Raw genomic sequence first — 57,671 nt, forward strand, 5'->3', positions numbered from 1 at the left:
ATTCGATAATAAATAATATTCTTTTTATTTGTTTTTTAACTTATGTAATTTTTCGCCCCGTTTTTTATTTGGAAAAATCTCACGTAATGAAATAGAAGTGCCATGCTCCGATACCATTCTTGCATGTGAGCGAGATAATTGACGAGGATGTGATAGATCTGGTTAAATTAATCAACGAACGCTCTTCTGATTCTTTATTTGCTTGTGATGAAGAGAATAAAACGCTTTTACATCTGGTCTTAGCAACTGGTAACGATGAAATGTCCAATTTTTTATTTGATGAAATGAAAAATAATAAAGTAATTTATACAAAAGACCATGAGTTAAAAACGGTTTTTTGGACCTGCATAATTAATAATTTCGCTTTTCAATGTTGGCAAGTGATATACAAAATCAGCATCACTATTAACATAACTGCCAAAAAATACTACTGATTTGAATAATGCTTTAATAGCCATAGATTCTTTTTCCATACCTGGATTAAATTTATCGATAATTGGAAGCATATTAGAAAATGCCTTGGCTTCTTTTATTGCCTGAATAAACTCTTGTTTACGTTTATAATCTCCTGAAAATGAATCTTTTTGCATGGTTTTAAAAGTTTCTGAATTATTGCAAAATGTTCTAATTGCATTTAATTCAGAAAGTACAGAAACCCCTTCTGCAACAACTGCAAAGAAGCATTACAATATTCATTCTGTCTTTTCTATAAATTTCTTAAGTGACAAACAGATTTAAATCATCGAAAGAATATTGTCGTAACTTTGAGATTTCTTGTTCGCATTTGCCCCGTTTCTGTAATTTAACTCAATTATCAACAGCGAAGTTATAGCCAGATAGGAGAAAAAATCTTCTAGCCTGACTTATTTGGAGAAAAATCATTATCCGAGCTCTTCTCTTCAGTTTCTAAGTTTTCCCTCTTCTCTTTGGCGAAGATGCCATAACTTTGCAACATGGACTCTGCTTGTTTACTAGCGGCCTTGTCTGCAAGATAGTATGCTCGTTGGTTGGCAGCATCAAGGTATTTGGTTACTATTGCCTTACAGTCCTCGCCATACTTTTCCAGGCCTTCCTCTGAATCCGGGATGGTTAAGGCATCAAGTTCTTTTTGTGCTTTGACAGAGTACCGGTTATCGCTTTTCATATGGCTATTAATTTGGGCCATTACTTCCACGGGGAGGTTCTCAAGCTCAGGAGGCGGGGCATTACCTTCACGTAGAAGTTCCTGATACAAGAAATTCGTATTAGGTTCATTCACTAATTGTTGCAGGCATTGGGATTGAATTTTTTTACTCTGCTCAATTACGCTAAAAGAGGTTACTTTATCTTTTAGTTCCTCGGGTAAAAGCTTTTTAATATTTTCGTATTCTTCTTCCTTATCCGTATTAATGACAATATGTTTTAGGTTAACGCAGCCCTTAAATGCATCAACACCAATCGATTTTAATCCCTTTGGCAGCGTAATAGTGTTTAAGGCTTTGCAGTTATGAAATGCACCCACACCAATCGAGTTCACGCTCTTTGGTAAGGTGATGGTGGTTAAACTAGTGCATCCGAAAAATGTTAGATCTTTAATCGAGGTCAATTCCTCTGGCAAGATGATGGAGGTTAAATTCTTACAACCGCCAAATGCCTCTGTACCAATAGAGGTCAACTTCTTCGGCAGAGTGATAGTTTGTAATCCAATGCACTCAAAAAATGCCTGTGTTCCAATCATTGTCAACTCATCTGGCAAGGTAATGGATGATAAGTTCATGCATTGAGAAAATGCCTCTATACGAATCGAGATCAAATTCCCTGTATTGTTGACGGCGGCTAAACTCCGGCAATTTTTAAACGCTTCACGACCAAATGAGGTAACTGTATCTGGTACAATGAAAGTTCCATCACTTTGTACATCGCTGTCTAAAACCTCATACAAGACGCCACTTTCCACTCTCATAATAACCCCTAATTGATAACTATTTAAATAAAAATATCAAAATTTATACAATAAATCAATACAATGATCCAAATGATTTTTTAGTGAACTATCTTTTGTTATTTGGGAAGGCGCCGATACGTTTAGTATAATTCTCTTTCCATAGCTGGAGATTTTGAGTATAGGGCCTGGTGTGTACGTCAATGGCATTCGGTTAAGCATATGTGACTTTATCCCCGCAGCTACTTTTCCATTTGTTAATGGGTTTCTGTGATTGTCTTGGTGAGTGACGACCTGGTCTAATTTTTTAGCACACCCTCGAAATACTTTTGAGTATGTTGCTTACGAAACCACATCCCTCATCGGCCACAGATAAAAAGTACTCTTTTAAGACTGCGTCCTATCACAAGTAAACAGTTTTTAAAGTTGACTTTAAGATTTTGATTTCACTACAAAAATTTTTACAATAGCTATTTTTAAGCTCATTGATATCATCTTTCTGATGATATCCTGATGAGGGTGGCGGTAATTGTTTATCTGCCTCTAACTCAAATATTCGGGCAAGATTAATCAGCAACATGTGAGCATCTGCCTTAGGTTTCGTTTAATAATAAGCATTTCCTGCTTTTTCTTTAGCTGTTTTTAAAAGTTCACTCGCTTTTCTTTTTATTTCTTTTGCATTCTCATCAAAGTCATTCATCACTAATCTCCCTTTAGCCATCCTAAATGAATTGCAATTTGCCATGCGTCTATAAATAAGCTTAATAAGAGGTGACTATTTGTCAAATTAAAATTTTTCAATAAATAAATAGATGCTATTTTAGACTCTAACTCAGGTAACCCCTCGTCTTTGATTCGAAACCGCTATGTTATAACTGATTAAATCCACTTTTTAAGAGGAGAGGCAAGCTCATTAAAAAAACAAAGAATTAACAATCATTCTATGCTTAATTGGCAACTCATACTGCGATAAAAAATGGCTGCTCTTGATGGACTTAAATTGCTAGGTTACTGATAGATAGCTCCTCTTATTGCCGCACGACTACAAATAATTTTTAATAAAAAAACGTTAATATAATCAGATAAAAATGCATCACTTGAGCTATCCCATTCCTTTCTTTTTCCAATGAAACCTCATTGTGTCCTATAATTAAACAGTATCTATTATACCTAAATGTACTTTTGAGAATAAATCAGGGAGTTAAGGATGGTGCGCTCAATTTGGAAAGGTGATATTTCTTTTGGATTGGTTTCAATTCCAATTTCATTGATCTCTACCGAAGAAAAAAATGAAATACACTTTCATCTACTAAATTCCAAAACACAAACCCGCGTACGTTATCAGCGAGTAGACGAAGAATCGGGCAAGGAAGTACCCTGGAACGAAATTGTAAAAGGTTATGAATACGATAAGGGTAATTACATTATCATCAATGAAGAAGCTTTTGAAAAAGCGAGTCCTGAGCTCTTTAAAACCATTGATATCGAAGAATTTGTCGACATGAAAGATATTGATAGTCTCTTTTTTACAAAACCCTATTATTTAATTCCTGAAGGAAAAAATAAAAAAGCCTATGTACTTCTACGTGAAGCTTTAAAAAAAACAAACAAAGTGGGTGTGGCCAAAACCATATTACGCACCAAAGAATATTTGAGTATCATTCTTCCACATGAGCATACTCTCCTTTTATATCTTATTCATTTTAAAGATGAACTCCGTTCAGAAGAAGACCTTAATGTTCCTAAAGAAAATATAAAAACGTACAAAATTTCGGATAAAGAAATAAAGATGGCAGTCGATTTAATTAATGATATGAGCGCCATTTGGGAGCCAGAAAAGTATCATAATGAATATCGCGAAACGATGCAAAAATGGCTGGATCAACAAATCAAGGACATAACCAAAAAAGGTAAAAAAGTCTCTAAAGCGGTTCGAAGCCATGATTCTGTAGTTGATTTTGTTTCACTTTTGAAAGAAAGCATGAAAAAGAAAAAATCGAACAAATCTTCTGCAACCAAAAGGAGTGCTACAAAATAAGGAATCGTGTTATGGGACTTAGTCAATATCATAAAAAAAGAGATTTTACTAAAACTCCCGAACCGAAAGGCAAGGTTATCAAAGAACATTCGCGTCTGTTTGTAATTCAAAAGCATGCTGCAAGCCATCTCCATTATGATTTTCGTCTTGAACTGAATGGTGTCTTAAAAAGTTGGGCCATCCCCAAAGGACCAAGCCTTGATCCAAAAGTCAAACGTCTCGCCCTACACGTCGAAGATCATCCCATTGAATATGGCTCTTTTGAAGGCATTATTCCTAAAGGACAGTATGGTGGAGGAACGGTGATGCTATGGGATAAGGGAACTTGGGAGCCACTCGATGATAATCCTTATACAGCCTATGAAAAAGGACATTTGCGTTTTAATCTTCATGCTAAAAAATTAAATGGCCGCTGGGACTTAATTCGATTTAAAGATGAAAAAAATTGGTTTTTGATTAAATACGAAGATCAATACAGCAAAGAAGAGCAAGACTATGATGTAACCCAAATTCTAACAAAAAGTGTTAAATCAAACTACTCCATCGAGGAAATTGCGAAACATTATACCCATGTCTGGCAAAATTCCGAGGCTAAAGCAGTTAAGCCCCAAAGAGCGAAAAAAAAAGCAAAAATTAAACCCACTATTTCCCTACCAGAAAATCTAAGAAAAACCAATTTTCCTGATTTTATTGCACCACAACTTGCAACTTTAGTTGGCGAGCCCCCTGAAGGTAACCAGTGGGCTCATGAAATTAAACTAGATGGTTATCGAATTTTATCCTTTAAAAATGGTGCAGAAGTCATGCTTAAATCGCGCAATAATAAAGATTGGACCCATGAGTTACAGCCTATTGCCGAAGCAATAAATCAACTTCCTTTTGCTCAACTCATTCTCGACGGGGAGGTAGTCGTCCTGGATGCTGAAGGGCGTTCGGATTTTCAATTATTACAAAGCTCTATTAAAAATAAAAAAAAAGCCCCTTTGATTTATTTCCTTTTCGACTTACTGTACTTTGAAGGTTACGACTTACGAGGACTAACCTTAATTGAGCGTAAATCGATTTTAAAAAAAATTCTTGCTGCTAATGTACCTCTCCTTCATTTTAGTGACCATATCATTACAGAAGGAAAAGAGCTTTATGAATATTCTTGTAGCCATGCCTTGGAAGGAATTATTTCTAAGCGTGTAGATGGAGTCTACCTTTCTAAACGAAGCAAAGATTGGTTAAAAATTAAATGCATTAAACGACAAGAGTTCGTAATTGGTGGTTACACTTCCCCTAGAGGAGGACGTGCTCATTTTGGTTCGCTGTTACTTGGGGTATATAATAAAAAAGGAACATTGGATTATACAGGAAATGTGGGGACAGGATTTAATACCCAATCACTGAATGAAATCAATGAACTTCTACTCCAAAATAGGGCACCAATTAATCCATTTAATAGCAAACCTCCTACTCAGGCCCATTGGCTAAAACCGCTTTTGGTCTGTGAGGTAGAATTTACGGAGTGGACAAAAGAAGGTCTTTTGCGGCACCCTAGTTTTAAAGGGATGCGATTGGATAAAAAACCCACTGAAGTCATGCGTGAGCTTGAGCTTCCTTTAAGAAAGGTAAAAAAAGAAAAAGCGACACAAACCACCAAGAACCATTCTCAATTTAAAATGACCAATCCGGATAAAATTCTTTATCCTGAAGATGACATAAGCAAACACGATCTACTGACTTATTATGAAGCAGTCAGTGATTACATTCTTCCTTATTTGACTCTAAGGCCATTAACCTTAGTGCGTTGCCCTTCAGATTACAATAAATGTTTTTATCAACGCCATTATAATAAAGCAACTAAAAAAGCGCTTCATCCCATTGAAGATCCCACAGACGAGGATCATGAGCACTACATTTATTTAAATGACAAAGAGGGGTTATTAAGTCTCGTTCAAATGGGCGTTTTAGAAATTCACCCTTGGGGCAGTACCATTAATCATCTAGAACAGCCAGATATCATTATTATTGATTTAGATCCTGCCCCAGATGTGGCTTGGGCTGATGTCGTTACTGCAGCATTCGATGTTCGCGAGCATTTAATCCAATATCAATTAAAATCATTTGTAAAAAGTAGTGGCGGCAAAGGGTTACACATAGTTATCCCAATTTTACCTGAATACGAATGGGAGGAAGTAAAGCTATTTACTCAGATCTTTGCTCAATTTTTAGAGAAATTAAACCCTCAGCGTTACATCAGTAAAATGACTAAATCAAAACGTAATGGCAAAATTTTTGTAGATTACTTACGTAATCAACGTACAGCAACAGCCATAGCACCTTATTCTACTAGAGCAAAAATTCATGGCTCTGTTGCAACCCCACTTTCATGGGATGAGTTAAGTGATAATCAAGCAGATAATAGTTTCACTATTAAAACCTTACCTTCCCGTTTAAAGCAATTAGCAAAAGATCCCTGGAGCGATTTTTGGATTATAAAACAATCATTAAGGCTTAACGAATTATAATCGATGCTTTCATTTTAAACAGAAGAGAAATTAAGATTTACTTTTCAAATAGGGTCTCATCCAAATCTAATTCAAGTTGAATCCCCTCAAGGATTGTCTCTTGCTTCAATTTGATTCCTATGCCTAATAATCGCACTGGCATACGCTTTCTTAAGAAACCTTCATGGATGAGTTGGCATACAATTTTAAAATCGAGACTGTCATGCACGCGCTCCACTGTGGTTTGCTGAAAATCATTGAATTTTAATTTAACAAAAAGAGTATGTATTCCAAGAACTTCTCCGGCTCGCTGGATTCGTGCTTCAAGGCGCACCATTAATTCGGGTAAAGCAGCCAAACAGGCTTCCACATCCGGTAAATCGTGCAAAAAAGTTTCTTCGACACTAATCGATTTTCGAATACGCTCAGGATTAACGGGACGCTCATCCACACCCCGCGCTAAATCATAAAGCCTCTGCCCCATCACGCCAAACTCATTCACTAAATAGTCCATTGAATGATGCTGTAAATCACCACAGGTTTGAATATTTAACGACTTGAGTCTCTCTTCCATTTTAGGGCCTACACCAAATAATTTACGTACAGGCAAATCAATCATAAATGCAGCCACTTCCTCTGGTTTAATCACCTTTTGCCCATTCGGTTTATGCCAATCACTGGCAATTTTTGCCAAACTCTTGTTCGGTGCAATTCCTGCACTCGCAGTCAATTGTCGTGTCTGATATATTCGCTCCCGTAACTCTTGAGCTATCCAAGTAGCACTTCCTTTACAATTAGGTGAGTCCGTCACATCAAGATAAGCTTCATCTAAAGATAACGGTTCAATAAGATCAGTGTATTCTGCAAATAAATCTCTAATATATTGGCTTTCATTTCGATAAACTTCCATACGCACAGGTCGCAAAATAAGGTGACGGCATAATTTCAGTGCCTGTGCGGTGGACATGGCAGAGCGTACCCCAAATGTACGGGCTGCATAATTGCACGTTGCAATAACCCCTCTGCGGTCAGCGGCCCCTCCTACCGCGATGGGTTTATTGGCCAGCTCAGGAAAATCACGCATCTCAATTGCGGCATAAAAACAATCCATATCAATATGAATGATTTTTCTTATTGAATTTTTATCCTTTACCTCTTTCATGATGTCCTCTTTTAATACACCCGAACCAGAGGAACCTCAGACCATCGAGTGGTATAAGCAGGTGATTTAAGTTCTGCTCGCATCGCCCAAGGCTTTGCATAGCCTTCCGCTGCGAGTCGAATGGTGCTTCGTCCAAATTTTTGGTTGATTTGATCAAACACACTCATCAATTGCTCTGCGTCTTGTATTTGTTCCTCACATGGTTGGTGAAACAAATCCAGCTGTCGTGGTTTTTTAGGAATTAAGTCAAGAAGACATACACCCGCTTTTTTATAGTAATATCCACTTTTAAAAATACGTTGCAGACATCGTTTGGCGATTTTAGTAATTAAGCGCAAATCATCAGTGGGATTAATAAAACGAAACTCTATGGATTGAACATGTTGCGCCAAATCCTCGCGAAACCGATTGGTATGCAGAAAAACACTTATGCGTTGTGCCACCAAATGTTGATGACGCATTTTTTCCACCGCTCGGGCACAATGACTGCTGACTGATTCCGCGATTGAAGCCAATTGTGTTTGCATTTGTCCAAAACTTTTAGAGGACATAATATTTTGTTTGGCCTCGACCTCTTCTAAACCACCACAGGCAACTCCTTGCAGTTCGATTGCTGTCCGCATCAGCACCACATTAAAACTCTTCTTCAAAAGATGAGGATTCGTCGTTGCCAAATCATAGGCAGTATGAATGCCGCGCGCGATTAATTTGTTTTCCCATTGCCGTCCTACACCCCAGATGTCCCCTACGGAAATCTGCTGCAATAAGGATTCACGGTTCGAGGTAATATTAAATATGGGAATTTTAAAAACTTTTTTACACAAATGATTGGCTACCTTGGCCAAGGTTTTAGTGGGCCCTATACCAATCGAAGTAGGTATCCCTGTATGTTTTAAGATTTTCTTTTGTAATTGTTCGCAAAAGGAATCGTGGATGGCTAAGGGTAAGCTACTTAAATCAAGAAATGCTTCATCAATGGAGTAAATTTCCACATGCGGCCAGCTTTCTTCAATGGTACACATCACGCGATGACTGATGTTGCCGTAAAGAGTGTAATTCGAGGAAAAGGCTTTCACTCCGTGCTGTTTGCACAAATTTTTAATTTTAAAATAAGGCTCACCCATGGTAATGCCCAATGCCTTAGCCTCATTCGAACGCGCGATGCAACATCCATCATTATTGGATAACACCACGATAGGAACGTCCTTTAAATCAGGGCGAAACAAGCGCTCACAACTGGCATAAAAATTATTGCAATCCACTAGCGCAAACATGTTAGACAAGCTCATGTAGCACTAAAGTCACCACACCCCAAATCACCATTTCATCCTCCTCCGTAATATCAATGGGTTTAAATTTGGGATTAGCAGGGAGTAATTGTACCTTGCCTGCCTTTTTCGACAGGTGTTTTACGGTGAGCTCACCATTGACCGCAGCAATCACAATACGACCATCGGACGGTTCTATGCTTCTATCGACTAAAAGCCAATCCCCTGAAAAAATACCCGCATTCACCATGGAATCTCCTGTCGCTTGCAACACAAATGTGGAGGCTGGGTGCTTTATGAATTTGGTATTTAAATCGAGATAGCCCTCAATGTAATCATCGGCAGGTGATGGAAAACCTGCTTGTATTTTGCTTGCAAATACCGGCAGCTGGTATGCCCCGCGATTCTTTAGTTGCTCTAACTCAATAAGTTGAGATAGGGGAAGACGAACTGCTTTGGTCGGCTCACCCTTGGGACGCCCTGCACCTGCTCTTTTTCCGCCTCGTGGTGACATAAATGGTTCTTTTTTTGATTTACGTACAATTATCATAGGCAAAAGAAAACACGCTGTAAATCCCATTCCAAGGCACTTGCACTAAAATTCAACCTAAGTCGGCGAGAATATTAAGAAAAAAATTTTTTAAAATTTTTAATTGAGACAATGGTTCCATTGCCAATAGATGATCAAAATCAATTCAATTGTGGTATCACCAGAAGGAATAAATCTCCAGCGCAGTATTTCATGAGCGCTCGTTGGAACATCGACTGCTCATGAGGCACTATTAAATCGTTTGGTAATATGGATTAAATCCAATCAGCTTACTTATTTTCCCTCTATGAATGACATCCCCATATTCAAGCCCTCATCAGCACCTTCTTCAAGAAGATTTTCTCCTTGGTCTACTGGTGATTGATTTTGTCCGCCACTTACAGATTGCACAATATCATCTAGAGCATCAGGTAGCATAGATGAGGCAATCTGCATAAGATCTGAATTAGTTCCTGAAGGGGAGTCCATGCTCATGCTTGAGTCATCATTAGATTGGTTATTGTTTTGATTTTGTAACATCTGTGCGGCATCGTTTATTATGTCTAAAGAATCGTCTGCTATCTGCTTGGCTACTCCTTCGGCTATCTGAGCCATAATGAATACCTCGTTTATAAAGCTCTATATATAAGAATAGCACAAATAATAAACATCCCTGGCCTTACTGACGGGGCATGCAGTTCAGTCTAGGTGAGCGCTTGGGCTCCACCGCAAACCTTTTACTTACCAATGCAGAAACTGGAAAAGATATACCCTAATAAATCATCAGAAGTGAATTCGCCAGTGATTTCACACAAATTTTGATGTGCTTGACGTAAATCTTCGGCTAACAATTCCCCAGCTCGATGCTCGAGCAGTTGTTGTTGGCCAATAGACAGTATTCTTTTGGCTTCATCTAGTGCGTGCAGATGACGTCTTCTGGCAAGAAAGTGCCCCTCATTCGGTTGATAACCTACAACTTGTTTTATCAATTGCTTCAAACCATCCATTCCCTCTCCTGATTTTGCAGAAATATAGACGGTATGATCATGTATTTGCGTAGTATGTCCCAAGGTATCAATTTTATTGAATACAGTAATAATAGGAACTTCTGGAGGTAATGCGGTTTTAATTTCTTTTGTTAAATGATAATGCTGCTCTAAATCATTCACATCAACAACAAGTAACACACAATCTGCTTTCTTTAGTTCTTGCCATGCGCGTTTAATTCCCTCTTTTTCAACTACATCATTCGATTCGCGTAACCCCGCGGTATCGATGATGTGCAGGGGAATATCATCCAGTAAAATATGTTCTCGCATGACATCACGTGTAGTGCCAGCAATTTCGGTAACTATGGCAATATCACGTCCAGCCAAGCAATTAATTAAAGTTGATTTTCCCGCATTAGGCCTTCCAGCAATCACTACGGATAACCCTTCGCGCAGGATCACTCCCTGATTGGCTTGAGCTCGTATCTCTTCTAATTCGGTTACAATATTTTGTAATAAATGGGCAACTTTACCGTCATTAAGAAAATCTATTTCCTCTTCTGGGAAATCAATTGCCGCTTCTACATACAGGCGTAAATGAATAATTTTTTCATTTAATTGATTAATTTTATTTGAGAACTCACCTTGTAAGGACTTTAAAGCCATTCGCGCGGCAGTTTGTGAACTGGCTTGGATTAGATCAGCTATTGCTTCTGCTTGAGTTAAATCAATTTTATCATTTAAAAACGCGCGTTCCGAAAATTCGCCTGGCCGTGCCATGCGAGCCCCAAGTTGCATACATACTTTGGTAAGCATATCAAGAACAACAGGAGAACCATGGGCTTGGATTTCAACAACGTCCTCACCGGTAAACGAATGAGGTGCTTTAAAATAAATCATAATTCCTTGATCAATTAAAGAATCTAAGGATGGTGATTTATTGTTTGCTGTAAATGAGTAAAAGGAACAAAAAGTTGCCAAGCGGGGTTTTAAGGTCTTATTGCCATTAAGCAATACAGCAATAGAATATGCTTCTGGCCCTGATAATCGGATAATTCCTACCCCACCTCTTCCGGGTGGGGTAGCGATAGCTACTATAGTTTCTGTAGACATTTATTTAGCTGGAGCAAGTTTTTTTACAGATTTTTCATCAGAATATTTACGGGTAATGTACCATTGTTGCAATATAGATAAAGTATTATTCACAATCCAATACAATACCAAACCGGCTGGAAAATTCCAAAACAAACCTGTAAATAATACCGGTAAAAACATCATGACTTTTGCTTGCATTGGATCCGGAGGTGCTGGATTTAATTTTTGTTGAATCAGCATCGTAGCCCCCATAATTAATGGCAATACATGATAGGGATCAGCTGAAGCCAAATCTTTAATCCAGAAAATAAAGGGCGCTTGTCTTAACTCAACACTTTCCAGTAAAACCCAATACAGAGCAATAAAGACAGGAATTTGAATCACGATGGGTAAACAACCGCCCAAAGGATTTACTTTTTCCTGTTTGTATAACTCCATGGTAGCCTGGCTGATTTTTGCTTTATCATCGCCATAGCGCTCGCGCAAGGCTTGTAATTTAGGCTGTAACTTTCGCATTCCAGCCATGGATTTATAGCTAGCAGCAGATAAACGATAAAAGGCTAACTTGATTAATACGGTCACTAAAACGATAGACCAGCCCCAGTTACCTACAACATTATAAATCGCTTTCATCAACGAGAATAATAGCGATGATAAAAACCATAAAATTCCATAATCGACGGTAAGATCAAGCGATGGAGCAATATTTTTTAAGACACTGGTAATTTCTGGGCCTAAATACAATTTAGCACTGACCGTTTTTTGCTCCTCAGGTTTCAGTGTAATCGGGTTGCTTACAGCACCAATGGTATAATCATTATTTACCGCTCGTGTATAAAATTTATTATTCGTATCCGCAGTTGGAATCCAAGCTGTTAAAAAATAGTGTTGCTGCATGGCAATCCAGCCACCTTTACTGTCCACATCCAGGTTTGCTTTATTCATGTCACTAAAGCTTACTTTTTGATAACGATGTTTTCCTGGTTCTGAATAGGAAGCGCCTGTATATGAGCCAACATGAAATACACTTGATTTGTCTTCTTTGGGTGAACTACGTAAAAGCTGCGTATTCAAATATCCAGTCCAATCAGTGCTGCTGCTATTAACGATTTTGTAATTTACCTCGATGAGGTAGCTACCTTTAGTAAAAACGAGCTCTTTTTTAACATCGAGTCCATCGTCATTTTTTCCACTCAGTGTTACTACTAATTGCTTCTGATCGGGAGCCAGTTCGTATTGTTGTTTTGGGGTTGTAAAATTAAAATTAAGTGCTTGAACATTCTGTCCTGCAGGAACAAAAAGACTGCTGTTCGCCACATAACGCTCGCCAGATTGGTTCTGTAACAGAAGAAATGGCTTATTTTTTTCATCCACACTTTGAGGATAATCAAGGAGCTTTCCAGAGACTACATCGCCATGTTGCAGATCAATACTTACATCTAAAACGTCTGTTTTAACACGGACTAATGGGGCATTGCTGTTATTGGCTTGCTCAACAACTGCAGTTGTTGGAGTTGATGTATTGGAGTTAGAGGGTGCTACTTGAGGTAACAATGGCTGGCCACTGTTCTCTTGGCTCATCGTATTTTCTGTTGGTATAGGCTTAGCAGGATAATCTATTTGCCAGGCATTCCAAAGTGATAAACTAACTAGCGCAAGCGCCATATATAAAACAATACGTCGTATATCCATCAATGATTCTCGTTGTTGGGGAGTACTGGATCGTAACCACCGCGTGACCAAGGGTGGCACCGTAATACTCTTTTTAAAGCCATCCATAAACCTTTGGTTATGCCACATTGTTGGATAGCGCTTTCCGCATATTGTGAACAACTTGGGTAATATCGGCAACTTGGCTTTAACAAGGGGCTAATCAAATATTGATATAGTTTGATGGGAAAACAAACTATTTTTCGTAACATGAGATTATTTTTTTCCATGTTTTGCCCATTCTAGCGTTTATACTTGCACTTGTTTGTTTTGCTACGCCTTGTCTTGCTAAAAAAACCACATCGACTGCAGGTAGTTCTTCTTGTCGAAAGCTTTCTCTTAACAGCCGTTTGATACGATTTCGATCATGAGCTTTTGCTATCACTTTTTTTGATAACGCCAGCCCAAGTCGTGCATAACCTAAATTATTCTCTCTAGAGAGAATGATAAATTCGGATGTTACTATTTTTTTTGCTTGTTCAAACACATGATTATAATCTTTTTTGGTTAATAATCGTTGTGTTTTTTTAAATGCAAACACTTATGCAGTCAAACGCTTACGGCCTTTAGCACGACGACGTTTAATTACTAATCTACCTGCACGAGTAGCCATACGCTCACGAAAACCATGATCACGTTTACGTTTTAAATTACTGGGTTGAAAGGTACGTTTCATGATGAACCTGCTAATAAATTATGAGGCTGGCAATGATAGAGAACTTTTTTTCTACTGTCAATTTTAGCATTTGATTATTTTTTGTATATTTTCTTTTTTTAATTTGAAAAGTGCTCGCTGTTAATAACTTCATTAAATTTATTTTTTTAAATTTTTTATTATTACTATGTCTTATATCTCTTGTTGATAACTTTTTTATTTTATTAAAAATCAATAAGTTGGTTAATATATAAGTTTGTTTGTAAGCTCTTTTTAAGCCTGTGATCTATTTGTATGTATCTTTATGTTTTGCTTTATTCATTGTTTTATTAGCATCTTATTCCCGTTATTCGATCGTATTTATTCATAGGTAACTTGGGTCAATCTGCTTTGATTTTTAACATTTGTTAAGAGGAGGTTTGCGAAGGATTTGTCTTTTGGGCACGATAAATAATTATTTATTGATTTAAATATACTTTCATAGCTTCGTTTATAAAGATTAAAAAGTAAAAAGAGGCCCTTTATTTTGTCCAATATTTATCTGGGGCAATAATGTGATGAGGATCAATCGCGTCTTTAATTTTTTTGATCAAAGACCAATAAGGGCTCTCTAAATTAACAAGGGTGTTGATGACATGGATAGGTACGCGATGGGGGACAAACCCTTGTTTTATCCCTCGTTCTAAAAGATCCAGATAAAAAGCATGCGCTTTGTCTTTGCCAGTAGGATCAGAAAGATTGAATGCGACACGCGCTAATCCTACTAATACATCCGATTTATAGGGAAGGACGTGAAATCGGTTATCAGTCACTTGGTGCAGCTCAGCTGACGTACTGACAAGCTCATGAAAAGAAAGTAAGTTTTCTGATGTCGCTGCGAAGAGGACAATATACCATATAAAGCCAACACCATCTTCTGCTAATTCTAAATACCTGTCTTGAGGAACATCAATTTGCAGCAGTTGATATTGTTCTTTTAAATTATGCTCATTGGGATATCCTTTTGCATAACTCAATGACATGTCCAATAAATCTACTAATGAGGCAATTCGACTAAAATGCTTTTGCATAAAAGGACGATGAAACATTTTTTTTAAACGCAAAATGTTTTTATCGCCAATGGAGTAACCTTTTAAGCCTCCGTTTCGTATGAGCTTTTTTAACATTTTTTTTCTGGCTTGATGTAACGAGAGGTCCATACTCGCGATGATGCAAGAATAAGAATATCCACCCGTTTGTTTCGTAGGAAGTAAGGCCTTGCTCCATCTCCCACTGAGTATATTGCTGTGGCCATTTAGGGCATTATATTGATGATAAATATCAATGGTCTTAGCCAGGGCTGCTTTATCAGGAGCACTAATGTAAAAGGTAGTGATGTATTTGGGTTGGTGATATAACGCTATGGTCATCGCGGTGACTATAGCAAAATCGCATTGAATAAATAAACCTTCCAAGAGAGGACCAACACCAATTCTGATGGGGGGGGTGAGTTGTTTTTTACAAAGCACATTTATCCCATCGTTATAAAGGGAGCCATCTGGAAGTACGCATTCAATAGAACGAATGGTATGAATGGCCGATCCTAAAACCCCCACGCCTTTATCCAAGATATTACCTATAATGCTGGTATTCGGGCCGGCTCCGGTAATGGAACTCATGAATCGAGCTTTTTTGCTATCAAGAAAGACGCGTAAGTCGCCTTGAGTTACTCCGGGCTGAATGGTGATTATTCCTGTTTTTTCTTCAAAATGAATCACTTGTTTCATTTTGGATAGGTCTACAACCACTGATTTGTTACGTTTTGGTATGGCACTCCCCAATCCCCAATTACGACCTGTACTAATCGGATATAATGAGATTTGGAATTTATTGGCTAATAAAACCAGTTTTTGCACATCTTCCTTGCACTCGGGTTGGAATACGGCATCAATCTCCGCGTTAATACCTAAGGTGTTTTTTTTATAAAAGGCAAGATCTGGTTCTCTAATGATTGTTCCTGTAGCTTGAAGTTGTTCGAAAAAGGAATCCGGTATGTTTTGATCCATATTTTTTCTTCCAGATAGCTGACTAACTCGCTAGGTCATGCAAGTCCAAACTATTATTGAGTATAGGATATAAAGAGTAATGAATTGGTAGGGGTTAAAAATAATCATGCATTGATTCCCTTTGAATCGACTAAAACTTCTGGAAATCCCTTTATTATGGTCTAAATTTAAACAATATGGCTTTTGTAATCCACTTAAAGGTTGAGTATTTAAAAAGATGTATTAGCAATGCGTTGTATGGGATTAACGGTGTGAACTGAATAATAATTTAAAAAATCTCCAAATCCTCATTTCAAGCATTAACTACAGAACAGATTAAGAGCGCAACATGCTTTTTTCTAAAAGAGAATGAGTTTTGGGGTCAACGTGAAGAATTTGTATGTAAAAACGATCAAACCCGGACATTTAACTGATTCACAAAAGCAAGAGCTGGTTGCATTGCATCAACAGCAAATTCATCTGGACGCGCAAACTATTTTGGATTATCTGCTCCCTCGCGATTATCTACTGTTCTATTACCATAAACAAAGCCATCATTTGGTTGCTACCATTGGGGTACAGATCATTAATTTTAAAAAAACATCGATTATTTATTTTGGCAATGTCGTGGTCGATCCATCCTGTGCACATGAAGGGTGTATTTCTCATGCTTCAGCCAAATATGTTTTTCGTTTATTTTTAAAATATCCATTCAAACGCAAATACTGCTCCGGTTTAGCTTCAAGCTCGGGTTCTTTAGTTTATTCTTTAAAGCACAAACCCTCATGGCCTAATCCTGATGAAGAAACGCCAGAGGACATCACTCAACTGATGATCAAAGCCCTACATGAAATAGGAGTAGACAGTTATCGAGTGGAACAGGGAAATTTAATTGCTACTAATCTAGCAAAGAAAGTAAAAAAAGAGTTCCATGTGAAGCAAAAGCCTCCTACTGCAGCAGAGTCTTTTTTTAAACGAATAAATCCAGGGGCGGAACAAGGGGAGCAAGTATTTTTTCTAAATCCATTTACTTTAACCAATGCTCTCGATTTAGCTATTCATGCGTTGCATGGGCATTTAATTAAAAGCCCCGGGTTTTATCGCCGTATAAAGAAATATAAACAGGAAAAACCATTTTTTTGTCTTATTATCTTGGGGTTATGCATTGTTAAAAATAAATTTTGGTGAATCCGCTGTGATCTCGAGCACCTCAAAAGTAGTTTTCGCACCCAATCCATCGATTTCTCAGATTGTTCTATAGTTGTTTCAAATAAAGGTCAAGTGTAAGATGAAAACCAAGTTTTGGATTTGAAAGCTAACTCGAAGAGAAAGAAGGAGATATGGACTCTCTTTACAAACAACTGATTCGATCTTCAATTTTGGGGACGCTTGTGATGCTCGCCCTCCTTTTTATCCCAGCAGGTACCCTGAACTATTGGCAAGGTTGGGTTTATATGGCGGTATTCATGATTGCCTCTGCCGCATACAGCGTATATTTAGCAAAACATGATCCAGCGCTTCTCAAGCGCCGTACCGAAGCGGGCATAGCGTATGAAAAGGAACCTGCGCAGAAAATTATTATGCTTTTACTTTTTGTGACCTGTACCGTGCTTATTGTTCTGCCGCCGCTCGATGTGCGCTTCGGTTGGTCGCTGGTACCCGGGTACGTCTCGATCATCGGTGACGTGCTAATTGTTTTCTCATTCTATATTTTTTATCTTGTCTCAAAAGTGAATACTTATGCTGCTGCCAACATTCGTGTTGAAGAGGGGCAAAAAGTAATAAGCACTGGTCTATACGGGGTCGTCCGTCACCCGATGTACCTTGGTGCCATATTTCTTTTCATCGGCACGCCGCTTGCACTTGGTTCTTGGTGGACGCTGCTTTGGGTTCCGGTCCTTTTGTCCATTCTAGTTGCTCGTATCCTAAATGAGGAAAAAATACTTGCACGGGATTTGCCAGGATACACGGAGTATCAAAAAGAAGTCACCACGCGGCTTATACCGTTTATTTGGTAACCCAAACAATACTGTATTCTTCAACTTGTTATCGCCGTTGCCACGATAATAGATTTGATTAGTTATCCATAACGGAGCGCAAAATTAAATAAAAATTAGCTCCGATTAGCTAATCAGACCCTTTTAACATCCTAATCTGCTCATGTTACGCACGATCTATTTTAAGCAGCCATATTTTTAAGCTCCCGCCATGCAAGCTGATTTGCTCTAAGGATCAATCTGTACTTAATGGCAAAATGATTTAATTGAGTTTTTATCTTCAACAATTCCAGCTTGCAGTATGCAATAATAGAAGCATAAATATGATTACACTGAGTTTTAACGGTTCGAGTGGGCGACTTGGTTAAGCTTGCATTTTGCTTAATTGATTTGTGATACTCTTCAATCCGCCACCGTTTCTGGTACACTTCATAAAGACGTTCGGCACTACTTGGCATGTCATTAGAAACAAGATAGAGAATTCCTGTTGAACCGTTTTCGTTTTTGAACACTTTTTTCAGGAGCCTCACGGGGAAGTCTAGGCCTTTAAGCCAGACTGTGTGGGCTACATCCTCTTCTAATTCTAAAGCTCTTACTTGTTGGTACCGTCCGTTTTTGGCCTCGTTTTCAGATAAAGCTAACGTGCGGTTAGATTTAATCCCAATGATAAACGATTTTTGAAGGTCTTTATGGATGTGAACCATATTGGCCTTCGAGCCAAACCAGTTGTCTGCAAGCACATAATCAAACATCACTTTATTGGTAATGGCCTGAGTAATCAGGTTTTGAAATAATTGATTTTTGGTAACCGATGATTTTCTTCTGGCTTGTTTGGTTTTAATATCACAATAGGCAACATCTTTTTTAATCACCTCATACCCTATGGGTACACTGAAGTCAGCATAGCGAACCATGCATGACAAGATGTTGATTCCTTTGAGCACGCTCCCTTTAGCATGAGAGTAATGCCAACAATTAATTTCATTCTCATCCGTGTAGGGTTTCTCTTCGATGGAGTCATCCAGTATTAAGACACCACCAACCGTTTCTTGCGACCTCACTGGCTTTTTTACATAGCGCCAAAGGGATTTTGAATCAAAAGACTCAAAACGAAGAAATCGAGTCACCTTGTCATGCGCAAATGCTCCATCAACCAAATCAGATAATCCGGTGGCTGTCGCATATTTGTTCTGACAAATTAAATAATCACTATAAAGATCAAGCATATCCATTTAACTTCCTCCCTAAAATAAGGACGAAATTCTAATGCTTTTTATTCAAACTACAAGGTCATGTGCGTAACATGAGTAATCTGTAGATCTGGAATTAAAAGTTAAAATATAGCGAGAAGGATGTTCTGGATGATAACTAACACTTTTTAATTCTTTTGAATAATTATTATTGGTGAAATTTGCAATGGTTTTACACCAAAACTTCAAAGCAAGAACATTTTCAGGAATTACGCTTACCTCCCATTGCCCAGGATGAGTTTTCCAAAGTTCCTCGGCAATTTGAGCCGCTACACCTTTGCCTTGAAATTTTGCCAAAATAAAGAATTCTCCCATGTTCCATTGAGTAGTTGATGAAATGCCGATTTGATTCAGTAAGACAAAACCAGCAAGTTCATTTTCTACGAGGACAAGAAATGCTTTCCGAGTAGGGTCCTCAAAATAAATTTTAAAATCGAAACTTTCATAAAGACCTTCCTTTGGACAAGCCCAATCATCGGAGATAAATCCACAATAACGTGACATATCGTAAACATAAAAACGGGCCATATTTTGAATGGTTCGATAATCCTTGATAGAAGCCGGTCGAAGAAATGGATGAAAGGGCTCGAGTTTATTTTCTTGGATTTTATTATCCAAAATTAAGGACATATAAACCATATTCCATTGATAGCCAGCAGGCTTTAAATTAAAAAGTGGTTGGAATCCCTGACGCTCATAGAATCTATAGGTATTTAAATAATTCGCATCCCGTTCATCTGGAGATAAGGTTTCAACAGTGATTGTAAGTGCTGATTGAGCTACTGCATATCTAATTGCTTCCCGCATTAATGCATATCCAAGACCCTGTCCATGGAATTGACGAAGAATTCCGATCCAAAAAATACTCCCATTTCTTGGATATGGAAATTCTAAACAGAGGAGTCCTACATACCTCTTATTTACATTTACTGCAAAATTGATGTGCTCTTTTACTCCATTTACATAGTACTCATTGCATTCAGGTAGACCAAACCATTCTGGTAAATCGATAGTAATTTCCCTACATAACTGTTCAGCAACATTTGGTTGTACCTGATCTATTTGATAGTTCATTCTTTATACCCTATGGTCTTACTTTAATAAGCTTTTATACACTAGAGTTAATGGGCACGAAATCTAATTGTCTTAGTTTGGGGGTTAATGTGGTAATTCCTTGATGTTCATTACCATTACCATGCACTAGTATTATAGCTCCTGGAGTAATGGGCTGGTTTTTTGCTATCCAAGCATCAGCACCTAAAGGGATTAAGCCAAACTTCTTGATTTTCCTAATTAATTTTTTATTGGCAATAAGACCAGGGAATCTAAAGAAAATGGAAGGCACTTGATTTTGTTCTAAAAGATATTTTTCCGTTAACAGAATTTCACTCTCTTCATTAATCATCTTCGATAAAAGAAAGTTATTGGCATAGGGCAAATCATCGTAATAAGGATGACTAAAGGAGTGATTGACCCAAGTAATTGTTAATTGTTTTTTTGCTTGTAGATCCAATAGGTATTGAAACTCGTTTTGATGCATCAATAACCACAATCCAGACATCGATATAGCCACAGGAATAGGTTTTTTATTAGATAAACTCGCTAATTGATCAAAAAACTCTTTTTCAAAGGGTACAGAAGATTGGCACATATCTATAGTTAATATATTGCCTAAAATAGTACTTTTAGCATGGGTTAAACCATAATTTTCCATGACATAGGGTTTTGAGGTGTATTTTTGCAGTAATTGATAATAATTGGTACTTGCAATCTGCCACTGGGCATAATCACCAAGGCGGTTACTATTTTTCCCATCAGTAAGGGATATTTCGGTGATTGGTACAACACCGGTATCTAAGTTATCGGTATTAACCATTAAAAATGAAGGAATGTTATTTCTTTTGAAGGTACGAAGAGCAATCGAAAGAGTCCCATCTTTCGTATAAACCGGTATATAGGTTCGTTGATAATCAGTAATCGTAATGTTTTCAGAGTATAAAATTGTTGAACTACAAATTAATGCAATATAAAAGCTGATTTTTAAAAATTTCATTAATAATCAATGATAATTTCAGGTGTTAACTAGTTTAAATTGTTGTGAAATGAAACACAAATGTCACTTTTTCCTAAGTCTAAATAATGATTTTTCTATGGGATTAACCTTACAAAACCCGTTTATATTTTAATTAAGTATGGGATACCCTTAGTTCATTATTATTGGAAATGTACTAGTATTGAACTAAGGGAATATCAATTGCTCTAAGTGCTTGCCATGTTGACCCAATTAATCAATTATTTTATTCCAGAAAAGATTAAAGCACGTCGTGAAGATTATTTTCGCGCCAAAAATATTCTTGGTGGCGTCATAATTGCCGCTACCTCAGCGCCTATTTTTGCATTTTTTTATTATTTTTTGGGCGCAAAGGCTGCTGCTTTGGTGATTTTACTCGAAGGGGCTTGTATTGTAGGTGCCGCATTTATATTAAAGAATTCAGGATCGGTATTTTGGACACGTGAGCTCATTGTTGGTAGTTTAGCGCTAAGTTTATTTTGGCTGGGTTATACTACTGGGGGAATATCTGCACCGGCAACATTTTGGCTCGCTTTACCGCCCATCACAGCATTCTTTTTTGGTGGAATTAAATCAGGGATCTTTTCGGCTTGTGTATGCAGCATAGCGGTAATCTTGATCTATGGTTTAGGATTCTTTGCCTTCTTAACGCCCTCATTACCGATTGTGCACTCCCCACTTTTGGACATAATATCCATTTTGGGTTTGTTGTTCATTATTTTATGTTTGGCTTATTTTTATGACAAAAGAGCTTTAGAGTTTATAAAGAGTCTAGAGGATGCATTAAATAAAGAACAAGACATTATAAAAGAATTGGAAGTGCGAACTCGATCTTTGCAAGATCAGAAAGCTGTGACTGAAATAGAGCGATCATCTAAAAATTTATTACACAATGTTTTAGAAAGTTCGCGAGAATATTCCATCATAGCCACCAACTTGACCGGTGATATTTTAATTTGGAATAAGGGTGCGTTTTATAATTATGGATATACAGCAGAAGAAGTTGTGGGTAAGGCAAATCTTGAGATGCTCCATACACCTGAATATATTAACTCAGGGCAATATAAACGGTTTTTAGAAAAAGTGAACATGGAAAGTGAGGCTGAAGAGTTTATCGAACGCATTCGCAAAGACGGTTCTCATTTTATTGCCTCGGTTGTAATGACGATGCGCAAGGATGATGAAGGCAAACCAATTGGTTATCTCAACATTTCACACAATATTACCCAGCAGAAACGCTTAGAAGAGCAATTGATTAAAATTAATAAAGAATTAGAGCAATTCGCCTACATTGTTTCACATGATTTAAAGGCACCTCTGCGTGCGATTGAACTGCTTTCTACTTGGATTGAGGAAGATAGTGGTGATAAATTAGATGAGCAAGGTAGGAAGAGTTTTGCTTTATTACGCAGTCGTGTGAAACGCATGTCAAATTTAATATCAGGCGTTTTAGGTTATTCACGAGTTGGATATACAGAAAAGAAAATACAAACAGTCAATACTAAGGATCTTATAAAAGGGATAATTGAAACCCTAGATCCTGCTAAAAGTTTTAATATTCATTATACTGAACATCTTCCAACACTACATGCTGATGAAATTCAATTAAGTCAAATTTTTTCTAATTTAATTGATAACAGTATGAAACATCACCATAAAAAAGCAGGTAACATTGATATTGATGCTAAAGGGATTGACGACTTTTATGAGTTTTCTATTAAGGATGATGGCCCTGGCATCGAATCGGAATACCATGAAAAAATTTTTACCATATTTCAAACCCTAAGAGGGCGTGATGAATTTGAAAGTACAGGCGTGGGTTTAACCATTGTAAAGAAAATCATTGAATTAAATGGTGGAAAAATAAGGGTGTATTCAGAATTAGGCAAGGGCACCACTTTTTATTTTACTTGGCCTAAGAAACCCAAAAAATCAGAGTAATTCCTTGGCCTGGAATTTCATTTTCATGCCTTGATTGAGTGTTCGCAGCATCAAGAACAAGAAGAAAATTTCTTTTTTGAGTTGAAATAGTACCTGGTTGCTTGCCACAGTAATAGTGTTGTTATTACATATAATTTCATCTATTCTGGGACATTTCATCTATAAAAACAGACTTAAAATAAGAGTATGACACTATCTACCAAAGCGATTCTGGGCGCACTAGGAAAACCCACTGCCTCAATAAAAGAATTTCCCATTGATCCCAATGAACTTACAACGGAATATGCGCTTGCGGAAGCGATTGATGCACAGCATGTGTCTCTGCAAGATACCGATATGGTGGTCATTCTTTCCGGACGTAGTGGATTTTTTGGTAACTATTTAGAGGTGGCAGCTGATAAATTTGTTTTATGTGAAAACGAATACGATAAAACCGACACGGTACGTCGAATGGAATATGGAATTAACATCGCAAAGCAATGTACACAAAACAATCTTAAAAACGGCATTACTAAACCTGTTTATATTTATTTCAATGGAGTTCAGCGACAAAATGAGGAGCTGAGGACAATATTGAAAGCAAAAGGAGCGTTCAATGGGTATCCTGCCGCTTTATTTATTATTGATGCGATTCCGTTTGACAATACTCTTGGGCAAGTTCTTGGGTTAAGTCGATTTCTTGATACGCACTGGAGCCGCTTTTGTAAAACCCACAATTTATCTCGTTCGCCAAATCTGGTTATTTGTACCAGTAGCTATCATGTTCCTCGAGTCACGCTTGCTCATGGGGCAAACTCCCCTTTACTCACCGCTACTTTTTGGCACAACCAACCTGGGTTAGTAAAAAAATTATCTCATAATATGCAGAACTATATTTTAAATCCCGGTGAGATTCTTAAAAAATCGAGTATAGTGGTATTGGGTTGCGACCGACAAATTACGGCCAACCCATGCTGGGAAAAAGATTTAAAAGGGGATATGGAAGCCCGGGTACGCTATTCATTTTTACAAAAAGTTCCCTCCATTGCCCAAAAGCGTGCTGATAATGATGTGACGGTTAAAAGCGCCCTGGTTTTAAACAGTTTTTATAATCTGCTCAAAGAGCGGGTATTTTTTGAAACGATGAGCGATCAGAAACCCAACAAGGAGCAAGTAAGTCGGGATAAGGAAGATACAAGCAATATTTCGCTCACAATACAGTAGGATTTACCAATAGATTAAAGATCATAAAAAGCTCCCTATTTATCATTGCTTAGATAAAGAGTTAGGAGCTTGATATTGTTCTTTAGAAAGTATGGTATGAATCATTTGAGCTGTTAGGGGTAACCTAATGATTCTAAGTTATTAGGATTTCTTCATGGAATTTTTTAAATCAGTTTTAAATGGCGTTGGATCAGGAGCCGGTGTTGCATGGCCAGTGTTTGGAATAGTTTTTACTTTATTCGGTGGGGCGGTTGCTAGCCTTTTTTCTTTAACTTTGGGGATTATTTCAATTTCTTTATTTTTTGCTGTTGGCATTCCTATTTTTTATTTTTCGTATCAAGAAATGAAAAATGAAGAAGGAAGATTTCAAGAGCAATTAGATAAAAATCAACAAAAATTATTAACAGATATTCAGGACTATCTAAATAGCATTTATCGGTATGCGCTGCATGAAAAAAATAAAACGGATGTTCATGAAATATTCGCCCGAATCCTCAACATGGATCTCAATAAAATTGCCCATGAGGATGCGCGATCACCTTTATATCTGATCCTGTCGCTTCTCTATGAGGAATATCAATTAAAGCAAACTATTCCTAATAATAAAGTTATCTTAGAACATCTTGTTCATAAAATATCCCTATCTCCTGTGCCCTTAGCTCAAAAATTGGTTCCTCCATTTTTTACTTTTGTTGGTACTTTTGGTTCTATCACAGGGTGTAGCGCCGGTGTTTCAGGGGTGTTGACAGGCATGGGATTGTTTTCAAGTTTTGCTGCCTTTCCTTTATTAGGATGGGGAATTTTAGCCTTTGCATTAATTAGTGGCATTGCAATGGCTTCTGAATCCATTGCTAAAGCGAGTGAGCGTTTTAAAAAGAAAGAGTTAAATCAAACAATAAAAAATATGCATAGTCAATTAAGCAAGGCAACCATTGAACGTGATTTAACTGCAAGATTATACAGTACGTTCACTTCATTAAAGGAGCTGGGTGAAGAAGAAAGAGTAGCGGATCTCAACCAACCTATCTTACCCCATCCTTTTTTTAATCGCGCAAGCGAAAAGCAGAATAAATTGACTTTTTCATCTTTTGTTAATCTAAAACAATCGCACTCTGGCAATTCACAAGATGATGACCCTCTTTTTTATAGTCCTTCTTAATGACTTCTTATTTCATGTGCACTCACGTTATTTTTCATAGTGTTCTTGATTATTATTCTGAGACTGCATCCCTTGAGCAGGCATTTATTTTATGAAAGAACGGTAATTTAGTGAACTCCCATTTTTTCAAGAACATGCAAGTCTTTTGTGCTGGAGTTAGGGAAAATATCCACACTTTTTTTGTGGATAACTTTTCTTTATTCCAAAGCCTGAGTATAATTTGCTTGCAGCAGCACCTTAGTGAACTGAAGAAGTTTCTACTTCTCCACTTCTGCGAAGTAATTTTCATGCTTAATTATCTTGCTGTCCAGGTACTTTCAGTGGCATATTTAAATGCTGTGGATAATTAGTTTTAATATTCTTTTTACCACCCTTCTTTGATGAGGAGTTAAGTTGTGTCAGCATCTGTTTGGCAAAAATGTTTAGGACTGTTACAAGATGAGTATTCTGCTCAACAATTTAATACCTGGTTGCGTCCTTTACAGGCTCATACAGATGAGCAACGTTTTATTTTATTTGCCCCGAATCGATTTGTTGTGGATTGGGTAAAAAAACATTTTTTTTCTCGAATCGAAGAATTAATTAAACAATTTTGTGGTGATGAGATTAAATCAATATCCATCGAAATTGGCAGCAAGACTTCCAGTACCGACTCTGAGTCGAGCTCTTCGGGTTCATTTTCATCTGAAGTAAAAGCATCTGCACCAACGAATTCTACCGAAATTAAGGCAGTACCCAAAAAAGCGGTTGATTATAAAAGCAGCCACTTAAATAAAAAATTTGTTTTTGAAAGCTTTGTTGAAGGCAATTCCAACCAGCTTGCTCGTGCTGCCTCCATGCAGGTGGCGGAGCGACCTGGTGATGCATATAATCCCTTATTCATTTACGGCGGGGTGGGTTTAGGAAAAACACATCTGATGCATGCTATTGGTAATGCCATACTAAAAAATAATCCTGATGCCAAAATTCTTTATTTGCATTCTGAACGTTTTGTCGCAGATATGGTTAAGGCTATTCAGACTAATTCAATCAATGAGTTTAAACGCTTTTATCGCTCTTTAAATGCATTGCTTATTGATGACATCCAGTTTTTTGCCGGTAAAGACCGATCGCAAGAAGAATTTTTCCATACCTTTAACGCATTATTGGAAGGACAACAGCAAATCATCTTAACGAGTGATCGATACCCTAAAGAAATTGAGGGGATGGAAGAACGATTAAAGTCTCGGTTTGGTTGGGGATTAACTGTTGCTGTTGAGCCACCTGAGCTTGAAACTCGCGTTGCTATTTTGATTAGCAAGGCAGAGCAGTCCAATATCGATTTGCCTTATGAAGTTGCATTCTTTATTGCAAAACGGATTCGTTCTAATGTTAGAGAGCTCGAAGGTGCTTTACGCAGGGTTATTGCTAATGCTCATTTTACAGGTAAACCAATTACTATTGAATTTGTTCATGAAGCCTTACGTGACCTTTTGGCACTACAGGATAAATTAGTTACGATTGAAAACATTCAAAAGACAGTGGCTGAGTATTATAAGGTCAAGGTGGCTGATATACTGTCAAAACGACGTAGTCGCTCTATTGCACGGCCTAGACAAATGGCTATGGCTTTAAGTAAAGAGTTAACCAACCATAGTCTGCCTGAAATTGGGGATCATTTTGGTGGTCGTGATCACACAACGGTTATTCATGCCTGCAGAAAGGTTAAGGAATTGGTTCAGGATGACAGTGATTTTGCTGAAGATTATAAAAATTTAATGCGTATTTTATCTTCTTAATACATAAAATGAGACGGTACTAAAGTAGGGCATGGCTAAATCCTCATTTAGGCGGCGTGTGTCTATAGGTTTGTTTTTATTTAATCCTGCTTCATGCCCTAGTTCTGAGCGCTACGAGTAAGTTAAGAAAACTGCCTACGTCGCCCGACGTGTTCGTGGGGCGTATTGGGTCAGGGCTTATTTTAACAGAATGACAGTGCGTTGGGACTGGGTACGTGAGGTGTTTGTTAGTTAGCTGAATATGGAGTTCTATCTTGTTTGAATTCGCTATAAAAAAAGAAGACTTACTTGCCCCAATACTTACCGTGGCAGGTGCTGTAGATAAAAAACAATCCTTAGCTATTTTGTCGAACTTTTACTTTAAATTAGCAGATGGCTTATTGAACATCACAGCTACCGACTTAGAAATCGAAATTTCCGCACAAGTTGCTTGCGAGTCCGGATCACAGACTGGCAGTATTACGGTGCCTGCTAAAAAATTTATTGATATTTTTCGTTCTTTAGATGATCAAGCGACACCTAATGTGATAGTGGACAATGGCCTTTTAACTATTAAGCAAGGACGAAGTTCGTTTAAGCTAGCGACCTTACCTGCTGATAGTTATCCACTGAGTGAAGATGAGTGTAATGAAGTTGAATTAACTATCCCCCGTTTGGTTTTACTCAAACTGCTGCAATCCACTCATTTTGCCATGGCACAGCAAGATGTCCGTGTTTTCCTTAATGGCTTATTTCTTGATTTTGAACCTAATCTTATTTCTGCTGTTGCAACGGATGGGCATAGAATGGCAATTTGCCGTCATCAATGTTCTAACTTGAGTGAAAAAAAACTATTGTTACCCAAAAAGGGAATTCAAGAGTTGTTACGACTTCTTAATAGCATTGATGATGAAGAAGTTTTACTGGCTGCCGGTAAATCACATTTTAAATTAGTGTCACGTCAGTTTGTATTTTTGTCCAAATTAATAGAAGCACGCTTCCCTCCTTATAATAAGGCAATTCCTAAAAATCAGGACAAACAAATCATTATCGATTGTTCTGTGTTTAAACGTTCGTTGTCTCGGATTGTTATTTTGGCTCATGAAAAATCTAGAGCGGTTATGCTCCACCTACAACCGGGCATGCTCACTTTAATAGCCAACAATAATGAACAGGAAGAGGCTGTAGAATCTTTAATTGCTGAAACTCAGGGCGATGAATTAAAAATTGGCTTGAACGCCACGTACTTACTTGATGTGCTTTCTCATTTTGGGGAAGGACAAATCCGTTTATCCTTATCCAATACAGACAGCAGTATTTTAATTGAGTCTTTAGCTGACGATAATTACCAATATATTATTATGCCCATGAAGATATGATTTTATCCGAATTAAAAATTCATCACCTCCGTAATCTTTCATCAGTTCAACTCGATTTAAGTCCCCGATTTAATTTTATATTCGGGGCAAATGGAAGTGGCAAAACATCCATCCTCGAAGGGCTTTATCTTTTAAGTTGTGGTCATTCATTTCGCTCTCGCGAAATTTCTCCAATTATTTCCTATGAGCAAACTTCTTTAACGGTGTTTGCTCGTGCACAACAACAAGAGACGATAAGTATCCAAAAATCTTATTCTGAACCGACTCAAATTAAATTAAACAATCAATTTTGTTCCACCACCAGTCAATTGGCTTATGCTTTACCCTGCCAGGTTTTTTACTCTGATATTTTTCAAATTATCGATGCGGGACCTTCCGTGCGTCGCAGCTTATTGGATTGGGGACTGTTTCACGTGAAACATAATTATCTTTCCATTTGGAAAGAGTATAAAAGGGTGCTCAAACAGCGTAATGCGCTTTTACGACAGCACGCTCCTTATGATCATTTCATCCCCTGGGATAATTTGTTAAGTCAATTTGCTAATCAACTTCATTTACTTCGCAAGGACTATTTTGCGCAATGGTCTTGCGCATTTATAGACGTTTTAAAAGAGCTAACTCCACTTGACTGCACGCTGAGCTACTATAAAGGGTGGGATAAAAGAAATACGGGCAAAGACTTGGTGGACATATTACAAGAAGGGTTTGCCAGTGATAACCAAAAGGCGTATACCCAGTTTGGCGCTCATCAAGCGGATATTCTGATTGAGGTCAATCACAATAAGGCCAAACAAGTTTTGTCACGAGGGCAACAAAAAATAATTTTGTTTGCAATGCGCTTAGCACAAGCAAATTTGTTAACAAACGATTGTTTGTATTTAATAGACGATCTTCCAGCCGAGCTCGATGAGCAACATCAAACTAAGTTGATGGCCTATCTTGCAAAAAGAGCAGGTCAATATGTAATTACCTCTACGAGCTATCCTTCTTTATTGGTCCCCACAATCATCGATCAACATCATTTAATCGTACCAATTAGTGACGGTACATTAAATCATTGACAATTGTTTCACGTGAAACAAAAAGGAAAGGGCAAACTCAATTGGATGTAAAACTACAAGAGAGGAAGTCTTTAATTCCTCGCAAATGTCTTTCATCATAACTGGCCAATCCTCATGAATGTAAAGATACTCGATGAGATATAAACGCAGCTCAAAATATGCTATGATAAAGTATTCAGAATAGAACACCACGAAAGGTTAAGAGGACCTCCTAATGAGCGTTGATGCCAGTTACGATTCAAATAATATTAAAGTCCTAAAGGGGTTAGATGCGGTAAGAAAGAGACCAGGAATGTACATCGGAGATACGGATGATGGTACTGGTTTGCACCACATGGTTTTTGAAGTTGTAGATAACTCTATCGACGAAGCACTGGCGGGCCATTGCAAAGAGATTTTTGTAACCATCCATTCCGATGAATCAATCACCGTTAAAGATGATGGACGAGGAATACCAGTTGATATTCACAAAGAAGAGGGTCGATCTGCCGCTGAAGTGATAATGACAGTACTTCATGCTGGCGGTAAATTTGATGATAATTCCTATAAAGTATCTGGTGGCTTGCATGGTGTAGGGGTGTCCGTAGTTAATGCTTTATCTGAGGAATTACATCTGACGGTGCGTCGGCATGGCAAAATACATGAACAACATTACCGTAATGGAGTCCCCGATGCGCCCATGGCAGAAACAGGTGATGCAACTACAACTGGAACTCAGATTTGGTTCAAGCCAAGTGCCGAAACCTTCTCCAATATTGAATTTCACTACGATATTTTGGCCAAACGCTTAAGAGAATTATCCTATTTAAACTCTGGTGTTTGCATCCACTTATTTGATGAGCGCTCACAAAGACAAGATACGTTTCACTATGAAGGCGGAATAACGGCGTTTGTGGAACATCTTAATAAAAATAAAAACGTCATTATGCCTGCGGTTTTTTCCATGACCGCTGAAAAAGATAATATTGTTGTTGAACTCTCAATGCAGTGGAATGACTCTTATCAAGAAACGCTGTATTGCTTTACAAATAATATTCCGCAGCGCGATGGGGGAACCCATATGGCGGGATTCAGAGCGGCATTGACCAGAACACTAAACAATTACATTGAAAACGAAGGTTATGCTAAAAAAGCTAAGGTATCACCAACGGGAGATGATGCGCGCGAAGGCTTGACGGCAGTGCTTTCAGTTAAAGTACCTGATCCAAAATTCTCCTCACAAACAAAGGATAAGCTCGTTTCTTCAGAAGTAAAATCTGTGGTTGAATCGAGTGTTTCTGAAAAATTCAATGATTTCCTCCTGGAAAATCCATCCAGTGCAAAAGCGATTGTCGGCAAAATAATCGACGCTGCGCGTGCAAGAGAGGCAGCACGACGCGCTCGGGAAATGACACGTCGCAAGGGAGCGCTTGATATAGCCGGATTACCTGGAAAGCTCGCTGATTGCCAAGAAAAAGATCCCGCTTTATCAGAACTCTATCTCGTAGAGGGAGACTCAGCAGGTGGCTCGGCAAAACAAGGGCGAGACAGGAAATTCCAAGCAATTCTACCGCTCAAAGGAAAGATATTGAACGTTGAGAAAGCTCGTTTTGACAAAATGCTTTCATCCCAAGAGGTTGCTACACTCATTACTGCTTTGGGTTGTGGCATAGGACCCGATGAGTATGATCCAGATAAAGTACGTTACCATCGCATCATCATCATGACCGATGCTGACGTGGATGGTTCGCACATCAGAACCTTACTGCTTACGTTCTTCTACAGACAAACCACGGAGTTGTTAGAGCGTGGTTATATTTATATTGCTCAACCCCCACTGTATAAAGTAAAACGCGGAAAACAAGAACAGTATGTTAAAGATGATGAGGCGTTGTTCGAATATTTGACACAAAGTGCTTTGGATGGAGCAGCATTCTATCCAGGAAAAGACATTCCGCCGATCACTGCTATGGCTTTGGAAGAGTTGGTGCAGCAGTATCGACGTGTTGAAAAGATTATCAAACGCTATAAAAGACGATATCCCTCTGATATATTGAAACGTGTTGCCTATTTACCCACTTTGCATAGTGAAGACTTTAGTCAGCACGAAAAAATAGCCAATTGGTGCAAGCAATTGCATTTGGGCATGCAGCAGCTTGGAAGCAAGACAGAACAATATCAAGTAGAGGTTCACTCATTAGCTGATACCAACCAGTTTATCCCCAGAATAATAGTTACTCAGCATGGAATGGAAAACTACATTCCTATGAATGTGGAATTTTTCAACTCTAAAGACTATAAAGAATTAGTTAGCCTGGGTTCTAAATTAGCAAGTCTGGTGGAAGAAGGCGCTTATGTTAAACGTGGTGAAAAGGAACTCGCTGTAGAACATTTTGAGCAAGCTCTAAACTGGTTAATGGATGAAGCGAAAAAGGGCCAGACTATCCAGCGCTATAAAGGCCTTGGAGAAATGAACCCTGATCAACTTTGGGAGACAACAATGGATCCGGCAGTGCGACGTATGCTGCAAGTAAGCATTGAAGATGCCGTTGCTGCGGATGCTATATTCACTACCCTTATGGGTGACAATGTTGAGCCCCGAAGGGAGTTCATCGAAAGTAATGCCTTAGAAGCCGAAAATATAGACGTGTAACAACGAGCGCAAGCTTGAAGGGCTTGTTTCCATTCTTATTATTGTGCACAAATGGTCATGTTATCCCGAGCATAACGTGAACCTGCTAGCTGCCCAAGCTAAAGAAATGGAAACAGACCCTAGTAGGCCATGAACATACAAAATTCATTGCATCGAATCATGAGTCCATCCTAATAGCTGCAAAAAAGTATTCTAAATCAAGCAAATGGATCACCTAAAACAATTCTGGACAAATGATAGCACCTATGACAGGATATCTATCACTATTAGTTTACTTTAAAAATCGCATATCATTCTCGCTAAAAGGAAATGACTAAGGTCGAGTTTGGTTCTCATCGCTCCTTTAAGACTATGTATTGAATGATGTCCAAAATGCTCCTTGCATAAGTAGGATTTATTTCATAAGCAATGGAGTATTCGAAATCTGTTATTTCTTATTCAAGAAACATTTTTGAGTTTTATGGCTGTAAGGATTTAACTATACAAGGAGATGCTATGAAATTAAAATTAAATGGACTGCCATTTAAACTTCTAGTTACACCAGTTGTATTAGGTTTATTGAGTGTGCAGGCTTATGCTTTGCCAACAGCCCCAGGGATAGCACATCATCCCATTCATTATAAACCCAATACTCCTCACTTTATGCCTACTGGATTAACGCCAAGCCAAATTCGAGTTGCCTATGGGTTTAATTCTGTGAATGCTCAAGGGAAAGGACAGGTTATTGCAATTGTAGATGCATATGATGACCCAAAAATCGAATCAGATTTAGCAGTATTCTCAAAACACTTTGGTTTGCCTGCATGCACTACAGCAAATGGGTGTTTTAAAAAAATATATGCTACGGGTAGAAAGCCAAGAACAGACGCAGGTTGGGCTGGAGAAATTGCTTTAGATGTTGAGTGGGCACATGCTGTGGCACCGGCAGCAAAAATCATTTTAGTTGAAGCTGCAAATGATCAAATGGATAGTTTATTTAAAGCCGTGCAAGTGGCAGTAAAAAATGGAGCTACCGTGGTTTCCATGAGCTGGGGTGGCAGTGAGTTTGCTGGCCAAACCTCCTATGACGCGGTGTTTAATAATCCAAAAGTAACCTTTACTGCATCCTCTGGTGATAGTGGCGCAGGAACCATTTATCCCGCATCATCTCCATATGTCTTGGCTGTAGGTGGAACTACTTTAAATGTTGACTCCTATGGAAACTATCAAGGAGAAGAGGCGTGGTCAGGTAGTGGTGGCGGAGTTAGCTCAGTAGAAGCTTGGCCAGATTATCAAAAAAATCTACCAATCCCTCAATCAAACAATATGCGCGGGGTTCCTGATGTAGCATATAACGCTGATCCAGAAACAGGATTTTCAGTTTATAACTCCGTTCCAAGCAGTGATGGTGTAGGCTGGGCCGTAGTTGGTGGTACCAGTGCGGGTGCACCTCAATGGGCGGGAATCGTTGCGGTTGCTAATTCACTCTATGGTAAAGTATTTGGTGGCCATTTTGTGAATATATTATATGCTGCAGCAAACCCTAATGGTGGAAAATACCATTACAATTATAACGACATCACCTCTGGAACTAACGGCGACTGTGGTTACTATTGTACTGCTCAAGAAGGTTATGACTATGTAACGGGTTTAGGCTCACCAGAACTTGGCAGCTTGATTCCAGATTTACCGAATTATCAACTGATAGATATTCCGCCAGTCAATAAGTAAAGCCCAAACTCTTGATTGAATTCAAAACTCAATCAAGAGTTTCCTCCTTAAAAAATACCCCCCTGAAATAACAGGATCTCAAAAAAATCAGGGCTGATTACCTTGTAGCATTTGTGAAACAGCAAAATCAAAGCCCTTGAAAGAGATAAAGTTTTTTATAAATTTCATCTGCAAAAAAACAGCAAAAACTTTTGATTGAGTAACCAACTGTACATATGTATAATCCGCACGCTTTATGAACCTAAATTTGACATATCTTTGAGGCAAATATGATTTTTGTAATTATTGGCGGAGCATCGGGTTCCGGAAAGACAGGCTTATCTCATCATCTATTAAACAAATTAAAAAAAACTGGAACAAGCGCGCAAATATTAAACATGGATGATTATTATAAAGAATGCCCAAAGGATGTTAATCTCGAAGACTATCGAAAAAATACTAATTTTGATACACCTGAAATGCTCCATTTAGATTTATTGATCACTCATATTGGCGAGTTGCATCAAGGAAAATCGATCACTAAGCCCATTTTTGATTTCAAAACGAACAGTCGCATCGATGAAGAGCAGGTGGCCCCATCCGATGTGATTATTCTGGAAGGGATTTTTGCGCAATATTTTTATAAAAAATATTGGTCATCGGATGTGCCGGTAGTCACAGCGAATATTGCCACGGACAATTATTCAGACATCATTGAGCGCCGTATTAATCGCGATATGAACGAGCGCGGCCGAATTCGTTGCGATAGTATCAAACAGGAAAGAAAATACGTTGGTCCAGGATTCTTAAGATTTACTGCAAGTAGTTCCATGGGGGCCGACGTTTATGTTACCAATGAGCATAGTGATGGAGTAGAAGGACAGAACTTCATTTTAGATACAGCAGCCGATGAAATTATCGCTGTAATAGGCCAAAAAATTGAAGAAATAAATGTTGTAGCGACACAAACCAAAAAAAGTGCACCCAATCCCCAAGAACTTATAGCTAAGAGCCATCTTATCGCGGGAACCTTGTTCCACACACGTAAATTTGAGGGGCATTTTAGTGGCGTGTTTGGTGATTTTAAAGGGAAGTTTGTCAGAGAATTTTCTGAAGAGGAAGCAGAAAAAATCACTGCGTCATATAAACCCTAGAAAATAGTTATCTGAGATCGTATTGAGAGTTTGGGCCCAAAAAAAGCGCTGCATTGAGGATGTATTTTGTGTTGGGCCAAGACCCAACCATTATGGTGTTGTGGTGCTCTAAAAATTTGGAGGAGCAAATCTAAGGCACAACAACACCATACTTACAATGGAGTAATCTCTCTTCGTACCAGCCATGGCCGGAAGAGAGATTTTTTCTTATGGAGAAATAAGATATATTAAGCGTTTAGTGTGCCGCATCCTTGCAGCGAAGTACATCCCATGTACTGGTCCCTTAGTTTGACTTCCTGTCAGACGAATCCGTGTCATCCCTTTGAATTAGAGTATAGCCTTTTGGCTGTTGTTGTCATTGCGTGGATGGAGCAACACAATGTAAGAAATGTCTCAAAGAGTAGGTCGTGTTGTCTTAGACAGGCTCTTAGGCTCCTGTTGGGTGATGCAATGGATTCCCCCTCCTCCGGCAAATACATCCAGTGCATCAATTTGCGAAATATGATAGCCCGGGTATAACTGCGAGAATAACTGATAGGCTGCCTGGTCGTGTTGTGCATAACCAAAAGCAGGCATGACGATTCCCTTATTGGCCAAATAAAAATTAATGTAGGATAAAGTTAATCGTTCTCCATCAAGATAGGTGGCTGGTGGTTGCTCAACCGTATAAACCTCCAACTTTCGTCCTTTTGCGTCAGTCGCAGATTTAAGAATTTCCAGGTTCTCATGCAAAGTTGCATAATTAGGATCTTCCTTATCATGAGTAATAAGGCAAAGCACTTTTCCGGGGGCAATAAAACAAGCGATTTCATCAATATGACCATCAGTTTCATCCCCTAATAACCCCTTGTTTAACCAAATAATTTTCTGAGCACCCAGAAAATCATACAAATAATGTTCAATCTCTTGTTGGCTGAGCTTGGGGTTACGGTTTTCATTAAGCAGGCATTCGCGCGAAGTGAGTATAGTTCCTTCTCCATCGACGTGAAATGAACCACCTTCCATAACCAACGGCGCTGAAAAGGCCAGGGCATGAGTCTGCTTTAAGATTGCTCCTGCAATTTGGTTATCCAGCGCACAATCTTGATAGTTACCACCCCAAGCATTATGTATCCAATCAACTCCCGCTAATTGTTGGTGCTGATTTAATAAGAAAGTAGGTCCTGTATCTCGGGTCCATGAGTCATTAATAGGTAGTGTGAACAACGTAACTCGATCACCACATAGGTTTGTGGCTGATTCTTCATCCCCTGGATTGACCAGCATGGTTACTGGTTCATACTGGGCTATAGCTTGAGCAACCCGTGCGTAGGCACTGCGTGCTTTTTGGAGGCCAATTTTAGACCATGTTTCAAGATGACAAGGCCATGCCATCCAACACCGCTCATGAGGATGCCACTCAGCGGGCATAAAAAATCCACTTTGTTTTGGTGTCATCTTATTTTCTCCGAATATGTTCATCTAAATAGGTTAATTGAGAAAAAATGCTTCTTAATTCATTTAAATACAAAAGCGTCGTTTCCTTAGGTAGTTCTGCATGAATTAATTGTTTCTCATAGGATTGGACTAATTTTTTGGTATCAAAATGAGCGAGGTTCAGCACATTAGTTACTGTATCGCCACTGACCAAATCATTAAGTTCAAATTGCCCATCGTCAAACAGTTTGACATCCAAGGAATTGGTATCCCCGAATAAATTATGCAAATTACCCAATATTTCTTGGTAAGCACCCACCAAGAAAAAACCTAATGAGTACGGATTGTTATTGTCGTATGGAGGAAGCATTAGGGTTGAATTCACACAGGAACTACCAAGGTATTCTTTAATGGTTCCATCTGAATCACAAGTTAAATCTTGCAAAACACTGTGCATGTACGGTGTTTGGGTAAGCTGTGAAATTGGGGCTATTGGAAAGATTTGGCCTATGGCCCACGCATCCGGAATCGATTGGAAAAATGAGATATTACAAAAGACCTTAACGGCCATATCTTCATTGATTTTTGCCAACAAAGTTTCTTCAGAAGGGTTTTCCACATTGAGGCGTTCTTTAAGCTCCAGGCATATATTGGTATAAAATGCCTCTACTTTAGCCTTCTCCTGCAAACTAATAACTCCATGCTTGAACAAAGAATGGGCCTCATTTAATGAATGTTCTGCATAGTTATATATTTCAATAGGTGAGCTTGCAGTAATGGAGTGATACGTATCATAGATATCACGAATCACATGGGAGTCTTCATCCGTAATTTCTGGAAGCGAGGGCGCTTTATTCATTATTTCTATATCACTAATATCAGAAATTAATACCGCATGATGAGCGGTTAAGGCACGTCCTGATTCGGAAATAATATTGGGCTCGGGAACATTGGCTTCCTGACACAGATATTGAATGGCTAGGAGAATATGTGTGGCATATTCATGGATGCTGTAATTCATGGAGCAGCCCTGATTGGAATGGGTTCCTTCATAATCCACACTGAGTCCACCACCGACGTCAATGGTATCGATGGGTGCATCTAATTGGCGCAACTCAACATAGTACCGGGATACTTCCTGCATGCAATGGCGTATATCGTGAATGTTGGCAATTTGTGACCCCAGATGACAATGCATCAGCTGTAAGCAATCGAGCATATTATGGGCTTTTAATTTATTGACCAACTCGAGTACCTGCTTGGCGGTAAGGCCAAATTTGGATTTGACGCCGCCAGTGTGTTCCCATTTTCCGGCGCTTTTACTGATTAAACGGATGCGAACACCAAGAGAGGGTTTTATTTTTAAGCGAGCTGATTCTTTTAAAATAATATCCAGCTCCGAGATTTTCTCAATAACAATAAAAACCTTGTGTCCCATTTGCTGAGCAATAAGCGCCGTACGTATGTAGTAACTGTCTTTATAACCGTTACATACAATCGTGCTGTGTTGTTGATTGCCCAACATGCCAATTACTGCCATGAGCTCAGGTTTCGAACCCGCCTCCAGGCCAATCGAGTGATTGGGTGATTTCAACAGTTCGCGAACTACGCTTTGTTCTTGGTTCACTTTAATGGGGTAAACCAGCTTGTAATGCCCTGTGTACTCATTTTCTTCTATGGCTTGCGTGAAGGCTTCGTAGATACGGTGTACACGGTCATGTAAGATATCAGAACAACGGATGAGTAGGGGAAGATGAAGTCCCGCTCTGCTTGCCTCATTAACAATCGCTTGCAGCTCAACACCAGGTTTCCCCGGTGCTTTGCTTATTTCGATATTTCCTTGAGCATTAATACTGAAGTATCCTTCGCCCCAGTTGTTGATGTTATATAAATTTTCTTCAGGTGATGCACTGATGTTCATAGGTCGATTTTCCAAAGGCATTAGCGTGATTTTACAAGATCATGGTAGGTAGAAGGCTCTCGCTGCTGAGCAAAGGGAAATAATCTTCCCCACAATGCGCGCTGCTCAAAGTCGAGTTCGGCGACTAATACTGCGGGTTTGTCGCGAGATGCCTGTGCTAAAATTTCACCCATAGGCGTACTAATGAAGCTGCTACCATAAAACTCTAATCCGTCTTCACAACCAATTCGATTGGCGGCAATGATAAAGGTATTACTCATGATCCCTTGGGCAACCATAACCTTCTGCCACATGGGTTGCGTATTCACCTCAGGAGCTGTCGGTTCACCACCAATTGCAGTGGGGTATACTAAAACTTCCGTGCCTTTTAAACCATAAATACGCGACAACTCTGGAAACCATTGATCATAACAGGTGGGTAAACCCCATTTATGTCCCGCGATTTGGTGGACTGGATAATCGGAGTCTCCAGGTTTAAAGTAGAAATTTTCATGGTATTTTTCCCCACTGGGGATGTGTTGTTTTCGAGTGATTCCAATAAGCTCGCCTTTATTGTTATAAGCCACAGCAGTATTGAAACCGGCTTTTTCGAAAAGTGAGGCGGTGATGCAAATATTATGCGCTTTTGCCATTTGACTGACAAATTGAGCCGTAGGGCCTGTATGGATGTCTTCCATAAATGGGCTAGGATCTACATTGGCGCGCGTACAGAAATAAGGGCTCAGGGTAAGCTCTTGTAAACAAACGATGGCCGCTCCTTGTTGTGCGGCGGCACTGATTCCGGACGCTAGTTTGTCTTGATGTTCTTTAGGGTTTTCATGCCATTTTTCTTGCACTAAGGCAACAGTGAGTTTTTCGTGAGTCATTAATATCTCTCTTGAAATTAAGGATCAAAATAAAGTGCCCTTACTTTGTAAGGGCGGACGGGTTTAAAACGGAGTGAAATTAGATTCTTCAAAATATTCTTCCTCTTCATTCTCAGATGTTTTACCCTGAGAGAGTTCGTTTTCAGTGTCAGCTTCACTACTTATGTCAAGTTGTTTCATAGCCATTGATATGTCACTCACGGGAGATGTTGGTGAGCGATTAAATAAACTATTTCGATTACTGGCTTGAGACTCATTTTTCTTTTGTTCCGAGCCTTCCTTTTTATTTATGGCATCAGCAATTAATTTGAACGGATTCGTTGCATCAAAGGCTTCGGTATGCAGTAACTCCAGGTGGCGTTTGACCGATGAGCGGCTGACAGATTCTAACGCACACAATTTTCCGGCAATTGATTCTTCCTGGCCTTTTAATAAGACACGAAACATATTGACGAACATCCTGCAGCTATCCCCATCATAATCACGGCTGGTAAAAAATTTATCTGGTGTATCACTGAGTAACAATTTTTCTATATTGCGACGCAATAAAAATGCATGATGAATTTTTTCATTAAGAATACTCTTAGGAAAAGCGATTCCGACATTGAAAGCGATTTGATGGCGCTCTTGCTCTGGAACACACAAAGCTAATCGCTCTGCAATTTCTGACTCATTGCTTTCTAATAATTGCTTGGCAAGCGCACTAAATTGAAAGAAAGGTGCAGGATTAAATTCCTTAGCTGAAAACAAAACATGGGGTGATCTATTTCGGGGATCGAGTAAGGAATTGATGCGTTGTCTCACTTGGTATGCTTCAGTGATGACCGAGTGGAAACTATCCTCATTTTTAATTAAGCCACCTAATGCTTTGATGTGATTGCCATATTGTTTGAATTTTGCTTCCGGGCAGGCGGCGATTAGTTTAGTTGCCATGGCAATTTTTTCTTTACGACTTAAGGTCTCAAATGCCTTAGCATTCTCGGCGAGTGCATCACCATCGCTCAGATGTTCATAGGGATTTTCTAGGGCAATTAATTCTTCATAAGTAAATACCATTTAATCCTCCTTAAATTAAGATGAGAAAGGGTACTGAACAATAATACAAAGGAGCTACTCCCTGGGGTCTGTTGACCACTCCACTATCTTGTGCAAAAAAATGCCATTTTGACTCAAGATAGCGAAATTTAAACAGACCCTATAGTAACGGATTAAAATCGAACTGTCATGAAATTAATCTAAAGTTTTCTGAAAAAATGTCGAATAAGTGATCAGATGCATGTTTTGCCTTTAAAAAATACAATAACAATAAGGAGTAGGCAATGTCTAAAACTCATTTATTACAAGACCCTTTCTTAAATGAATTGCGTAAAGAGAAGGTGCCCGTATCCATTTTTTTGGTAAATGGAATTAAATTGCACGGAATTGTGGATTCGTTTGATCAGTATGTGGTGATGCTGAAAAATTCGATTACACAAATGGTTTATAAGCATGCGATTTCCACCGTGGTGCCATCACGTGCCATAAAAATGCCCGTTGAAGATGAAAACTCTGGAAATGAAGGTGCTGAGGAAGGTTAAATGAGGTTATCCATCTTTGATGCTTCGTTAAGCCAAAGCGAAAGTGGTCGCTCCCGAGGAAACAGGCATCCATAGTCGCTTTAGCGCAAATACTTGTACAAGAATAGTTCCCCGCCTTGCGGGGATGCCCCATTTGTTTGCAAACTGACTAAAATATTGTATATTCTTGGTATGCAAGCTATGTATTAAATAGCCAGAGTGAGCTTTGCAGAACAGTAATGAACACTTAATGTAGCGTTAATAAATAATATTCTATAATAAACATAAATAAGTCATATTTACTAACTTTTGACCGGGGAACCTTTATATGTTTTATTATCTTGAAGGCACCTTTACTGATATTTTCGCTGCCTGTGGTTTAGAGTCAATGATAGCAAAAAGGGACCTGGCCAATAATATTGAAATACAAAAAGATCTGTATGGACGAATTCCATTTTTCCATATGACTGGAATTAAGGAAATACTAGAGCAACATTTTTTACCTAATACAAACCTCCATTTAATGCCTAAATTGCCTGATGATCTCACAGGATATAAAGGCTGTTATATATATTGCAATCAAAGAGATAATAAAAAACTGTACTATATTAAGTCAAATGGAGCAGCTGAAGATGTACCTGTTAATGTGTTTTCTCAATTTGATCGAGAACTAAATCGAATACCTCGCGAGCAAGAAAATCTATTTAAGCTTACTCATGATGAAATTGGAACTTTGATAACATCAAACGGTGGTTATACTCATTTACCTGTGAATGCGGATCCAATAAGAAACCATTATATGCAGGGTGACATGGAAGCTACAAATTTAAAATTTATGTTAGGACATGTTCCCTTCTACGATTCGAATGATCCTGAGGATGAAGTCACGATTGCCATGTCCAGTGCTAAAGACGCGCGTGGTGGTTATATAGATTCTCAAAAAAAGCCGACAGGCATTACTATTTTTTATCGAAAAGGGCACCCTGAACAATGGATGATTGCCATAGCTAAAAATACTCATTTGCCAAAAGAGCAGCGCAAAGTTCACATCTTGTCTTCAGTAGATCCAAAAACTTTTATGATCGCTGATGATAGTTTAGAGAAAGTTGAAGAAGTTGACTTGAGGTCATTGCCAGAGAAGGTAGGGCAATTGAAGGCTGCTGCAGATTCACCTGCTATAGGAGAAATAATACAACGTGTATTGAACACAGATGGAACCATTAGTGAGCATCCCGCTCTATTTGAACTGTTTACGGGATCTATAAAGAGAGGCAAACAATTTGATGATGACCCAAAATGGATGCAACTTCTGCAGGAGCGTTTTGCGGAGATAATAAAGAATCCTTTTGTAATCGACTTATTTTCCTCATTAGATGAACGGTCCATAAGAATGAGTAGGGAGGAAATTGAAGCTTGTCTGGATGAAAAAAGTGAATTAGTAAAAGCTGTGAAATACATTCAGGCTAATGAATCTTTGAAGGAGCACAAGGAAGTTAAAAAAGAGTTGCTTTTATTAGCTCATAATCTTTATCAATTAGGGCATATCGATAAGTTTTCAGAGTTTGCTAATTTCCCGGAGAAAAAGAACGGCTTTTTTGATTTCTTTAACAAACTGGCGGAGGATACTAAAAGCCATAGGTTTTTGAAGAATATTTTAGAAAGTGAAAAGCTTGATCATTTACGCACAATCTATAACGCAATTCAAAAATGTAATGATGTCGCTGATGTGATTAAACGACTCAAAGAATCAGATGAACAAGAACGGCTTATCAATCAGCTGATAATATTTACTCAGAATATACCTCAGCCTAAAAACGAGGAGGTTTTGGCATTAGTTATTGAATTGGTATTAAGAGCTCCTGCGGATAATCAAGCACTACTTATAGACCAACTAGAGGGGCTTACTCAATATCTTACCGAACAGACAGTCAGTAAAAAAGCTAAAAACGAAGATGTTTTATCTTTAACGATTGAATTCTTATTAAGACATCCAATTAGAGAAGCAATACCAGAAAATCCACTTATATTTTTAAAAAATGATATTGCGGAAATTGAACGCTTTCCCCTAAATCGCCAGACTTTATTTTGTGAGCTCAAAAAGCTGATTGGCTTTTTAAATAATGCCGAAGGAATTAAAAAACTTAAACCAGAGCTTTTGACTCAATTTTTAGCTGAACATTTAAACACACAGGGATTAAACAATGAATTATGGAAAGCTGTTCAAGAAACTGTGGCAAAACTGGATGCTCTAAAAGTAAAAAACTCTGCAGCGTATTCATTGGCTCTACGCTCCATAGAGTTTAGAAGAATCGTTGCTGGTTTAAAAGTTGAAGAGGTTGAAAAAAATCAAAAATGCATTGAATTGGCACTGAACTTGGACAAGATGGGTAGGTTAGCTACTTACTCTGCATTTGCTGGCGACTTAGAATGGGTAAATGCCTTTAATCAATTTGTAAAATATGAAGAATTAAAAAATTTTCTCGTTGAAAAAATATCTATCCAAGGTGCGGAGGCATGTAAGGCCCTACTGAAAAATGAGAGATTAAGCGCCCTAGTTTCAGCAGATATAAAAGTTACAAAAGCACAAGCAAATAAAATTATAAATCCACAAGAGCCCTTGTCAGAGCAACTTAACGGTATTTTGAAAAACAAGGACTATAATCCGCCAAAAAGAAAGATATTATATCAATTGGCTCTTGATCTCGATATGATAGACGCCTCAGAGGCATTTAAAGAGCTTGCACAGGAAGATAATAAATTTCTGGAGTGGCTTCATGAGAGTTGTCTGGCACCTGAAAACCGCAAATTATTAACCCCTATGTTATCTGGATATGCGTCAGGACTGGGGGTATTGAAATTAATGGTTTATAGCGATGTTCCCTTTGCACTTTTTAGGGGCCATTTTAACCATGTATCTCAAAATTTGGTTGATGCCTTAAACTGGCTTAATAGAAATAAACCTACCCCAGAAATTACTTCCTTAGCGATAAGATTTTTATTTAAAAAGCCCAATCTCGAGATTGGAAAACTCGAGTCTGTAATCAAGTTTTTGCAAGACACACCTAAATGTGGAGTGGATAGAAAAAGTATTACTGAATTTCTTGCTGCTAATCATGAAGATCCGGCTTTACTCTCTAGAGTTAATGCGGTTTATAAAAAATTAGCTGCACTGGGTAACATAGATAACAAATTTTATACCTTGGCTCTAGAAGAGAAGCGCTTTCGCGCTGTAGTCGAAGGTCTCCCACCAATTAGTGCCGATCAGGACTGTGGCTTCATAAGAATGGATGAAACTCCTAAGGACGAAATACTCCGAACATATAAGGGCCCAAATTATATCCTGACTAAGGAAGGTTTATTTTACTATAACCCATCATCTCATAATAAGCTTCTGACTATAAATCTTGAGGGATCAGAATTAAAAGAGTTAAAAGAAAAGTTTCCTCAAACGATTGATAAATTAACAGCCGAGCAATTTGCGCCACTTACCACGCTCATCAAGAAATATAATATCATTTTAATTGAGTTGGCAGAAAAACTGGCTCAGCTTGGGCATCTAGATAAATATGAAAATTTTGCTTCTAACACCCAACTTGCCTCCACATTTGTTAGGCTTGCTAACATTAAATACATAACTAGACTTGAGCTAATTAAAAGACTAGACGCCATGGATTATGGCCTTAAATTAATGCCAGAAAGTGATGGACCATTAAGTGCGGAAGCGATAAAAGACGACACCGTTTATATTAAATTAGAGAAAGACTTATTTCACTACACTGTTAAGACACCCGAGGGTCAAATAGAAGAAGGTACAATCCCAGCAAAGGATATTAAAAAATTTAATCCCGAAAAACCTTTAGATGAGCAACTTCCGACTGTAAAGAGTAATATTCTTGCAATCACCTCAGAAAGAGGTCATACCTGCTCCAAGGAGCCCTCTGAAGTTCTAAAGCTATTAGCGAATAAACGTTTAATCGCTTTACTTGAGGCAGATATTGATCCCTCTGATGCTCAATTAAGGCGATTATTAGACCCTAATAGTGAAAAATCTAAAGCGATGGATATCTTAGTATCGTTAAAGTTAGATGTTGCAAAGAGAGAGGCTCATCAATGGGTGATCATTGATTCTTCCGCGGCGAAAAATTTCCGAAAAATTTTATTTCAAATTAATAAGAAAGACATCTCAGACGAATCTAAAGCTAAAATGATTGGTACTCTTTGTTCACTGCAGCTTGGTGACGAACCGCAAATGATGAGCCTTCGTCATGGAAAAGATGTTTTTAGCTTGTATTTGAGTGATGAACCCAAAGGTAGGAAATTTAGAAGATCTATTGATAAAATTGAAGAAACGTGTACTAAAATAAAAGCTCGCTGGAATACGGAAACAGCACCCACAGACGCCAAAGCAAAAGCTAAAGCATTTGAAGCAGAAGAACAAAGATATCGAAAAGGCTTATTTGAAGTGGTTTTTGATAATCTGCATACTCCGATGTCTAAAAAAGATTTTGAGGGCAGGATCCAACAGGTTTCTCAAAACATGTTGGCTGTGGTTGATGAACGTCGACGTTCTTGGTTTGTGGCAATTATGGAAACGTTGGCTGATGGTATAAATTTCATTTTTGGTACTTTGCCAAGCCGTATTGGTACCGATAAGCATAGAGCATTCTTTTTCGGTCATACCACATCGGGTTATCAAGTTCGTGATTTACATGAATCGCTTCGAAAGCCTGACGATGTGGAAGCTTCTGCAGTTCCTGAAGACTCTAAAGAACCAGAAGTTCCGAGGATAGACCCTGTGAATAAGGTTTAATTTTAAGGACAGTTCCCTCTTTGCTTATTTAGAGGGAATCACTCCAGCTAATGAATATCCTTTAGTAAATGAACCGGTTTAACCGATACATAAGCCGGTATTTGGATAGTGTTTTTTTTCTTCTTTTGGCATAATACTTGTTTCTTTTAATTTCAGCCTTTTAGGTATGGGATCCTGAGCTCTGGGTAAGAGTTGAGTGGTTTAAAGTTCTAAGGATCAAGTGACGCAATGAACCGATTTTTTTGCCGTAATGCTCTTTTATACTTATCTTTATCAGTAACAAAACCTATTTTTTCGGAGAACAAGTGAGTGTTTGAACGTCCTCAAGGTGGTGAGCGGGCGGTATTGGTGCAATTAGCACTACCGGGAATTGATGCGGATAAGGCATTGCAGGAGTTTGAAGAATTAGCTCTTTCCGCGAATGCGGACATTTTGGATTGTGTTTTAGGCACGCGGGCAACCCCAGATGCCAAGTATTATATAGGTAAAGGGAAAGCAGAAGAGATTGCACAGCTGGTTAAAGCGCTTGATGCAGAATTGGTGCTCGTCAATCATGAATTATCCCCCTCACAAGAACGAAATTTGGAACGTTTATTCGAATGCCGGGTGGTTGATCGCAGCGGCTTGATTCTCGATATCTTTGCTCAGCGTGCACGAACGTTCGAAGGGAAATTGCAAGTCGAGTTGGCTCAATTACAGCATTTATCAACACGCTTAATCCGTGGTTGGACTCATTTGGAACGCCAAAAAGGGGGTATTGGATTACGAGGCCCAGGTGAAACTCAATTGGAAACTGACCGTCGTTTATTGCGTGAGCGTATCAAATACATTAATAAGCGTTTGGAAAAAGTTCGCAGCAATCGGGATCAAAACCGTCAGGCCAGACGCAAAGCTTCTTTACTCACGGTATCTCTAGTTGGTTATACCAATGCCGGTAAATCCACTTTATTCAATGCATTAACTGGAGAAAGCATTTATGTGGCGGATCAGTTGTTTGCTACGTTGGATCCCACCATGCGCCAACTCAATTTACCGGGCTCTTCTTCAGTTATTTTAACTGATACCGTCGGATTTATTCGTGATTTACCGCATCAATTAGTAGAGGCATTTCGTGCAACCTTAGAAGAGACTCAACAAGCGGATCTATTGCTGCATGTGATCGATATTTCTGATCCTCATTGGCGAGATAACGTTTTTTCAGTGCAACAGGTTTTGGATGAGTTAGGAGTGCATGATATTCCTATCATTTTGGTATTTAACAAAATTGATTTAAAAGAAGGGTATCAGCCTAAGGTAGATTATCAGGAAGGGAAATGTAAAGTATGGATCTCCGCGGCATCCAATTTGGGACTGGATGTACTCAAAGAAGCAATTAGCACCCAATTGCATGGGGCCGTTCTTATTGAAAATGTAGTGCTTAAAGCAACTCAGGCAAAACTAAGGGCACAACTCTATGAATTAGGTTCCGTTTTAAACGAATCGCATAATGAAAACGGTGATTGGTTGTTGAAAATTCGCATTACTCAGGAACAAAAACAACGTTTGTTTGTGGCGCATCGCTCATCCCAAACGGAATGAGGGATCTCCATGAAGTGGTATGAGCTTTATAATCAACAATGACGCTCTATCAGGAGATCCTTCATCGTAAACTCCTCAGGGTGATGAGAGGTATATGATATTTTATGCTTCTTTTATTGCCGTATCTAAGGTTTTTATATCTTGGCCACCATAGAGCGTATCAACGAGCTCTCCTTTGGGATTAATCACAAAGGTCACCGGCACGCCAATAATGTCGCCTAATCCTAAAGCAAGTGCCGGATCGGAGGCGAGTGAGGGGTACCGAATATTAAATTTTTGAATGAGCTTTTTTTGTTTATGTATGGGTAGCCCATCATAATTTACAGCGAATAATACAATGGGGTCTTTTTCATGTTTTTGATAAAAGCGGTTTAATTCAGGAATTTCATCAATACAGGTTTTACACCAACCCGCCCAATAATTAATAAGTACCCACTTCCCTTTTAGCGAGGAAAACGGAATGGTGTTGCCCAGGGTATCTTTAAGCAGAACATCTGCCTGGCTTAGGGATGCGATGCTCATTAAGATAAATGCGGCAAATAAGTTCTTTATTTTTGAGTTCATAGTTATCTCATGCAATATTTGGAAGCTATTTCATTCTATTGTAAGTGCTCATAGGAAAAAATATTTTTTTGTACTATACCAAAAAAAGTGTTCAAAATCGCTCGGATTAATGAATTAATCAAGGCTAATCCTGGCTAGAATGATGTTCGCATTGAATTAGAGCACTAGAGTAGATTCTAAGTGGATGATTTAGGTATGATGAGTGCATTTCAAAAAAACTGAAATCCTATGGCAAAACTCTATTTTTATTTTGCAGCAATGAATGCAGGGAAAAGCACGGTGCTTTTGCAATCAAGTTATAATTATCGTGAACGTGGAATGAATACCATATTATTTACGCCATCCATAGATAATCGATATCAACATGGTGCCGTTCATTCCCGTATTGGTTTATCAGAACAGGCCTTTATTTTTAATCCCAAAGACGATTTGTACCAACATGTCCTAGCCCAGGAAAAGGAATATGCTTGCGTTTTGGTTGATGAAGCCCAGTTTTTAACACGTGCCCAAGTTTATCAATTAACGGAAATTACTGATCAACTAGGGATTCCCGTTCTTACTTATGGATTGCGTACTGATTTTCGTGGAGAACTATTTGAGGGAAGCCAATATCTTTTGGCATGGGCGGATGAGCTTGTTGAGCTCAAAACCATCTGCCATTGCGGACGTAAGGCAACGATGAATTTACGATTAAATGCTTATGGCGAGGTAATCACTGAAGGTGATCAAGTCATTATCGGTGGGAATGATATGTATTCATCAACGTGTAGAATTCATTTTAAGCAGGGAGAGCCAGGCATTACGCGAACGAAAAAAGAAGCATCGATGGAACGCGCTTGACCAAAGCGTTGTTCGCTTATCGCGACCTCCCGCAGCTTAATCCCAGGTCAGAAAAGAGAAGAGGAACAATTGGGCTCAGCTAAAATTAGTAAGGCTATAGCCCAATTGAAACAACAAAAATACTCTTAATCAGAGTCAACGAAAACAGCCATGAACTTCTTTGTATTTTAGTACTTTAATTTCACACAGGCATTATTCCACTTAACTATCTATTCAAAATGAGATTTATAATTGCAGAGTACTATCAAGTCCTTGTGAAAAAACTGCTTTTTTATTCGGATTTGATTCAATTATCGATGCTGCATAGTCAATGAGTTCTGGAGAGCCAAAGGCAATTTCATTTGGTACACTTTGTAATACCATGGTTTCTTCAGTCGCTTCATAACCTTCAATTAGTTTTCTATAGACCGCAGAGCCCATTAGAGTAGAGGCATCTGTTAGCGTTAAAATTCTACGGTCAGCCGGTATTAGTCCTAATTTAAGTGCGCGTTCATTCATTTTTTCGAATTGTTTGGGGAACATCGCACCTTCAGCGGTGGCCGTAGAGGAGACCTCTATTGACATAATTCTTGGGCGGTAGTCGGGGTTTTTCACCGTTGTAGTCTCTATTTCCCCTGCCTTAATAAATCCATTTAGTCCTTTCAACAAACGCCCAGCAGCTCCTTGTACCAGGACTATGCTATGCACATCTGTATCAAATCTTGGACGCCAATCATCTTCTTTTGTTGCTCCCAAAATTGCCGTTGTTTCATTATTTCCCTGAGCTAAATCAAAAATATCTTCAACCCTTCGAAACTCGCCGGGATCTTGTTGTCCATTAAGTAGTTTTTGATAATATTGAAATGCTTCAATATCGATATGTCTTGCTGTTTGCGGACGAATATAGACAGAGGGTAAACACATGGAGGCAATGGCTCCTTTCGCGCTGATGAGCTGAAACCCTATCATATATTCTTTAACGGTGTGTGGATCTGGTGAGGTCGAAAGCAATGCACTACTTTTAGGATCGTGGATGAATTGAGCGATATTTAAAATAAAAGGTCTTGCGGCATAGATCCCCGCACCAAGTCTACCATCGGTCGCAATACATAGTGGCTCTTTAAATCCTGACATCCCACGATGAACCATTTTTTTGGGTAAGGTAGTACACAGCTCAGAGTAATCGATTGTTGCTTTTTTAACAGGCACTTGCTCCATGGCTGCTATAGGTTGAGCTTGGGCAGCGTTAAAAAGTTTTCCTACTCCACTACGATTTGAAACCAGTTTATGAAGCACATGGCGGCATGGACTTGGTTTTACACCTTTCACAACTCGTGGTGCTCTGCTTAACATAATTGGCTCCTCCATTCCACTTTAAGGAAATGTAGTAATTTTAATTAAACTGCCTACTTTGTAAGCATAGCAGAAAATTATTTGTTTAAAAAAATGGGCGACTGTGTTGGCTTATATTAGGATGATGCAGGGTCTTAGTCCCAACTTACAGGAGTCTTAGAGCTGGAGCTTTGTCCCATAATAATGTTTATAAACTTAGTGAGTAGGCAGTTATTGTTGGTGGGATATGTAGTTTTCCAGTAGTTTGCTTTGATTCCTCAGCTGAATACTTCAGGAGTAGCAATAACTTTTGTTAGATAATGTGTATCCGATGCTTAGCCTGAGTATCTTCAGGCTAAGATTATCGGGGTTTCCTTGGCTAAGGTGTACAATTTTGAGTTGGCAGGTTTTCTGCCTCTATCTTGTCTACCGAATAGTTAAAAATACTTTTGGTGACCAAGGGGGATGGTTTTTTAGCAGATTTTGATTCTACTGATACGGAAGATTCTATTTCTTTTGTTGCAAGTGGATCCACCGGTACAGAAGCGGGGGCCTGCTGCGCCTGATTTCGCTCCATCACCTCTTTTATCTGCAATAAATCCGGTAACAATACAAAAATTAATTCAATAATTTTTGGCGCCAATAGTTTTTGATGTTGAAATGCAGAGGGCGAATTTTTGTTTAAATTTATTTCTTGGGTTTCAGTTAAAGGATCTCCATGCTCTATATAATTTCTCAGATTTCTTAATGCCTCGTAGCCTAGGGTTAAGTGTTTTGATCTCTGGGCTTCCGCGTACCCTTTAATTGTATCGAGATGCTGTAAAAGTTGTCCGGCATTATATTCAAGAGCATCGCTTAATTGATGGTTAGAAACCAATAACTGTACCAGATCAGATTGTCCCTGCCTTGCATGATATAAATCCCAGCTTTTCATGTTTTTATGAGGCTGACCGACAACAAGGTAACCTGCTTCCACTAAAAATTCTTGGATGTTGTTTAATGATTCAATGGCCGCATCAACTCTTTTCAGTGGAGTAAGCATATGTTCCCGAACTGGAGTTGCCATAAGCTGCTTGGCAAGTTCACGTATATGGTCTAGACCAATAAAAACACTTTCCCTGGCTGATTTACGTAACGCTGCTTCATTTTGTTCTTGCAACCTTTTTTGTTGTCGTTCAACTGCCGTGGTGCGTGGTTTTACGGTGGCATTTGTGAGTATTTGCGCCATTCTCTTATATTGTGACTCATACTCGGTTTTTTTGAACTTAGCGAAGGGTTGTAACAGTTCCCCTATTCTTTTTTTACTCGGTATCTCTGCTGTCCCATCAAAAAGTTTATGACATTCTGTAATCATTTCTTGTGGATTAGGAATAGTAATCATTTGTTTGAGTAATTCAGATTTGAGTAATTCAAAGAGTATAAAAAACTCATCTTCTTCTTGTTGAGGTATTCGGCGCTCAGAAGCGTCAACAACAACCTCTTGTTTGCCTTTGGCTTTTTCTTGCGCCACTTGAAAACGTTCTTGTTCTGCTTTTAGGACGCTCGCCCAAAATTCTTTAGGATTCTCCTTATAGGTGCCATAAACTTTTTGACGTGATGCAATAAACTTTTGCACTCTTTTAAATAGGCTGTACATTTCACCTGAAGCTATTGTTTCCAGCTTGTCTTTATCTTTTAGCAAGTTATCAATAATAAATTTATTATTCCCTTCATCTTGGTGACAAATGCCATCACGTAGGGTGATTAATGCCCGAAAATCAATTGTTTCATCAAATTCCGTAAAATCAGATTTTTTTCCGGTTAACAATTCTCCTATGCGCTGAAATCTTCGTAGCAACGCATGTTGTCCTGCTTTCGTTGTCAGGTCGAGTCTTCGGCGATATTGTACTTCAGGGGGTAGGGCCGTAAATACAGCTTTTACGCCAGATAATCCGGATAAAGTAAGTACTTTTTCCTGATCATATACTTCCCCTTCGGTATAATTCACTAGATTGAGTAAGTCAATTAAGTATTTAGTTTCCAAAAAGTAGCGAGTTATTGCCTTTACATTAGGTAAAATCAGTGGTTTATCCACTGTGGGGGTGTCGGGTTTAAGTTCTTTAGTGAGCAGAGATCTAAAAAATTGATTTAAAGCATTTAACTCGTTTAATACAGAAGGTATTGCTTCTTCAACGAGCTCCTCTCTATCAGAATGCTCTTGAAACAGCGAGCTCTCGGCATCATCAAAACGCAAATCAGTTAAATTTTTTTCTAAGGCAAAATGAAAAACCATTTCCGGGGTTGTTTTTGCTGTTGCACCACCAAGTTGTTCCAGGGTTATCCAGCTTAAAGGTTCAAGTTGTGTCTTATATCTGCTGCGCAAAGATCCAGATAAGTTACTAATAATGATAGAAAATCTATTAATGCTCTCTCTGATATAATCAATACGTCGATAATAGAGGACTTCCCTTTCGAAAGAGCTAAGTTTGCAATCAACTAAAGAAGAGTCGTTTAAATTATTATGATATTGCTGCAGATGTCTTAAGATGTGTAAAAGGCATATGAGACGTTTAACATCGAATTGAGCATTTTCTTGGTCAGTAAGAAATGAGTTTTTTAAAGGGAGCGCCTTAAATAAGGCATCAATCGATTCACGCTCCTTTATATATTGCGCATTTTCATGACTTGCGATTTTATAAACAGCATTAGCGATGAATTGCATCCATACTGGTTTTAGAAATTTATTTCCATTGGCGTTCGCCTTTTCCAGCAGAAAATGGAGCGTATAATTTTGATTCGTTATTGTATAATCGATAGGGCTAAGGCCATTTTCTTTAATGTCGACATCCAAAAAAAGGGCTTCCCTGTTTCTTATCAATACAGCCAATAACTCCGTAAGAATGGTATCTTGCGGGTTGCAATTTTTGCACCCGTATAAAAGAGCTTTGTTATATTGTTTTTTATGAATTAACTCCAAAATCAACTGATGTTGTTCGGTTGTTTTTATTTGACTTATTTCAGTAATTAAATTGCTATGTGCATCTTTTGTGGGCATAGACATCACCTCGAGCTAATGGTTACTTTTTTGCGCTTTTTGTTTTATTTAATGCGGCTCAAAAACTAAATATTATTCAATATGATCATTTGGTGAATGTATGATGCAATAAATATGTTTGCAAGGCTTATTTCTAATTCTATGGGATAAATTTATAGACTTAATGTGGGCTAAAGTATTGAATCGCACATAAAATGCACATGCAGTGATTCTGGCCTACAACCAATATTTGTATTGTCTGATAGTTTTTGAGCTATGCTATATAGCAGTGAATTGTAAATTAATGAGTGTATTAGCGAACATGGAGTGTACTCATGAGCGAAATTAAAGTAGAGCGATTAATTAAAGGTATCCTCGTGCGTGAAGGTGCTGGCGTGAAATTACATCGCTACATAGGCATCGAGAGAAGCAATGATTTTGAGCCTCTTCTCTTACTCGATTATTTCAATAGCACCGATCCTTTGGATTATATGGCTGGGTTTCCCGCTCATCCTCATCGTGGTTTTGAAACAATTACCTATTTGCTCGATGGTGAGATTACCCATGAAGATAATAAGGGGCATAAAGGAGTTATCACTGCGGGAGATGTGCAATGGATGACTGCTGGGAAAGGAATTGTTCATTCTGAAATGCCTTCAGCGAATGGTCGATTACATGGTTTTCAATTGTGGTTAAATTTACCTGCAGCCGAGAAAATGCGACTTCCTCGCTATCAAGAAATGCGAAGTGAGCAATTACCTGTGGAAACACATGATTCAGGTGGTCAGATTAAAGTAATTGCGGGCGAGACGGATAAGGGGACCATTTCTCCAATTACCGGTATTGCCACTCGACCTTTATTATTCGATATTATTTTGCCACCGGGTACGAGCATAGAGCAACATATCCCCAATGATTATCAAGCGATTCTTCTAGTCATTTCAGGAACGATTCGCATTGGTGAACAGTTAGTACAACAGGATACCTTAGCAAAACTTGGTTCTGGGGATACTTTGCTTTTGAAAAGTGAAACTGCAAGTCAATGTATTTTGATCGCTGCTGCCAGAATTCATGAGCCTATTACGCGTCATGGGCCTTTTGTAATGAATACCCAGGAAGAAATAATACAAGCGATGGATGACTTTCGTAGTGGTCGCTTTTAATTAGAACTGATTTTTCTCTGCCTGTTTCCAATTTCTGTGATTCCGAGTGCAACGAGGAATCTCCTATATTAACTCATTGTTTGAGCATGGATATTCCTCACTGCACATCGGATGAAGTGCACTCCATTTTATAATACCGCTTGGGCTCAATCTGACGAATTGCAAACAACTGCTGAAATTTGGTCTAAAATTGGATTATTGAATAAAAAAATGGCAAGTTAATGGAGTCAAGCCTGTGCACCCAAGAAAAGAGCAATCTGCTAAAGAGATCTATAGGATTGTAGACCAGTATTGTGAAGCAAACATGCACAGTAAATACCGATCCAGTTCAGCAATCTCTCTGGTCTTAGGTATTTCAGATGTTGATGCTCAGAAATTAATTAATAAAATTTTAATTGCTTTACCGGATTGTTTTTTTTATTTAGCAAAGCCTGAGCGCATTAGTGAGATGGTGAATTTTATTGCCCAGCAATATTTACTTTTCCAAGCGCAAGAAAACGTTAATGATGAGTTATTTTCTAACTTACTTATTAACTTTGTTGATAACTTAGTCGAAGAAATCATGCTTCGATATTTTTCATATGCTTGACCAGGTGATTTATGACTCGAGAAGAAATAATTCAAGGAACAGGACTTAGCAGCGAAGATTTAGATGCATTATTTTTGCTGAATAGGTTAATGCATGCGGATAACCCTACTCGGGTTCTCGAGTTAGCAGGTAAAGAAAAAGAGAGGGTTGTTGTTTTTTTAGAAAATGCGATGGGCAATTTGGAGCTAAATAGAAAAATCCTAGAGCTAGGGAAACTGAAAGAGCAAGATACCGGAATTAGTTTTGCGGTGATTAAGACCCTAAGAAATTTAACTTTTAAATCAAGGCATTGGCACAAAACTCACTTTGATGATCATGACAAAATAACCCTGTCAAAATTAGGGGCTTTAGCAGATTTAGCCTCACTTACCCATGATTTGGCTGTATTCGAATCCTCAGGCATCATTAATGATAGCGCTCGTTTATCCCAGCTGTATCATGATGCTCAGTGGGCATGGAGATCGGGTTTTTCTAATGATCTTGATCTTTCTTCTAATGTGATGGTTTTTGAGATTAAAGCGACAAAAGGTGGTGCGCCTATGTTTTTTCATACAAAGTACCAAAAAGATGCATTTGTCTTATCTGAATTTCTCTACAGTGAGGAGTATCGGATTAGGCTAGACAAGTTAATTGAACGTGATGAAACAAAAGGATTTTTAAAAAAACATTTAGGTGATGATTGGTTACAGCAATTGGAACATAAATTTGGAATAATTCAACGAGAAATGCATGATGCACAGCTAATGGGGCCTCATCAAGGGTTAGTGCATCAAGATGACACGGCGCAAGAGCTTTTTCGTGCAGAAGACAAAAGCCCCGTGACGCTTATTTGTTCTCCATTTGTAGGCTTATCTACCCTCGCTACTGTTAAAGAATTAAATGTACAGTTGATACAGGAATTAAATGGTAAGGGAGTGACGGATATTCCTCCTTTATTGCAATTACCTGTTCATGAAGAGGTGGAGGCTTTATCCCCTTCTTGTTTTCTTGATGCACTGGATAAATGGAACGCTTTGGAGCGAATACCTAGAACACGTCTGAGTGGGGCTAAAGATGAGGGTGAAGAGGAGCATCCCTCTCATCAGCCTAAGTAGTAGAACCCTCATCCCTCTCCCGCAAGCGGGCAAGGGAAGGGGGTTATAAATCAACCAGCTCAAATTTACTTAAGCCACTCCGTTAACAACGACTCCATCATTTGGCGAGCGTTTTTTAAAGAATCTGAATCCAGTGAGGAGGGACTATGCAAATCATCGCAATGAGCCGCTCCTTCAATCAATTGATAAGTCAATTTAGGATTAATCGCATTTCCGTTTTTTTCTGCCAAAGACAGTGTAGACCAGGGATCATTTTCTCCATTCGTGAAATAAATATTAGAAGTTAGAATATCCATTAAAGGAAAATAAAGACTGTTATTCAGTTCTGTCGTATTGACTGGTTGGGTTAGACCAAACAATCGTTGACATACTTTATGATGATAATCCAGATTAATTAATGAAGAACGAGTCGAGCGCGTTGGATTTGGATGGGCATTTTGCCAATATCCGTACTCCTTACACGATTGGTAGTACCATTGCCGCATCCCTAAGCCGTCTTTATAATCACTTGGATGTTCACTCATCGCGCCTTGTGCGGTCATTTCTACCGCACTGACATGCATGTCTTTATATAATTTTTTAGCGAACTCTGCATAACCTTGAAGTGGTGTCGGGCTGGTTGCCAGGCTGGAACAAAACGCATCGCGCATTCCATATTGCACTGCTGCTGCACCGGTATCAGCAATCAAGTATAAAAAGTCCACCGGATCTGCAACCGCAGAGGCATCAAATAGTGATTTCATTTGCTCCCACTGTGCTGCATCATTCAAGCTGGCTTCTACTTCACTGACCACCTCACGTATTTGACTGGCGCAATGTGATCCTGCAACTTGGGTCACGTGGGCATCATATTCAACGAAATCTTCTTTTGCCATTACGGGTGCTGACGAGGCCAAAGCACCTACCACCAGATATGGGAATTTTAAACGATAATAAGCGGATAAAGAGCCGGGGTATGAGCCCCCAAAAGCGACCCATTTGCCATTCCAGTTTCTTTCATTTTTTAGATGGCGTTGAAAATAGGCCAAATCATCTAGAGCTGCTTCCGTAGTTAAGAAGCGTAAGCTTTTAGTGGATAGTGAATTGAAAGGCAAACTCTCCCCATAATATCGATGTTCTAGGGCAACCAGTTTGGCATGAAATTTTTGTGCGTAATTTCTGATTGCCCCATTTAATGCACGTTTCGTACAGGCTGCTTCACCGCAAATATAAAAGAATACGGGGGAATCATCAGTGAGGCCATAGGATTCATCGATGTAGTAGCGTTGTGAAAAAGTACCCACTGTAGGATCATTATGATCGATCAACTGCTTAAAGTATGCGACTCGTATGGTTGTGTCGGCAACTAAGGGTATTCTTTCTTCTTGTCTTTTTTGTACATAGCGCTCTACTATTCCTGCATGAACCGCAGCAAAGGAAGTACAAAGACTAAGCAAAAGAAGAGTAGATTTTTTAGTAAACATCATATTTATCCTTAATTTTATAGGCTGTTTAGTTAGGCTGGGCCAATCACTCGAACACAACGCACATTGTGTGTGGTTTCTCTGAAATCCGTGCCCTGGACGCTTTGTTGACTACCAATAAATTTCTGATACCATCCATCAGAAGTTGAGATGCTGTATTCTGTAGAGCTCCAATATTGGCCTGACAAGTCCGTCAAAAATCCTAAACTATATAGGTTAGAAACGACATTGGGGAACCCACTAGGACATCCCGCATTGCTACCGGGTGGCTCAAATATTCCAAGTTCACAAATTGCAGGTAAATACCAGGT

The 57,671-nt window shown here is 38.7% G+C and carries 44 protein-coding genes (1 of these 44 running past the window's edge); 20 read left to right on the top strand and 24 right to left on the bottom strand.

Annotated features, from left to right (window positions below):
• Positions 1 to 323 precede the first annotated feature (323 nt).
• Entirely contained in the window at positions 324 to 590 is a 267-nt protein-coding gene (locus OQJ26_RS17755; RefSeq protein WP_265705041.1) for a hypothetical protein, read from the bottom strand.
• 263 nt (positions 591 to 853) lie between these two features.
• On the bottom strand, positions 854 to 1,942 hold the full coding sequence (locus tag OQJ26_RS17760; protein ID WP_265705042.1) for a leucine-rich repeat domain-containing protein: 1,089 nt from the start codon (positions 1,940 to 1,942) through the stop codon (positions 854 to 856).
• A 1,186-nt stretch (positions 1,943 to 3,128) separates the two neighbouring features.
• Here OQJ26_RS17760 and ku point away from each other — a divergent pair.
• Positions 3,129 to 3,959: a non-homologous end joining protein Ku gene (gene ku / locus OQJ26_RS17765; protein ID WP_265705043.1), complete on the top strand. Its 831-nt coding sequence runs from the start codon at positions 3,129 to 3,131 to the stop codon at positions 3,957 to 3,959.
• 11 nt (positions 3,960 to 3,970) lie between these two features.
• Complete coding sequence (ligD, locus tag OQJ26_RS17770; protein WP_265705044.1) at positions 3,971 to 6,472, top strand: DNA ligase D; 2,502 nt, start codon at positions 3,971 to 3,973, stop codon at positions 6,470 to 6,472.
• A 37-nt stretch (positions 6,473 to 6,509) separates the two neighbouring features.
• On the opposite strand, the gene dinB is transcribed toward ligD, so the two are convergent.
• The 10 genes from dinB to OQJ26_RS17820 form a co-directional block, all read right to left on the bottom strand.
• Positions 6,510 to 7,613, bottom strand: coding sequence for a DNA polymerase IV (gene dinB / locus OQJ26_RS17775; protein WP_265705045.1), 1,104 nt, complete (start codon positions 7,611 to 7,613; stop codon positions 6,510 to 6,512).
• 11 nt (positions 7,614 to 7,624) lie between these two features.
• Positions 7,625 to 8,902, bottom strand: a complete 1,278-nt coding sequence (locus OQJ26_RS17780; RefSeq protein WP_265705046.1) for a Y-family DNA polymerase — start codon at positions 8,900 to 8,902, stop codon at positions 7,625 to 7,627.
• Positions 8,889 to 9,395 carry a LexA family protein gene (locus OQJ26_RS17785; protein ID WP_265705047.1) on the bottom strand — a complete coding sequence of 169 codons (507 nt, stop codon included), beginning with the start codon at positions 9,393 to 9,395 and terminating at the stop codon, positions 8,889 to 8,891. Before OQJ26_RS17785 ends, OQJ26_RS17780 begins: the two co-directional genes overlap by 14 nt.
• A 309-nt stretch (positions 9,396 to 9,704) precedes the next feature.
• Positions 9,705 to 10,025, bottom strand: a complete 321-nt coding sequence (locus tag OQJ26_RS17790) for a hypothetical protein (protein ID WP_265705048.1) — start codon at positions 10,023 to 10,025, stop codon at positions 9,705 to 9,707.
• A 122-nt stretch (positions 10,026 to 10,147) separates the two neighbouring features.
• Positions 10,148 to 11,512, bottom strand: coding sequence for a tRNA uridine-5-carboxymethylaminomethyl(34) synthesis GTPase MnmE (gene mnmE, locus OQJ26_RS17795; RefSeq protein ID WP_265705049.1), 1,365 nt, complete (start codon positions 11,510 to 11,512; stop codon positions 10,148 to 10,150).
• Complete coding sequence (gene yidC / locus OQJ26_RS17800; protein WP_265705050.1) at positions 11,513 to 13,186, bottom strand: membrane protein insertase YidC; 1,674 nt, start codon at positions 13,184 to 13,186, stop codon at positions 11,513 to 11,515.
• Positions 13,186 to 13,434: a membrane protein insertion efficiency factor YidD gene (gene yidD, locus OQJ26_RS17805; RefSeq protein ID WP_265705051.1), complete on the bottom strand. Its 249-nt coding sequence runs from the start codon at positions 13,432 to 13,434 to the stop codon at positions 13,186 to 13,188. Before yidD ends, yidC begins: the two co-directional genes overlap by 1 nt.
• Complete coding sequence (gene rnpA, locus OQJ26_RS17810; protein WP_265705052.1) at positions 13,401 to 13,745, bottom strand: ribonuclease P protein component; 345 nt, start codon at positions 13,743 to 13,745, stop codon at positions 13,401 to 13,403. Before rnpA ends, yidD begins: the two co-directional genes overlap by 34 nt.
• Positions 13,746 to 13,880, bottom strand: a complete 135-nt coding sequence (gene rpmH, locus OQJ26_RS17815) for a 50S ribosomal protein L34 (protein WP_019232681.1) — start codon at positions 13,878 to 13,880, stop codon at positions 13,746 to 13,748.
• 500 nt (positions 13,881 to 14,380) lie between these two features.
• Positions 14,381 to 15,904, bottom strand: coding sequence for an FAD-binding oxidoreductase (locus tag OQJ26_RS17820; protein ID WP_265705053.1), 1,524 nt, complete (start codon positions 15,902 to 15,904; stop codon positions 14,381 to 14,383).
• A 366-nt stretch (positions 15,905 to 16,270) separates the two neighbouring features.
• On the opposite strand from OQJ26_RS17820, the gene OQJ26_RS17825 reads away from it, so the two are divergent.
• Both OQJ26_RS17825 and OQJ26_RS17830 read left to right on the top strand, forming a co-directional pair.
• The gene (locus OQJ26_RS17825; protein WP_265705054.1) at positions 16,271 to 17,071 is read left to right on the top strand and encodes a hypothetical protein; all 801 of its coding nucleotides are present in this window, start codon (positions 16,271 to 16,273) and stop codon (positions 17,069 to 17,071) included.
• A gap of 152 nt (positions 17,072 to 17,223) precedes the next feature.
• Positions 17,224 to 17,901 (top strand): methyltransferase family protein, encoded by a 678-nt coding sequence (locus tag OQJ26_RS17830; protein ID WP_265705055.1) that lies wholly within the window; start codon positions 17,224 to 17,226, stop codon positions 17,899 to 17,901.
• A 161-nt stretch (positions 17,902 to 18,062) separates the two neighbouring features.
• Here the strand turns inward: OQJ26_RS17830 and OQJ26_RS17835 are convergent, their stop codons facing one another.
• From OQJ26_RS17835 to OQJ26_RS17845, 3 genes are read right to left on the bottom strand one after another with little or no spacing between them, the layout of a single operon-like run.
• On the bottom strand, positions 18,063 to 19,112 hold the full coding sequence (locus tag OQJ26_RS17835; RefSeq protein WP_265701959.1) for an IS701 family transposase: 1,050 nt from the start codon (positions 19,110 to 19,112) through the stop codon (positions 18,063 to 18,065).
• A gap of 45 nt (positions 19,113 to 19,157) precedes the next feature.
• Positions 19,158 to 20,204, bottom strand: a complete 1,047-nt coding sequence (locus tag OQJ26_RS17840; protein WP_265705056.1) for a GNAT family N-acetyltransferase — start codon at positions 20,202 to 20,204, stop codon at positions 19,158 to 19,160.
• 34 nt (positions 20,205 to 20,238) lie between these two features.
• Positions 20,239 to 21,183, bottom strand: a complete 945-nt coding sequence (locus OQJ26_RS17845) for a polysaccharide deacetylase family protein (protein ID WP_265705057.1) — start codon at positions 21,181 to 21,183, stop codon at positions 20,239 to 20,241.
• 219 nt (positions 21,184 to 21,402) lie between these two features.
• Here OQJ26_RS17845 and OQJ26_RS17850 point away from each other — a divergent pair, with 219 nt between their 5' ends.
• The 9 genes from OQJ26_RS17850 (at position 21,403) to OQJ26_RS17890 (ending at position 35,176) form a co-directional block, all read left to right on the top strand.
• Entirely contained in the window at positions 21,403 to 23,142 is a 1,740-nt protein-coding gene (locus OQJ26_RS17850; RefSeq protein ID WP_265705058.1) for an ATP-binding protein, read from the top strand.
• 186 nt (positions 23,143 to 23,328) lie between these two features.
• Positions 23,329 to 24,345, top strand: a complete 1,017-nt coding sequence (locus tag OQJ26_RS17855; protein WP_265705059.1) for a hypothetical protein — start codon at positions 23,329 to 23,331, stop codon at positions 24,343 to 24,345.
• Between the two features lie 154 nt (positions 24,346 to 24,499).
• The gene (locus OQJ26_RS17860) at positions 24,500 to 25,504 is read left to right on the top strand and encodes a hypothetical protein (protein ID WP_265705060.1); all 1,005 of its coding nucleotides are present in this window, start codon (positions 24,500 to 24,502) and stop codon (positions 25,502 to 25,504) included.
• A 395-nt stretch (positions 25,505 to 25,899) separates the two neighbouring features.
• Positions 25,900 to 27,282, top strand: coding sequence for a chromosomal replication initiator protein DnaA (dnaA, locus tag OQJ26_RS17865; protein ID WP_265705061.1), 1,383 nt, complete (start codon positions 25,900 to 25,902; stop codon positions 27,280 to 27,282).
• A 254-nt stretch (positions 27,283 to 27,536) separates the two neighbouring features.
• Positions 27,537 to 28,640 carry a DNA polymerase III subunit beta gene (gene dnaN, locus OQJ26_RS17870; protein ID WP_265705062.1) on the top strand — a complete coding sequence of 368 codons (1,104 nt, stop codon included), beginning with the start codon at positions 27,537 to 27,539 and terminating at the stop codon, positions 28,638 to 28,640.
• On the top strand, positions 28,637 to 29,701 hold the full coding sequence (gene recF, locus OQJ26_RS17875; protein ID WP_265705063.1) for a DNA replication/repair protein RecF: 1,065 nt from the start codon (positions 28,637 to 28,639) through the stop codon (positions 29,699 to 29,701). Before dnaN ends, recF begins: the two co-directional genes overlap by 4 nt.
• A gap of 214 nt (positions 29,702 to 29,915) precedes the next feature.
• On the top strand, positions 29,916 to 32,333 hold the full coding sequence (gyrB, locus tag OQJ26_RS17880; protein WP_265705064.1) for a DNA topoisomerase (ATP-hydrolyzing) subunit B: 2,418 nt from the start codon (positions 29,916 to 29,918) through the stop codon (positions 32,331 to 32,333).
• Between the two features lie 495 nt (positions 32,334 to 32,828).
• Positions 32,829 to 34,043: a S53 family peptidase gene (locus OQJ26_RS17885; protein WP_265705065.1), complete on the top strand. Its 1,215-nt coding sequence runs from the start codon at positions 32,829 to 32,831 to the stop codon at positions 34,041 to 34,043.
• Positions 34,044 to 34,312: 269 nt separating this feature from the next.
• Positions 34,313 to 35,176, top strand: a complete 864-nt coding sequence (locus tag OQJ26_RS17890) for a uridine kinase family protein (protein ID WP_265705066.1) — start codon at positions 34,313 to 34,315, stop codon at positions 35,174 to 35,176.
• Positions 35,177 to 35,569: 393 nt separating this feature from the next.
• Here the strand turns inward: OQJ26_RS17890 and OQJ26_RS17895 are convergent, their stop codons facing one another.
• From OQJ26_RS17895 to OQJ26_RS17910, 4 genes are all read right to left on the bottom strand, one after another.
• Positions 35,570 to 36,613 (bottom strand): agmatine deiminase family protein, encoded by a 1,044-nt coding sequence (locus tag OQJ26_RS17895; protein ID WP_265705067.1) that lies wholly within the window; start codon positions 36,611 to 36,613, stop codon positions 35,570 to 35,572.
• Position 36,614: 1 nt separating this feature from the next.
• The gene (speA, locus tag OQJ26_RS17900; RefSeq protein ID WP_265705068.1) at positions 36,615 to 38,513 is read right to left on the bottom strand and encodes a biosynthetic arginine decarboxylase; all 1,899 of its coding nucleotides are present in this window, start codon (positions 38,511 to 38,513) and stop codon (positions 36,615 to 36,617) included.
• A gap of 20 nt (positions 38,514 to 38,533) precedes the next feature.
• Complete coding sequence (locus OQJ26_RS17905) at positions 38,534 to 39,379, bottom strand: carbon-nitrogen hydrolase (protein WP_265705069.1); 846 nt, start codon at positions 39,377 to 39,379, stop codon at positions 38,534 to 38,536.
• A 63-nt stretch (positions 39,380 to 39,442) separates the two neighbouring features.
• Positions 39,443 to 40,435, bottom strand: a complete 993-nt coding sequence (locus tag OQJ26_RS17910; RefSeq protein WP_265705070.1) for a lpg0008 family Dot/Icm T4SS effector — start codon at positions 40,433 to 40,435, stop codon at positions 39,443 to 39,445.
• A 263-nt stretch (positions 40,436 to 40,698) separates the two neighbouring features.
• Here OQJ26_RS17910 and hfq point away from each other — a divergent pair, with 263 nt between their 5' ends.
• The 3 genes from hfq (at position 40,699) to hflX (ending at position 47,323) form a co-directional block, all read left to right on the top strand.
• Positions 40,699 to 40,956, top strand: a complete 258-nt coding sequence (gene hfq, locus OQJ26_RS17915) for an RNA chaperone Hfq (RefSeq protein ID WP_265705071.1) — start codon at positions 40,699 to 40,701, stop codon at positions 40,954 to 40,956.
• A 307-nt stretch (positions 40,957 to 41,263) separates the two neighbouring features.
• Positions 41,264 to 45,745 carry a hypothetical protein gene (locus OQJ26_RS17920; protein WP_265705072.1) on the top strand — a complete coding sequence of 1,494 codons (4,482 nt, stop codon included), beginning with the start codon at positions 41,264 to 41,266 and terminating at the stop codon, positions 45,743 to 45,745.
• A 309-nt stretch (positions 45,746 to 46,054) separates the two neighbouring features.
• Entirely contained in the window at positions 46,055 to 47,323 is a 1,269-nt protein-coding gene (gene hflX, locus OQJ26_RS17925) for a ribosome rescue GTPase HflX (protein ID WP_265705073.1), read from the top strand.
• A 102-nt stretch (positions 47,324 to 47,425) separates the two neighbouring features.
• On the opposite strand, the gene OQJ26_RS17930 is transcribed toward hflX, so the two are convergent.
• Positions 47,426 to 47,887: a TlpA disulfide reductase family protein gene (locus tag OQJ26_RS17930; RefSeq protein WP_265705074.1), complete on the bottom strand. Its 462-nt coding sequence runs from the start codon at positions 47,885 to 47,887 to the stop codon at positions 47,426 to 47,428.
• A gap of 228 nt (positions 47,888 to 48,115) precedes the next feature.
• Between OQJ26_RS17930 and OQJ26_RS17935 the strand changes: the two genes are divergently transcribed.
• Complete coding sequence (locus OQJ26_RS17935; RefSeq protein ID WP_265705075.1) at positions 48,116 to 48,727, top strand: thymidine kinase; 612 nt, start codon at positions 48,116 to 48,118, stop codon at positions 48,725 to 48,727.
• Positions 48,728 to 48,952: 225 nt separating this feature from the next.
• On the opposite strand, the gene OQJ26_RS17940 is transcribed toward OQJ26_RS17935, so the two are convergent.
• Both OQJ26_RS17940 and OQJ26_RS17945 read right to left on the bottom strand, forming a co-directional pair.
• On the bottom strand, positions 48,953 to 50,059 hold the full coding sequence (locus tag OQJ26_RS17940) for a hypothetical protein (RefSeq protein WP_265705076.1): 1,107 nt from the start codon (positions 50,057 to 50,059) through the stop codon (positions 48,953 to 48,955).
• Positions 50,060 to 50,417: 358 nt separating this feature from the next.
• Positions 50,418 to 53,072 carry a hypothetical protein gene (locus OQJ26_RS17945; RefSeq protein ID WP_265705077.1) on the bottom strand — a complete coding sequence of 885 codons (2,655 nt, stop codon included), beginning with the start codon at positions 53,070 to 53,072 and terminating at the stop codon, positions 50,418 to 50,420.
• Between the two features lie 314 nt (positions 53,073 to 53,386).
• On the opposite strand from OQJ26_RS17945, the gene OQJ26_RS17950 reads away from it, so the two are divergent.
• The 3 genes from OQJ26_RS17950 to OQJ26_RS17960 all read left to right on the top strand — a co-directional run bounded on the left by OQJ26_RS17950 (position 53,387) and on the right by OQJ26_RS17960 (position 55,897).
• Positions 53,387 to 54,214: a pirin family protein gene (locus tag OQJ26_RS17950; RefSeq protein ID WP_265705078.1), complete on the top strand. Its 828-nt coding sequence runs from the start codon at positions 53,387 to 53,389 to the stop codon at positions 54,212 to 54,214.
• 235 nt (positions 54,215 to 54,449) lie between these two features.
• Positions 54,450 to 54,803, top strand: coding sequence for a hypothetical protein (locus OQJ26_RS17955; protein WP_028381419.1), 354 nt, complete (start codon positions 54,450 to 54,452; stop codon positions 54,801 to 54,803).
• 11 nt (positions 54,804 to 54,814) lie between these two features.
• Entirely contained in the window at positions 54,815 to 55,897 is a 1,083-nt protein-coding gene (locus tag OQJ26_RS17960) for a hypothetical protein (protein WP_265705079.1), read from the top strand.
• A 65-nt stretch (positions 55,898 to 55,962) separates the two neighbouring features.
• Here the strand turns inward: OQJ26_RS17960 and OQJ26_RS17965 are convergent, their stop codons facing one another.
• On the bottom strand, positions 55,963 to 57,363 hold the full coding sequence (locus OQJ26_RS17965) for a S28 family serine protease (RefSeq protein ID WP_265705080.1): 1,401 nt from the start codon (positions 57,361 to 57,363) through the stop codon (positions 55,963 to 55,965).
• A gap of 29 nt (positions 57,364 to 57,392) precedes the next feature.
• On the bottom strand, positions 57,393 to 57,671 hold the end of the coding sequence (locus OQJ26_RS17970) for a hypothetical protein (RefSeq protein WP_265705081.1). Its footprint extends 1,332 nt past the window's final position; the window shows 279 of its 1,611 coding nt (coding positions 1,333–1,611); its start codon lies beyond the right edge, outside the window; its stop codon occupies positions 57,393 to 57,395.

Origin of the sequence: Legionella sheltonii, assembly GCF_026191355.1 — a bacterium.
Classification (GTDB): Bacteria; Pseudomonadota; Gammaproteobacteria; order Legionellales; family Legionellaceae; genus Legionella; species Legionella sheltonii.

Bases quoted from the DNA above. Each gene is read 5' to 3' on its own strand.
- OQJ26_RS17755 (WP_265705041.1), bottom strand. From the start codon at position 590: ATGCAAAAAGATTCATTTTCAGGAGATTATAAACGTAAACAAGAGTTT.
- OQJ26_RS17760 (WP_265705042.1), bottom strand. From the start codon at position 1,942: ATGAGAGTGGAAAGTGGCGTCTTGTATGAGGTTTTAGACAGCGATGTA.
- ku (WP_265705043.1), top strand. From the start codon at position 3,129: ATGGTGCGCTCAATTTGGAAAGGTGATATTTCTTTTGGATTGGTTTCA.
- ligD (WP_265705044.1), top strand. From the start codon at position 3,971: ATGGGACTTAGTCAATATCATAAAAAAAGAGATTTTACTAAAACTCCC.
- dinB (WP_265705045.1), bottom strand. From the start codon at position 7,613: ATGAAAGAGGTAAAGGATAAAAATTCAATAAGAAAAATCATTCATATT.
- OQJ26_RS17780 (WP_265705046.1), bottom strand. From the start codon at position 8,902: ATGAGCTTGTCTAACATGTTTGCGCTAGTGGATTGCAATAATTTTTAT.
- OQJ26_RS17785 (WP_265705047.1), bottom strand. From the start codon at position 9,395: ATGTCACCACGAGGCGGAAAAAGAGCAGGTGCAGGGCGTCCCAAGGGT.
- OQJ26_RS17790 (WP_265705048.1), bottom strand. From the start codon at position 10,025: ATGGCTCAGATAGCCGAAGGAGTAGCCAAGCAGATAGCAGACGATTCT.
- mnmE (WP_265705049.1), bottom strand. From the start codon at position 11,512: ATGTCTACAGAAACTATAGTAGCTATCGCTACCCCACCCGGAAGAGGT.
- yidC (WP_265705050.1), bottom strand. From the start codon at position 13,186: ATGGATATACGACGTATTGTTTTATATATGGCGCTTGCGCTAGTTAGT.
- yidD (WP_265705051.1), bottom strand. From the start codon at position 13,434: ATGGAAAAAAATAATCTCATGTTACGAAAAATAGTTTGTTTTCCCATC.
- rpmH (WP_019232681.1), bottom strand. From the start codon at position 13,880: ATGAAACGTACCTTTCAACCCAGTAATTTAAAACGTAAACGTGATCAT.
- OQJ26_RS17820 (WP_265705053.1), bottom strand. From the start codon at position 15,904: ATGGATCAAAACATACCGGATTCCTTTTTCGAACAACTTCAAGCTACA.
- OQJ26_RS17830 (WP_265705055.1), top strand. From the start codon at position 17,224: ATGGACTCTCTTTACAAACAACTGATTCGATCTTCAATTTTGGGGACG.
- OQJ26_RS17835 (WP_265701959.1), bottom strand. From the start codon at position 19,112: ATGGATATGCTTGATCTTTATAGTGATTATTTAATTTGTCAGAACAAA.
- OQJ26_RS17840 (WP_265705056.1), bottom strand. From the start codon at position 20,204: ATGAACTATCAAATAGATCAGGTACAACCAAATGTTGCTGAACAGTTA.
- OQJ26_RS17845 (WP_265705057.1), bottom strand. From the start codon at position 21,183: ATGAAATTTTTAAAAATCAGCTTTTATATTGCATTAATTTGTAGTTCA.
- OQJ26_RS17850 (WP_265705058.1), top strand. From the start codon at position 21,403: ATGTTGACCCAATTAATCAATTATTTTATTCCAGAAAAGATTAAAGCA.
- OQJ26_RS17855 (WP_265705059.1), top strand. From the start codon at position 23,329: ATGACACTATCTACCAAAGCGATTCTGGGCGCACTAGGAAAACCCACT.
- OQJ26_RS17860 (WP_265705060.1), top strand. From the start codon at position 24,500: ATGGAATTTTTTAAATCAGTTTTAAATGGCGTTGGATCAGGAGCCGGT.
- recF (WP_265705063.1), top strand. From the start codon at position 28,637: ATGATTTTATCCGAATTAAAAATTCATCACCTCCGTAATCTTTCATCA.
- gyrB (WP_265705064.1), top strand. From the start codon at position 29,916: ATGAGCGTTGATGCCAGTTACGATTCAAATAATATTAAAGTCCTAAAG.
- OQJ26_RS17885 (WP_265705065.1), top strand. From the start codon at position 32,829: ATGAAATTAAAATTAAATGGACTGCCATTTAAACTTCTAGTTACACCA.
- OQJ26_RS17890 (WP_265705066.1), top strand. From the start codon at position 34,313: ATGATTTTTGTAATTATTGGCGGAGCATCGGGTTCCGGAAAGACAGGC.
- OQJ26_RS17895 (WP_265705067.1), bottom strand. From the start codon at position 36,613: ATGACACCAAAACAAAGTGGATTTTTTATGCCCGCTGAGTGGCATCCT.
- speA (WP_265705068.1), bottom strand. From the start codon at position 38,513: ATGAACATCAGTGCATCACCTGAAGAAAATTTATATAACATCAACAAC.
- OQJ26_RS17905 (WP_265705069.1), bottom strand. From the start codon at position 39,379: ATGACTCACGAAAAACTCACTGTTGCCTTAGTGCAAGAAAAATGGCAT.
- OQJ26_RS17910 (WP_265705070.1), bottom strand. From the start codon at position 40,435: ATGGTATTTACTTATGAAGAATTAATTGCCCTAGAAAATCCCTATGAA.
- hfq (WP_265705071.1), top strand. From the start codon at position 40,699: ATGTCTAAAACTCATTTATTACAAGACCCTTTCTTAAATGAATTGCGT.
- OQJ26_RS17920 (WP_265705072.1), top strand. From the start codon at position 41,264: ATGTTTTATTATCTTGAAGGCACCTTTACTGATATTTTCGCTGCCTGT.
- OQJ26_RS17930 (WP_265705074.1), bottom strand. From the start codon at position 47,887: ATGAACTCAAAAATAAAGAACTTATTTGCCGCATTTATCTTAATGAGC.
- OQJ26_RS17935 (WP_265705075.1), top strand. From the start codon at position 48,116: ATGGCAAAACTCTATTTTTATTTTGCAGCAATGAATGCAGGGAAAAGC.
- OQJ26_RS17940 (WP_265705076.1), bottom strand. From the start codon at position 50,059: ATGTTAAGCAGAGCACCACGAGTTGTGAAAGGTGTAAAACCAAGTCCA.
- OQJ26_RS17945 (WP_265705077.1), bottom strand. From the start codon at position 53,072: ATGCCCACAAAAGATGCACATAGCAATTTAATTACTGAAATAAGTCAA.
- OQJ26_RS17950 (WP_265705078.1), top strand. From the start codon at position 53,387: ATGAGCGAAATTAAAGTAGAGCGATTAATTAAAGGTATCCTCGTGCGT.
- OQJ26_RS17960 (WP_265705079.1), top strand. From the start codon at position 54,815: ATGACTCGAGAAGAAATAATTCAAGGAACAGGACTTAGCAGCGAAGAT.
- OQJ26_RS17965 (WP_265705080.1), bottom strand. From the start codon at position 57,363: ATGATGTTTACTAAAAAATCTACTCTTCTTTTGCTTAGTCTTTGTACT.